53 protein-coding genes and 4 pseudogenes (1 of these 57 cut by a window edge) are annotated in these 57313 nt (G+C 62.2%); 34 read left to right on the plus strand and 23 right to left on the minus strand.

Annotated elements, in window-relative coordinates; all coding sequences use genetic code 11:
- A pseudogene (locus R6U53_RS05075) lies at positions 1-234 on the minus strand (Clp protease N-terminal domain-containing protein); the annotation flags it as partial.
- A 758-nt stretch (positions 235-992) separates the two neighbouring features.
- On the opposite strand from R6U53_RS05075, the gene R6U53_RS05080 reads away from it, so the two are divergent.
- On the plus strand, positions 993-1277 hold the full coding sequence (locus R6U53_RS05080; RefSeq protein ID WP_410321280.1) for a hypothetical protein: 285 nt from the start codon (positions 993-995) through the stop codon (positions 1275-1277).
- 110 nt (positions 1278-1387) lie between these two features.
- Here R6U53_RS05080 and R6U53_RS05085 read toward each other — a convergent pair whose 3' ends face one another.
- The 4 genes from R6U53_RS05085 to R6U53_RS05100 all read right to left on the minus strand — a co-directional run bounded on the left by R6U53_RS05085 (position 1388) and on the right by R6U53_RS05100 (position 3549).
- Positions 1388-2347 (minus strand): phosphotransferase family protein, encoded by a 960-nt coding sequence (locus R6U53_RS05085; RefSeq protein WP_410321281.1) that lies wholly within the window; start codon positions 2345-2347, stop codon positions 1388-1390.
- On the minus strand, positions 2344-3018 hold the full coding sequence (locus R6U53_RS05090) for an HAD family hydrolase (protein WP_410321282.1): 675 nt from the start codon (positions 3016-3018) through the stop codon (positions 2344-2346). The genes R6U53_RS05085 and R6U53_RS05090 overlap by 4 nt, the downstream gene beginning before the upstream one ends.
- A gap of 88 nt (positions 3019-3106) precedes the next feature.
- Positions 3107-3355, minus strand: coding sequence for a hypothetical protein (locus R6U53_RS05095; protein ID WP_410321283.1), 249 nt, complete (start codon positions 3353-3355; stop codon positions 3107-3109).
- A gap of 5 nt (positions 3356-3360) precedes the next feature.
- On the minus strand, positions 3361-3549 hold the full coding sequence (locus R6U53_RS05100; RefSeq protein ID WP_410321284.1) for a hypothetical protein: 189 nt from the start codon (positions 3547-3549) through the stop codon (positions 3361-3363).
- A 182-nt stretch (positions 3550-3731) separates the two neighbouring features.
- Between R6U53_RS05100 and R6U53_RS05105 the strand changes: the two genes are divergently transcribed.
- Both R6U53_RS05105 and R6U53_RS05110 read left to right on the plus strand, forming a co-directional pair.
- Positions 3732-5159: a carotenoid oxygenase family protein gene (locus tag R6U53_RS05105; RefSeq protein WP_410321285.1), complete on the plus strand. Its 1428-nt coding sequence runs from the start codon at positions 3732-3734 to the stop codon at positions 5157-5159.
- 149 nt (positions 5160-5308) lie between these two features.
- Entirely contained in the window at positions 5309-5635 is a 327-nt protein-coding gene (locus tag R6U53_RS05110) for a hypothetical protein (RefSeq protein ID WP_410321286.1), read from the plus strand.
- Positions 5636-5943: 308 nt separating this feature from the next.
- Here R6U53_RS05110 and R6U53_RS05115 read toward each other — a convergent pair.
- A pseudogene (locus R6U53_RS05115) lies at positions 5944-6576 on the minus strand (oxidoreductase); the annotation flags it as partial.
- Between the two features lie 250 nt (positions 6577-6826).
- On the opposite strand from R6U53_RS05115, the gene R6U53_RS05120 reads away from it, so the two are divergent.
- From R6U53_RS05120 to R6U53_RS05185, 14 genes and pseudogenes are all read left to right on the plus strand, one after another.
- Positions 6827-8356: a ribonuclease H-like domain-containing protein gene (locus R6U53_RS05120; RefSeq protein WP_410321287.1), complete on the plus strand. Its 1530-nt coding sequence runs from the start codon at positions 6827-6829 to the stop codon at positions 8354-8356.
- A gap of 21 nt (positions 8357-8377) precedes the next feature.
- Positions 8378-11122: a DEAD/DEAH box helicase gene (locus R6U53_RS05125; RefSeq protein ID WP_410321288.1), complete on the plus strand. Its 2745-nt coding sequence runs from the start codon at positions 8378-8380 to the stop codon at positions 11120-11122.
- Positions 11123-11313: 191 nt separating this feature from the next.
- Positions 11314-11718, plus strand: a complete 405-nt coding sequence (locus R6U53_RS05130; protein ID WP_410321289.1) for a phosphate-starvation-inducible PsiE family protein — start codon at positions 11314-11316, stop codon at positions 11716-11718.
- Positions 11719-11795: 77 nt separating this feature from the next.
- Positions 11796-12033: pseudogene (locus R6U53_RS05135) on the plus strand (IS6 family transposase); the annotation flags it as partial.
- Positions 12034-13403: 1370 nt separating this feature from the next.
- Positions 13404-14492, plus strand: a complete 1089-nt coding sequence (locus R6U53_RS05140) for a polymer-forming cytoskeletal protein (protein ID WP_410321290.1) — start codon at positions 13404-13406, stop codon at positions 14490-14492.
- 74 nt (positions 14493-14566) lie between these two features.
- Positions 14567-14845 (plus strand): NADH-quinone oxidoreductase subunit J, encoded by a 279-nt coding sequence (locus R6U53_RS05145; protein ID WP_410321291.1) that lies wholly within the window; start codon positions 14567-14569, stop codon positions 14843-14845.
- A complete protein-coding gene (locus R6U53_RS05150; RefSeq protein ID WP_410321292.1) occupies positions 14842-15126 on the plus strand; it encodes a hypothetical protein in 285 nt (94 codons plus the stop codon). The genes R6U53_RS05145 and R6U53_RS05150 overlap by 4 nt, the downstream gene beginning before the upstream one ends.
- Positions 15126-15440: an NADH-quinone oxidoreductase subunit NuoK gene (gene nuoK / locus R6U53_RS05155; protein ID WP_410321293.1), complete on the plus strand. Its 315-nt coding sequence runs from the start codon at positions 15126-15128 to the stop codon at positions 15438-15440. The genes R6U53_RS05150 and nuoK overlap by 1 nt, the downstream gene beginning before the upstream one ends.
- Before the next feature lies 1 nt (position 15441).
- Positions 15442-17472, plus strand: a complete 2031-nt coding sequence (gene nuoL, locus R6U53_RS05160; RefSeq protein ID WP_410321294.1) for an NADH-quinone oxidoreductase subunit L — start codon at positions 15442-15444, stop codon at positions 17470-17472.
- Positions 17473-19020: a NuoM family protein gene (locus tag R6U53_RS05165; protein ID WP_410321295.1), complete on the plus strand. Its 1548-nt coding sequence runs from the start codon at positions 17473-17475 to the stop codon at positions 19018-19020.
- Complete coding sequence (locus tag R6U53_RS05170) at positions 19020-20504, plus strand: NADH-quinone oxidoreductase subunit N (RefSeq protein ID WP_410321296.1); 1485 nt, start codon at positions 19020-19022, stop codon at positions 20502-20504. Before R6U53_RS05165 ends, R6U53_RS05170 begins: the two co-directional genes overlap by 1 nt.
- 95 nt (positions 20505-20599) lie before the next feature.
- Positions 20600-22060, plus strand: a complete 1461-nt coding sequence (locus R6U53_RS05175; RefSeq protein ID WP_410321297.1) for a DHH family phosphoesterase — start codon at positions 20600-20602, stop codon at positions 22058-22060.
- A gap of 52 nt (positions 22061-22112) precedes the next feature.
- On the plus strand, positions 22113-22919 hold the full coding sequence (locus R6U53_RS05180) for a CBS pair associated ParBc domain-containing protein (protein ID WP_410321298.1): 807 nt from the start codon (positions 22113-22115) through the stop codon (positions 22917-22919).
- Positions 22920-23073: 154 nt separating this feature from the next.
- Positions 23074-24441 (plus strand): heme o synthase, encoded by a 1368-nt coding sequence (locus R6U53_RS05185; RefSeq protein WP_410321299.1) that lies wholly within the window; start codon positions 23074-23076, stop codon positions 24439-24441.
- 223 nt (positions 24442-24664) lie between these two features.
- Here R6U53_RS05185 and R6U53_RS05190 read toward each other — a convergent pair whose 3' ends face one another.
- Entirely contained in the window at positions 24665-24895 is a 231-nt protein-coding gene (locus R6U53_RS05190) for a hypothetical protein (protein ID WP_410321300.1), read from the minus strand.
- 144 nt (positions 24896-25039) lie between these two features.
- Between R6U53_RS05190 and coxB the strand changes: the two genes are divergently transcribed.
- The 3 genes from coxB to R6U53_RS05205 all read left to right on the plus strand — a co-directional run bounded on the left by coxB (position 25040) and on the right by R6U53_RS05205 (position 28871).
- A complete protein-coding gene (gene coxB, locus R6U53_RS05195) occupies positions 25040-25768 on the plus strand; it encodes a cytochrome c oxidase subunit II (protein WP_410321301.1) in 729 nt (242 codons plus the stop codon).
- Positions 25768-28242: a cbb3-type cytochrome c oxidase subunit I gene (locus R6U53_RS05200; protein ID WP_410321302.1), complete on the plus strand. Its 2475-nt coding sequence runs from the start codon at positions 25768-25770 to the stop codon at positions 28240-28242. The genes coxB and R6U53_RS05200 overlap by 1 nt, the downstream gene beginning before the upstream one ends.
- Positions 28243-28601: 359 nt before the next feature.
- Positions 28602-28871: a cytochrome C oxidase subunit IV family protein gene (locus tag R6U53_RS05205; protein WP_410321303.1), complete on the plus strand. Its 270-nt coding sequence runs from the start codon at positions 28602-28604 to the stop codon at positions 28869-28871.
- A gap of 171 nt (positions 28872-29042) precedes the next feature.
- On the opposite strand, the gene R6U53_RS05210 is transcribed toward R6U53_RS05205, so the two are convergent.
- A complete protein-coding gene (locus R6U53_RS05210; RefSeq protein WP_410321304.1) occupies positions 29043-29228 on the minus strand; it encodes a hypothetical protein in 186 nt (61 codons plus the stop codon).
- A gap of 111 nt (positions 29229-29339) precedes the next feature.
- On the opposite strand from R6U53_RS05210, the gene R6U53_RS05215 reads away from it, so the two are divergent.
- Positions 29340-30404 carry a pyridoxal phosphate-dependent aminotransferase gene (locus R6U53_RS05215; protein ID WP_410321305.1) on the plus strand — a complete coding sequence of 355 codons (1065 nt, stop codon included), beginning with the start codon at positions 29340-29342 and terminating at the stop codon, positions 30402-30404.
- A gap of 273 nt (positions 30405-30677) precedes the next feature.
- The gene (locus R6U53_RS05220) at positions 30678-30860 is read left to right on the plus strand and encodes a hypothetical protein (protein WP_410321306.1); all 183 of its coding nucleotides are present in this window, start codon (positions 30678-30680) and stop codon (positions 30858-30860) included.
- Here R6U53_RS05220 and R6U53_RS05225 read toward each other — a convergent pair.
- The 3 genes from R6U53_RS05225 to R6U53_RS05235 form a co-directional block, all read right to left on the minus strand.
- The gene (locus R6U53_RS05225) at positions 30854-31828 is read right to left on the minus strand and encodes a M48 family metallopeptidase (RefSeq protein WP_410321307.1); all 975 of its coding nucleotides are present in this window, start codon (positions 31826-31828) and stop codon (positions 30854-30856) included. The two genes, R6U53_RS05220 and R6U53_RS05225, sit on opposite strands and share 7 nt — an antisense overlap.
- 66 nt (positions 31829-31894) lie before the next feature.
- Entirely contained in the window at positions 31895-33511 is a 1617-nt protein-coding gene (locus tag R6U53_RS05230) for a GTPBP1 family GTP-binding protein (protein ID WP_410321308.1), read from the minus strand.
- A 120-nt stretch (positions 33512-33631) separates the two neighbouring features.
- Positions 33632-34315 (minus strand): phosphoglycolate phosphatase, encoded by a 684-nt coding sequence (locus R6U53_RS05235; protein WP_410321342.1) that lies wholly within the window; start codon positions 34313-34315, stop codon positions 33632-33634.
- A 55-nt stretch (positions 34316-34370) separates the two neighbouring features.
- On the opposite strand from R6U53_RS05235, the gene R6U53_RS05240 reads away from it, so the two are divergent.
- Positions 34371-35234 (plus strand): MBL fold metallo-hydrolase, encoded by an 864-nt coding sequence (locus tag R6U53_RS05240; protein WP_410321309.1) that lies wholly within the window; start codon positions 34371-34373, stop codon positions 35232-35234.
- A 30-nt stretch (positions 35235-35264) separates the two neighbouring features.
- On the plus strand, positions 35265-35459 hold the full coding sequence (locus R6U53_RS05245; protein WP_410321310.1) for a hypothetical protein: 195 nt from the start codon (positions 35265-35267) through the stop codon (positions 35457-35459).
- A gap of 112 nt (positions 35460-35571) precedes the next feature.
- Here the strand turns inward: R6U53_RS05245 and R6U53_RS05250 are convergent, their stop codons facing one another.
- Both R6U53_RS05250 and eif1A read right to left on the minus strand, forming a co-directional pair.
- Positions 35572-36759 (minus strand): MFS transporter, encoded by a 1188-nt coding sequence (locus R6U53_RS05250; RefSeq protein ID WP_410321311.1) that lies wholly within the window; start codon positions 36757-36759, stop codon positions 35572-35574.
- Positions 36760-36881: 122 nt separating this feature from the next.
- Positions 36882-37166: a translation initiation factor eIF-1A gene (gene eif1A / locus R6U53_RS05255; RefSeq protein ID WP_410321312.1), complete on the minus strand. Its 285-nt coding sequence runs from the start codon at positions 37164-37166 to the stop codon at positions 36882-36884.
- Positions 37167-37320: 154 nt separating this feature from the next.
- On the opposite strand from eif1A, the gene R6U53_RS05260 reads away from it, so the two are divergent.
- Positions 37321-38508: a redox-regulated ATPase YchF gene (locus tag R6U53_RS05260; protein WP_410321313.1), complete on the plus strand. Its 1188-nt coding sequence runs from the start codon at positions 37321-37323 to the stop codon at positions 38506-38508.
- 70 nt (positions 38509-38578) lie between these two features.
- The gene (locus tag R6U53_RS05265; protein ID WP_410321314.1) at positions 38579-39919 is read left to right on the plus strand and encodes a cytochrome P450; all 1341 of its coding nucleotides are present in this window, start codon (positions 38579-38581) and stop codon (positions 39917-39919) included.
- 9 nt (positions 39920-39928) lie between these two features.
- Here R6U53_RS05265 and R6U53_RS05270 read toward each other — a convergent pair whose 3' ends face one another.
- Positions 39929-41050 (minus strand): thiamine pyrophosphate-dependent dehydrogenase E1 component subunit alpha, encoded by a 1122-nt coding sequence (locus R6U53_RS05270; RefSeq protein ID WP_410321315.1) that lies wholly within the window; start codon positions 41048-41050, stop codon positions 39929-39931.
- Positions 41051-41160: 110 nt separating this feature from the next.
- Between R6U53_RS05270 and R6U53_RS05275 the strand changes: the two genes are divergently transcribed.
- A complete protein-coding gene (locus R6U53_RS05275; RefSeq protein ID WP_410321316.1) occupies positions 41161-41283 on the plus strand; it encodes a hypothetical protein in 123 nt (40 codons plus the stop codon).
- Positions 41284-41334: 51 nt separating this feature from the next.
- Complete coding sequence (locus R6U53_RS05280; RefSeq protein WP_410321317.1) at positions 41335-41760, plus strand: hypothetical protein; 426 nt, start codon at positions 41335-41337, stop codon at positions 41758-41760.
- On the opposite strand, the gene R6U53_RS05285 is transcribed toward R6U53_RS05280, so the two are convergent.
- Together R6U53_RS05285 and R6U53_RS05290 are read right to left on the minus strand one after the other, a co-directional pair.
- Positions 41757-42188, minus strand: a complete 432-nt coding sequence (locus R6U53_RS05285) for a universal stress protein (RefSeq protein WP_410321318.1) — start codon at positions 42186-42188, stop codon at positions 41757-41759. The genes R6U53_RS05280 and R6U53_RS05285 overlap by 4 nt on opposite strands.
- A 28-nt stretch (positions 42189-42216) precedes the next feature.
- The gene (locus tag R6U53_RS05290) at positions 42217-42549 is read right to left on the minus strand and encodes a DUF5658 family protein (RefSeq protein WP_410321319.1); all 333 of its coding nucleotides are present in this window, start codon (positions 42547-42549) and stop codon (positions 42217-42219) included.
- Between the two features lie 277 nt (positions 42550-42826).
- Between R6U53_RS05290 and R6U53_RS05295 the strand changes: the two genes are divergently transcribed.
- The gene (locus tag R6U53_RS05295) at positions 42827-43258 is read left to right on the plus strand and encodes a universal stress protein (protein ID WP_410321320.1); all 432 of its coding nucleotides are present in this window, start codon (positions 42827-42829) and stop codon (positions 43256-43258) included.
- 16 nt (positions 43259-43274) lie between these two features.
- Here the strand turns inward: R6U53_RS05295 and R6U53_RS05300 are convergent, their stop codons facing one another.
- The 3 genes from R6U53_RS05300 to R6U53_RS05310 form a co-directional block, all read right to left on the minus strand.
- Complete coding sequence (locus R6U53_RS05300) at positions 43275-43979, minus strand: fumarylacetoacetate hydrolase family protein (RefSeq protein ID WP_410321321.1); 705 nt, start codon at positions 43977-43979, stop codon at positions 43275-43277.
- A gap of 63 nt (positions 43980-44042) precedes the next feature.
- Positions 44043-45623, minus strand: coding sequence for an MmgE/PrpD family protein (locus tag R6U53_RS05305; protein WP_410321322.1), 1581 nt, complete (start codon positions 45621-45623; stop codon positions 44043-44045).
- Positions 45624-45671: 48 nt separating this feature from the next.
- The gene (locus R6U53_RS05310) at positions 45672-46361 is read right to left on the minus strand and encodes an SOS response-associated peptidase (RefSeq protein WP_410321323.1); all 690 of its coding nucleotides are present in this window, start codon (positions 46359-46361) and stop codon (positions 45672-45674) included.
- A 245-nt stretch (positions 46362-46606) separates the two neighbouring features.
- Here R6U53_RS05310 and R6U53_RS05315 point away from each other — a divergent pair, with 245 nt between their 5' ends.
- From R6U53_RS05315 to R6U53_RS05335, 5 genes and pseudogenes are all read left to right on the plus strand, one after another.
- Positions 46607-46987 carry a hypothetical protein gene (locus R6U53_RS05315; protein ID WP_410321324.1) on the plus strand — a complete coding sequence of 127 codons (381 nt, stop codon included), beginning with the start codon at positions 46607-46609 and terminating at the stop codon, positions 46985-46987.
- A gap of 16 nt (positions 46988-47003) precedes the next feature.
- A pseudogene (locus R6U53_RS05320) lies at positions 47004-47689 on the plus strand (TIGR00300 family protein); the annotation flags it as partial.
- 56 nt (positions 47690-47745) lie between these two features.
- Positions 47746-49074: an aminomethyl-transferring glycine dehydrogenase subunit GcvPA gene (gcvPA, locus tag R6U53_RS05325; RefSeq protein WP_410321325.1), complete on the plus strand. Its 1329-nt coding sequence runs from the start codon at positions 47746-47748 to the stop codon at positions 49072-49074.
- The gene (gene gcvPB, locus R6U53_RS05330; RefSeq protein WP_410321326.1) at positions 49071-50510 is read left to right on the plus strand and encodes an aminomethyl-transferring glycine dehydrogenase subunit GcvPB; all 1440 of its coding nucleotides are present in this window, start codon (positions 49071-49073) and stop codon (positions 50508-50510) included. Before gcvPA ends, gcvPB begins: the two co-directional genes overlap by 4 nt.
- 521 nt (positions 50511-51031) lie before the next feature.
- The gene (locus tag R6U53_RS05335) at positions 51032-51610 is read left to right on the plus strand and encodes an HdeD family acid-resistance protein (protein ID WP_410321327.1); all 579 of its coding nucleotides are present in this window, start codon (positions 51032-51034) and stop codon (positions 51608-51610) included.
- Between the two features lie 473 nt (positions 51611-52083).
- Here R6U53_RS05335 and R6U53_RS05340 read toward each other — a convergent pair whose 3' ends face one another.
- The 4 genes from R6U53_RS05340 to R6U53_RS05355 form a co-directional block, all read right to left on the minus strand.
- Complete coding sequence (locus R6U53_RS05340) at positions 52084-52242, minus strand: hypothetical protein (RefSeq protein WP_410321328.1); 159 nt, start codon at positions 52240-52242, stop codon at positions 52084-52086.
- 777 nt (positions 52243-53019) lie between these two features.
- On the minus strand, positions 53020-53943 hold the full coding sequence (locus R6U53_RS05345) for a hypothetical protein (protein ID WP_410321329.1): 924 nt from the start codon (positions 53941-53943) through the stop codon (positions 53020-53022).
- Between the two features lie 69 nt (positions 53944-54012).
- Positions 54013-55980 (minus strand): PKD domain-containing protein, encoded by a 1968-nt coding sequence (locus tag R6U53_RS05350; RefSeq protein WP_410321330.1) that lies wholly within the window; start codon positions 55978-55980, stop codon positions 54013-54015.
- Between the two features lie 302 nt (positions 55981-56282).
- A protein-coding gene (locus R6U53_RS05355) for a malectin domain-containing carbohydrate-binding protein (RefSeq protein ID WP_410321331.1) crosses the window boundary here: on the minus strand, positions 56283-57313 show its end. The gene runs 5893 nt beyond the window's last position; the window shows 1031 of its 6924 coding nt (coding positions 5894-6924); its start codon lies off the right edge, out of view — the gene reads right to left on this strand; it ends in the stop codon at positions 56283-56285.

Here is a 57313-nt window from a genome sequence, read left to right on the forward strand (position 1 = left end):
CTTCATGTTGGAGGCGATTGTAAAGGCAGATTCCAGGACCTTTTTGCACAGAGATGAAATATAGGTCTCCGCCGAGCCCTGGACCTTGGGCAGTCTTTCTATCGCCTCTTTGGTATCCTTTATTATTTCCGAAGGATCTGCCCCTATTTTCCGGACAATCGCAACAGTCACCCCCTGCGGGTCATCGAGCATTTCAGCCAGCAGGTGCACGGGCTCGATTTGCTGGTTGCCATGCTGCGACGCCCGGGACTACTCCCCGCGCTGAAGCGCGAGGCTTTCTCCTCGATTCTCCGTAAGTGTTTCAACAGTGAGTAGTTCCCACCGTTCCTGACTGCTGACTCGACTTTTGATCTGGAGCGAAATGAACGAGAGCAGAGCGATCGGTTCGATGAGTCGAACAAAGACGGCGGTCTCACCCAGTGAGAGCGTCGTCAGTCCGGATACGAGCTAACGCCGCGGGTTGAGGGGAGGGTCGCAGGTTCGTCGTTACGTGGGACGATGACCTGCGTTTCGGGCCGTGCCGGTACGGTCCCTCCTCGGACAGCGGTTTCGAGAACTTACCCAGGACTCGTTTGTCGATATTCAGCGCACCGTTCTTGCCGGCGCTATCGCCCAGCCCACACCAGGGGCATTCGAATCGCCCTTGCGTCTCTTAGACCCCGCGGAAGCACACCGGTTCCACGTCTTCACCGTGTCGTACTCGTCGACCAACTGTACGTCGATACCTGGGTCGTGAGCCTTCTGCTCGTCGAGAAGCGGTGAAGACAGTAGAAGAGTAGCTTACGACCTGTCGGACACGTCGAAAAAATAGAGCCTTCGAGTCGGTCGATTTTACGCCATCCTGTATGACCGTTGTCTCACAAGAAATTATATTATTACCGTGAGTGTACTGGTGTATGTCATACGAGAATCGGCGGGGTGCGTCGGATAATTCACCTGAATCGCTGAGTAACGGCTCGAAGCGTATTTTGCGGTGTCCGGAAGTGGACCGGATGCTCGACATTCTGCGTAAACGGCACCGTCGGTTGATCCTCTTGTTAGTGAAAGATACGGTTGTCGAGACGGAGGTTGACGTGATGGTTCGGGACAGAGACGGTGCAGAGCCCACCGAGATGGAACTGTTCCACAATCATTTGCCGAAATTAGCGGACGCGAAATATATCGAGTGGGACAGAGAGGCCGGGACGATTTCGGAGGGACCGCGCTTCGATGAGATCAAGCCGCTTCTTGAACTGCTCGAACCCCACGTCGATGAACCTCCTGCGGACTGGTCCTGACGTGAACTGCCCCCGCCAGCGTGACCCCAAATAGCATGCAAAATGGATGCTCATTCACCAGGAATTGCGAGAAACCACGGGCTATGACTTCGGCGGCGATCCGCTTTCGCTCATTCTAGTACGCTGACCAACGCGTCTCGGTGGAACGCCACTGACTCGTCTCTCCCGACGGGCGGATGCCGGAGGTTCGTCACGGTGCCCGAGGAATCGATCGCACTCTCGGCGATGGCAGCGACTCGATACGCCGGGGCGATCGAGGGGTACGCTCTGACGGTAGCGTAGCCGTCTCGAAACGCCCGACGAAGCAGTGCGGGATCGTCAACGTACCAATCGGCGACGAGATACTCGGACTTCGCCACCGACAGCGCGGGTGCCCCCGCAAGCGGTGCCTCCCAGTCAAGCACCGCGGTGACGGACCCATCGGCCACCAGCGCGTTACCAGGCCGGAAGTCCCACGGGAAGAGCCGTGCCTCGGGGGCAGTGTTCGGAGCGCTTGCGATCGACGCGGTGAGTTCGTCCCGAATGGAATCGAACGCGCTCGGGAGTCGATCGATGGCCTGCTGAGCGTACTCCCGAAACCACACCCCCCAGTCCGCGTGTGCCGCGGTGAATCGCCCCTCCGAGAGCATCAGCGGCCCGTACCCATCGAATCCGAAGGTGTCGTGGAGGCGCGCGAGGGCCCTCCCGAACCAGCGGACGAGGTCGCGCTGGGTGTCCGTTTCAAGCGTCACGAACCGCTCGTGCAGGTCGTCCCCGGGAACGTATGCGGTGAGGGTGTACGCGACGCCCTCGTGCGTCCCGGCAGCCAGCACCGGCGGTACCGGCACGAACGTCCGCCGGCGGAGTTCCCCCAACAGTGCAGCTTCCGTACGGAGCCACGTCCGTTCGGGACAGACCTGAACGACGACCGGGCCGCGCTCTTCGAACCTCGCGATCGCTGTCTGTTTGCGGTTCCCGCGTCTGAGTGGCTCGATCTCCATAGGAGGGGCATCGATCGCGGCGAGCGCGGCATCGGCTGCCGCACGCAACGGCCCAGCGTCGGCCGGCGTCGCTGGCCACGGGTCCGTCATCGATCCCCTTCCAGAATCGCCGGGAGTTCGGCGAGCGAGTCGATCACGTAGTCCGGCTCGTACGCCCCCGCGTCCGCGCCGTCGTGCAGCCACGCCACCGACAGCCCGGCGTTCTGTGCGCCTGCAACGTCGTACGCGAGCGAGTTGCCGATGTACAGCGTCTCCCCGGGAGCGACGCCGAGCGCATCGAGGGCGCGGTCGAACGGCATGGCGTGTGGTTTCGAGAACGGGAGCTCGGCGGCGTAAACGAGCACGTCGAACCGCTCGGTGATTTCCAGTGCGTCGAGTTTCGTCCGCTGACGGTCTTCGGGACCGTTCGTGACGACTCCGATCGAGCCGGTCGCCGCCGCGTGCGCTACTGCCTCCTCGGCACCCGGCAGGAACGCAACCGCGCCATCGTCGATACTCGAAAGAAGCGCACGCCCTAACGCAAGCGGGTCGACGTCGGATCGGCCGTGTTGGGCAGCAACTCGTGTGAACCCCGCGGCGAAGTACCCGACCGTATCGTCGTGGTCCGGTGGCCCCTCGAGCGCCGCCCACAGGGCCTCGGGATCGCCGAACCGGAGTTCGCCGACACGCTCGAACACCCGATCGTACATCGCCTGTGTGTCCTGTGTGCGGCGACAAAGCGTGCCGTCGAGGTCGAAGAGTACGGCGTTGAACACTGCCACGCCTAGTATACGGTGTTGCGGAATAAAAACTTCGTGCCGAGGACGCGGATTCAGCCGGTGTCTATCGGTTCTCTCGCCCGCAGCCTCTCTACGACCCCTCGCCACGTTTCCGATACCAGACCCGCTCGCCGACCGGCGATCCGCCGTTCGTCTCCAGCCGCCTGAGAAACAGGTCCCGGACGGCGAACGTGACGACGAGTTCGACCGGCTCGCCGTCAGGTGATCGGACCGTAACGACGCAGTGACCGTCCCGCTGGTCGATCGATTCGATCCGGCCGACCGACCATCGATCGACGTGATGGCTCGGTCGCCGTGCGTGGATGCGATCGTGATGCATGGGCGTCAGTCGTTGACCGCGCGTTTGGCGGACTCGGCGAGCGGATCGTCGATACCGTCCACGTCGGCCCCGAGCAGACCAAGCGCGAGCGCGGCCGCTCCGCCGATCTCGCTGGTCGATTCTATCACGAGCGGTTGCTTCCCGGCGTGGTCAACGTCCGCGACGCCGTCGAGCATTTCCTGCGGCTCATCCATAATCGACGGTAGGTGCCGGACAATTAAAACAGTCCGCACGTCGGCTGCCGACCGTGTTGACGTGTCGTCGATGAATGAGGCGGTGAAGGGGAAGCAGAGCGAGTACTGCACCGGTCTGGATACGTGAGTGTCCCTCTACGACGTGCCAACAGTCATTGTTCTATAACATCAAACACTCTACGATGAGGAACACGTGGCAGCAGGGACTCGAAAGCCAGCGCGAGGAGGTGTCCGACGAGCGTCTCCGGGTGGAGGGGTCGTTTCCGCCGTGGCTCCACGGAACGTTGATCGTGAACGGCCCCGGCGTGTTCGAGGTCGGTAACCGGCCGTTGAACCACTGGTTCGATGCGCTAGCGATGCTCAGGGGCTTCCGGATCCACGGAGACACGATCCGATACACCAACCGGCTCGTTCGGAGCGAGGATTTCCGCGTCGCGAGCCAGGAGGGTCGCGTTCGCCGGCCGCTGCCGGGAACGCCCGCCAGCGGATCGGCCCTTCGACGGCTCTACCTGAGCCTCGCGGGCGGATTTCAGGATAATCCCTCGATCGGCGTCGTCCGGCTCGACGACTCGGTGTACGCGGTGACGGAGAGTCCGATCGGGATCGAGATCGACCCACACACGCTTCGGACGGTCGACCGACGCGATCTGACGGACGGGCTCGACGCTGACGCCACGCTCGGGCATACGCATGTCGAGGACGATGTCCAGTGGGGACTGGCGCCATCTTTCGGCCGAACGTCTGCGTACACGCTGTTTCGGCGCGAACCGAACGAGCCGCCGGAAGCGCTAACCCGGTTGTGGTTCGGCTCGCACCCGCCGTACATCCACGCGTTCGCGCTGACCGAGCGGTACGCGGTCGTCCCCGAGGGGTCCTTCGGCGTCGACTTCCGGGACCTCCTGCGCGGCGTTCTGTGGGGTCGAACGTTTCTCGACGCGTTTGAGCGACGCGAGGCGACGCCTCGATTCCACGTGATCGACCGGGAGACGGGCGTTCGGAAAGCCGCCGTCCCCGCGGAGCCGTTCTTCGTGTACCACTTCGCCAACGCCTTCGAGATCGGCGAGACGATCGCCGTCGACTGCGTCGTGTACGATGATCTCCGCGCCATTACGGGGTTGACGGTCGACAACCTTCGCAGCGACGACCCGACCGTTCCCCGAGGCGACTTCGTCCGATATCGGCTACCGCTGACCGGGGGACGTGCCGAACGTGAGACCCTCTACACCGGGCCTGCGGAGTTCCCGACGATCAACTACGCCGCGGTCAACGGCCGGAAATACGAGTACGCGTATCTCGCGTCCATCGACAGGGGGAGCCTCCCGACGGCGATCGCGAAGGTGTGTCCCGAGACGACGGAGACGCGCAGATGGTCACGGCCCGGCGTCCATCCCGGCGAACCGCTGTTCGCTCCCGATCCGGATGGTGATGCCGAGGACGACGGCGTCCTGCTGTCACTGGCGCTCGACTCACGTGCCGATCGCTCGGTGTTGCTCTGTCTGGATGCCAGGACGCTTACTGAGCGGGCGCGGGCGATCCTCCCCCACCGCCTTCCGGCCGGGTTCCACGGACAGTTCTACGACGCGGCCGACCCACAGCGCCTGGTGCAGTGACGTCCTCGTCCGTCCCCATACCGCCGCCGACGGGACGGCGACGCCGGTGACCGCTCCGGCGGCGGGCTCCTCGGGAGATCACGGCGTCCGGAAACGAGATGAGCGACCGTAGGTCCCGTGACTATATGCGTCGAACCCGTAGTAACAGTATGAAGACGACGATAGTCGAACATGACGATCGGATGCTCGCCCGCCTCGAGGGTGACGACCGGGTGTTCGAAGTGAGCTTTGACACGATCGAACCGACGGACGTCACCCTCCGGTTCGTTCGGGACGGCACCCGCGTCGGGAGCATCTACAACGACGACGGTACTGCTCGGACGATGGCGCGGGTGACCACGGGGCGGGAAGGAACCGATTTCATCGGCGTCGAGGTTCCGAAGGATTTCGTCGCCGAACTGCTCGATGTCGCATCCGAGGCGGGACGGATCACCGACGAGACCGCTCTCGAAGGCTACCGGCTACGGGTGCTCTAAGTTTCGACCTCTCGATCCCTCGTACCTCCGCTTCGAGAGGTCGGTTGCGGGCCGGACACCGGTCGTGGGCCGGTCTCAGCGGCATGAACTGCGAAGCGTATACGAGCGTTCCGATCCGGACAGCGGACGAGAGTCCTCCCGCGGCATGGTATCACTGCGCGTGTGTGCCTGCGGACAAGGCTTCCTCTCGACGTGGGGAGAGCGCGGTGGGACTCGCTCTCGAAGCACACCGGTACACACCGTGGATCGAGACGTGCCCGGCGACGAGTCCCGGGACGTCGCCGGATCAGTGAACGAGTTCGTTGGCCTCAGGCGGACTGTCGATCCCACTCCGCAACGTCGATCCTCAGGCCGACCTCTCGAAGCCGGTCGGCGAGCGGGGCACCGATTCCCGATGCCGGTGTGAGTACCCCACCCGCAAGCGGCGAGTCAACCTGTCCGCCAACCAGGCACATGGCTGCCTCGCCAACCATCCGTGCGGTCACACCGTAGCCCGGATCGAGGTCTGCACCGATCCGGCTTTCCACCACGAACGGACCCTCTGTGGCCGTCCCACGCCCGAGGACTCGGATAGTGAAGTATCCGTTTTCGATCCGGTCTCTCGTCGGCCCTTTCCCGGGATCCGGAAACACGAATCGAGACAGGCCTTCCCGTGTCGGTCCGAATTTCATTGCGGCCGTGGCGGCCCCGCTACCGGCAGCAATAGCACCAGCACGCACAACTCCGCCGATCCCGCTACCCGTCGGCACGACTTCGGTACACTCGAATTCTCGGCCCCACGGATACCCTCATACCGCGTTGCTACGGCGGATCACCCGTTCGTCTACTTGGGCCATCGGCGACGGAGCCGTCCATGTCGACCGGAGTGGATCCTTTTTTACAGTGGTCTGTGCGCCCGGATCAACTCCATGGCGCTCACCTTTCGGTGCGAGCGTGGGCGGTGCCGGTACGGCTCCCGACCGAGCGAGCGAGGTGAGATGACCCGAACACGTGGAGAACTCCTCGACAGAATCTTGCGGTCGCACAGGCGGCGATTCCATATGACGAAGCCAGCCCCCACCTCACTGCATGAGGAGTGATGAGTCGATAGAGGGGGGTGGCCCGATCGACCCAACCCTGTGTTATGTTCCTGTGATGATCCCCAAGCGCAGGGCATCCTTATTACCGTGCCAGCCAAAAGGATGTAAGCACATGAGGGATGGGCCCGGAATCGACGTGCTCGCCATGCCGGCGGCGACGCTTGATCGGCTCTCGCAACCGGCGATCCGAGACGCAGTGGCGTACTTCGAGCCGGACGGTATCATCGTCCCGGGGGCGCGTGATGCGAGGGCCGATGCGGCAGCACGGGATGCAGCACGGGACATTCCGGTTATCTACCCGCAACTGGGACGCAACACGGAGGGGATCCTCCATTATCGATACGTCGAAGGAGGCGACGCGGGATTGCACGAGGCGACGAAAGCGACACCACCACGGAACACGATAGACGTGCTCGCGCTGCAGACTGCGGACCTGTTACCCCGCTTGCAGTCACAGCTCGAAACGGGTGCCCGCGAGACGGGCGGTGAGGCTGCGACGTTCGTGATGGTACCGGGATTGTCGGTCGAGGTCGATACGACGGCGCTTTCGACGACCCTGCCTCACAGCGACGAACTGGCCGAACTCCGTACAAAGCGAAAAGAACCGGTGACGGTGCTGGCGGGTGGGCAACCAGCGGAGTATCATCACGTGTGGTCGCTGCCGTTCGAGCATGCCTCGGTGAACGTTCCAATTGCGGGTCTGGGTGCGAGCGGTCACCAGACGTCGAAACTCGCCCAGTACACGTGTACAGCGTCCGGGACGATTGCGGCGGAGGCGGTAGACGATGCCGCGTTCGGGTTACGCGCCCTACACGGCGTCGGTCTCAAGACGGAACAGCGGTTGCTCGAACAGGGATGTCACTCTCCGGCGGACGTCCGCAATCTCGCAGTCGAAGATCTCTCGTCGCTCCCCGGTATCGGACGGACGACGGCGGACAAACTCCATATGCATGCGGAGGTGATCGCGTCGGGAGAGCCGCTGTTGTTGTCCAACAAGACGCCGGTGAAGACGCGAGAGAACAGGCCACCGCTGTGTTTGGACACCGAGACCGACGGGTTATCGCCGACGATCATCTGGCAAATCGGTGTATACGACCCGATGACGGATCGGTATCAGTCGTTTGTCGAGCGCGAGGACCCCTCTGACCCAGGGACGGTTCTGGGCGCGTTCATGACGTGGTTTCTCGCTACCCACGCCGATCGGACGGTCCTGACCTGGAACGGCTACCGGTTCGATTACCCGTTGATCGAGCAGTTCCTCCGTCAACATCACCCGAAGTACGTGGAGGCGTGGGACCAGGTGTGGACGTACGACCTGTACAAGTGGGCGGTGCGGGACGGGAACGCTTTGCTCCCGGGGCGAACGAACCAGTTGGATCACGTCGCTCGTGCGCTCGGGTACGAGGACGCCGGAACCGGGGTGACCGGAGCACAGACGGCGGCGGCATATCAGCGGTTTATGCGGAATCCGAAAGACCCGGCGGCAGCGCCCGATTGGGAGCGCCACGAGCGATACTGTGAGGACGACTGTCGCGCGCTGTGGCACGTCTACGAAGCGACCACCGAAGCGGAGCGTCGGGACGTGACTGACAGCGGTGCTGGTGGGGCGGCCGGCCAACAGTCCGGTCTGACGGATTTTTGAACCCGAACGTGATCGAAACTCATGAGTGAACACGACGGTACGACGGACACCGACACCGGCGTCGGGATTGATGGCGAACGGCTCGTGGAGTCGTTTCCGCGAGCGAGTCTGACGCCGGCCTCGGAGTACGTGTCCGTGATCGACTTACCAGCACGCCGAGCACAGACGACACCGACCGACGAAGTCCTTCGACCGACACTGGCGTCGCCGTATCCCTACGAGTTGTTCAGTCACCAGGCGGTGGCACTGACCCGCTTAGCAGGGGGCGAACACGTCGCGGTAACGACGTCGACGTCGAGTGGGAAGACGCACGTTTACGGGTTGCAGATCGCGCGGAATCTCCTCGATGCCGGCGTCATCGCCGAGGATGGGAGTCGCACAGCGGATGCGAACGAGGCTTCGACGGCGCTGTGTGTGTACCCGATGAAAGCGTTAACCAAGGATCAACACGCGTCGCTCGACGAGTTGTACGACGATCTCGGGTTGGACATCCGGGTACGGACGTACGACGGCGACACGCCGAAATCGGAGCGACGGGCGATCCGCGAGGAAGCGGACGTTATTTTGACGAATTTCGCCGCCTTGAACGTCTACCTCGAACATCACGACCAGTGGAGTCGATTCTACGGCGCGTTGGAGCTCGTAGCGATCGACGAGTCGCACACGTATACGGGGATTCAGGGGATGCACGTGGCGTGGATTCTGCGACGCATGCAGCGCGTCACCGAGTACTGGGGTGGGGATCCACAGTACGTCCTAACCTCGGCGACGATCGGGAACCCGGGCGAACACTCTCAGACGCTGATCAACGCGCCGGTGACGGTCATCGATAACGATGGCTCGCCGCGCGGGGCACGTGATCTCGTGCTGTGGAACCCTCCAGCGAAGAAGCAATCGAAGGATACGAGTCCGGACGAGCAGCCGTTCGCCGAGCCCAGCGAACATCACGGCGAAAACACCGAAGGTATCGATGAGGAGGAGACACCCATCGCAGAGCGGGTCCCGGCGAGTGTCGAGGCCCCGAAAGTGTTCAGCCATCTCACGGCGCAGGAGATTCAGACGTTGCTGTTCTGCCCGAGTCGAAAGCTCACAGAACTCAGCGTGCAGCGTGCGAAAGATCACCGGCGGAACAATCGACGGTACGGTCCGAAGGGAACGGCGGTGAGTATCGAACCGTACAACGCAGGGTTCGGACGGCGGACGCGCCACTCGCGTGAACATCAGTTCAAGACCGGTGTGATCAACGGATTGGCGACGACGTCGGCGTTGGAACTCGGGATCGATATCGGTAGGTTGGATGCGACGGTGCTCATGGGGTATCCGGGTCAGCGACAGTCGTTCTGGCAGCGGATCGGTCGCGCCGGTCGAAAAGGACGTCGCAGCCTCGCAGTGATGATTGCGGATCACCGGACACTCGACCAGTACGTGGTCAATCACCCCGAGTACCTACTCGAAAACGACGTCGAAGACGCGGTCGTCGATACGTCGAATAACGCGGTGTTCGCAACGCACGTCCTGTGCGCCGCCGCCGAGATCGCGCTCGATGAATCAGACGTAGACGAATTCGCGGATGAAGACCGGGTGCGGGCGGCGGTACGGATGTGGCGGGAAGCTGGGTACATCGACGGGTACCTAGACGCGGCCGCCCACTACGCCGGACCGGGACGACCACAGACCAGAGTCAACCTCTACGGGACTGACCAAACGGACTTCCAGTTGCAACTCGCAGACACCGTAGACCCATCCGACCACCGAATCCCCGATGGTTTGGACCTGGAGCCGGTCGCGCGGAACCGTGCGTATCGCGATTATCACGAGGGCGCGGTACGGTTACTCGGAGGCCGGCAGTTCGAGGTCGTCGACGTCGATGAGGACCGACCTCAACCCGTGATCAAGCTAGAACCGGTAGATCGTGAGTATTACACCCAGACGCGATACGACGTAAACGTGCTGGATGCGGACTCGGAGAGGAGCCGTGAGCAAAACGGATTCGCGCTGCACTTCGGTCGGGGAACTGTCCTGGTCCATCACCACTCCTACGATCAAAAGTACATCCGGAACGGCGACGCGAAGGAACTCATGATCCCGACGGGGAACCCGCCAATCCTGATGGAGACGCAACTCTGCTGGATCGAAGTCCCCGAAGCTGTCGAAACCGCATTGGTTCGAAAGTACCGGGACTACGGCGTCGAGACGGGCGTTGATCCGGATGATTCGAACCCACCGCACCTCGGGTACGTCGCGGGGCTGCACGCCGCCGAGCATGCGACGATTCAGACCGCACCGCTGGAGCTTCGCGTTGACAAACAGGACATCGGTGGACTTGCCACACTCGTGCTTGATACGCACTTCGCGCAGCCTCACCAGGAGGACATGCCGGGCGCGACTGGCACGTCGCTCGAAGCGGCCAAACGTACCCTCGAACAGCGAAGCCGCGAGCTCGGCGAGCGCTCTTCGTCTGGGTGGTTCATCTACGACGGGGTCGAGGGTGGCCTTGGATTCGCACGAGCGGTGTACGAGAACTTCGAAGCGCTCGCCGAACGCGCTCGCGATCAGCTCCGGGACTGCCGGTGTGGACGACCGAACGGCTGTCCAGCATGCACGTTCGACGAAAACTGCGGAAACGACAACACGCCGCTGCTTCGAGAATCGGCCGTGGATGTCCTCGAACAGTTCCTCGGGAATGCCGACCGTGAGGACATCGCCGAGTATCTGCCCGAGGACGAGTACGGTGGGGAGCGCCGACCAGTCCTCTTTTATTCGTGAACTGGCCTCGCCGCTTCGACCTCGATGAATACTGCTCAGAACTTATGCGATCAAAACCGACCGGCCCCATACCGGTATCGAGCGCTCCCAACACGGGGGGTGCTGCTACACTTTATTATGCTAGCGCACAACATGAATATCTGGTGGCAGACCCAGACTTAACCCGGGTAATAAACCCCTCGATTTCCGCAATGCGCTGGCTCGTGCTCGCCGTCGCTTATTTCACTCTTTTGTTATTTCTCATCGGCGTGTTTGATCTGCTGCTCGGCCTATGGGGCCTCATATCAAGTGGGGGGTTCACGGACCCAGTTGCCGTCGTCGAACTCCTGGATACCGTGCTCCTGTTGTTAATCATCGTCGAGGTCCACCGCACGCTGATCGCGTACGCCGGTGACGAGCCAGTCGTGCGGATCGTAATCGGTGCTGCGATCATCGCAATTGCCCGTGAAATAATCAGCTTCCGGATCGACGAGTTCGAAACGATTAACGATGCGTTGACCGGTGCTGGCGCGTTCGGCATTCTTCTCACCGGACTCGTCATCGCGTACCTCGTGGTCCGGTACACCGAAACTCAGGACTCGGCCTACGAGCAATGATGCTCGAAGCCACTACCGTCCGTCTGCTCCCCCGTTACCGGCGCGGAACACGGACGAATAGTTGCTGGATACACGTTCTGTATCGAGCCAACTTATCACTTTCAAATACAATCTATACTTTTGAAATATTTTCAAATATTTCAAAGTCATCGACCGGGCACGCTCGACCGTTCACAACCGGGTTCACCAAGCCGACTCACACCGGATCGCGTTCAGAACCCGGATCTCCTCGCGGTTGACGGGACTGTGATCCAACTCGATGATGAACAGTATCGGCTGTATACTGTTGTCGATCCAGGCACGAACGGATTAGTTATGTTTCTCTGATTCTTGAATTATTATCATTTATTACACGCGCATGAAGTCATCACTACAGAATCGGTCATTTCTGACTCGCTGCGCCCTTTTGATGTGCTTCGAATACTTTCGCCACTGATCTGGTCCGGTTTTTTGCTTGTTGCTGTCAAGGCCAGTCACGTTCTCTCCCATGGCACACAAAACGTGACATATTTCGATATTAAAGGCTGGGAACGAGAAGTTTTCCGGAGTGAAACGCTTCTTTCCGGAGCAGTTGATGATCATTCAGAGCTGATTGCTGACCTCGAACTCGAAGCGACATCTACCGAAGTCGATTTCGGGGACTTGTCGAATTGGCGATTGAGGACTAGATTATGTATAAAATTTTGGACTACTGTCGGCTCACGTTAAGATGCTGACTACACAGGTAGAACTTGATTCCCCTTAGTGATGACCCCACGGCCTGTATGTTGTCGTCTATTTATAATATAGTATATATTCTGGTCTGCATGCGCATGATATGACGCGGCCTTGCACATGGCGGTGGCCGGATCGAAGCCACCGCGACGATCAGTACAGGGAAATCCCTCATCGGCGCGAGTAGCTTCGATCGTGCGTGGGTGTGTGCCAGCCACGTCGATAGGTTCTCGCGTTTCGGTCCACGTCAGGTCGGCCGGATAGTCTTCAGTTCGCCGGTCATGACGTACCCTCCTTCGACCGCGAAACGATCACTGTCGGTACCACGAGCATCACGAACGCGGTTAGTAGGAAATCCAGCCAGTTCGACAGCACCGACAACAGCGCTGGCAGGAACTCCGAGCCGAAACCCCACTACGGTCCACCCACGAGGAGAGCGATCGCGCCAAGTCCGACACGCAATCTTCGGTCGCGCCGGGAGAGGGGCTGAAATTCTCGATTCCCGGTACACAGTCCCCGTCCGAGTCGCCGACTCAGCCCCGCGGTGGCGGGACCGGTGACGTTCGAGGCTGCGCCCTCGATAGTGGTGGATTCCCCCGGACGGAGGCACTCGCCGACGGGAACGTCTTTCACTCACCAACCGTCTTCCACCCGGAGATCGTACCGTATCACGCCGGTAATACTCGAAACGCGCGGGATTGAACCCCACCGCCTCGATCCCGAAACCGTTCGTGGCGACTCCGAGACCCCCTCGATCCGGTTCGTTGATCTCGACATCTCATCGCCCGCCGTTCTCCCCTGCTGAGAACTGGGTATCGGTTATACTTCCGTCGCGTGGCCAGTAAATATATGTCCTCCACATCGCGACCAGTCGTTGTCTGCCAGAGGCTGATAGTGTTCGTCCTCCCGTTCGTTACCCTGCAGTGGGCCCTCTCTCGAAATCGATCCCGGTCGAAGGGAGGGACGGAATAATGTCCTCGGCGTTCCGGCGGGGCAGCATATCCCTCGTCACCGTCCTCGCCACGGTCCTCGTGGTCACGAGTTCGCTCTCGGGGGTCGCAGCCGCCCAAAGCGGTGCCGGCGGGGCCATCGTCGTCGAAGAAGGCGAAACCGTCTCCAGCGTCGAGGGCATCGGCGGGGCCATCGTCATCCATGGGACCGTTACCGGGGACGTGAGCGGTGCGGCGGGCAACGTCCTGATCACCGGCACCGTCGACGGTGACGTCAGCGTCGCTGCGGGAAACCTCCGGATATCGGGCGAGGTTGGCGGTGACGTCTCGGCTGGCGCCGGAAGCGTTCATCTCGAAGAGGGTTCGGTCGTCGGCGGTTCCTTCGATGCCGGCGCCGGCGATGTTCGGATCGATGGTTCGATCGGCGGGGATGCGAGGATCGGGGCCGAGACGATCCAAATCGGCGAGAACGCGTCCATCGCCGGATCGCTCACCTACGATGGGCGACTCGAGGGCAACCGCGGGGCCGTCGCTGGCGACATCACTCGCGATCGGACGCTCGGGCCGACGGCCCTCGACGACCTGCAGCCGCTGGCGTCGTGGCTCGCGTCGATATACGCGTTCGCTGCCAACTTGCTCCTCGGTATCGTCCTGCTCGCACTCTTCCCACGGTTTTCGGACGCCGTCGCGGATCGCGTCCGGACCGATTCGGTCCGGACCGGGCTTGTCGGTCTCGGGTTGCTTCTCGCTATCCCTCTCCTGTTGGTAGCCCTTCTCATCACGATTATCGGGATTCCGATCGCGCTCGCCGGGCTGTTCGCGTTCGGCTTCCTCGCGTGGGTGAGCGTCGTATACGGCCGATTTGCGCTCGGGGTGTGGCTTCTCTCCGCGGCTGGATACGGCCAAATCGACCGCGCCAACGGCAGGTGGATCGGGTTAGTGCTCGGCCTCCTTCTCGGCGCGCTGTTTTCCGCTATCCCTATCCTCGGTGGGATGCTCAACTTCGTGCTCTTCGCGCTCGGATTGGGCGCGCTGGCGATCGGTTTGTATACGCGACGCGGTCGTCGCCGTGGCCCTGAATCGCCCTTGGTTCCCTCCAACGGCGGCTGATCCCCCCCGTTTTCGCTCGAAACGCGACATCAGAACGGAAATCTTCAAAAGGTGTCCGGATGGAGGCATACGTAATGGCTGTAGTACCGTTCGAGACGCTCGCGTTTCTTTTGTTCGCCCTTGTAACGGTCGGGGCGAGCGTTGGGGTCGTGCTGGTTCGTGACGTGTGGCACTCGGCGCTGCTTTTGGGCGTCGCCTTGCTCTCCGTCGCGGTCCACTACGTAATGCTTCGCGCCGAGTTCCTTGCGGTGATGCAGGTGCTCGTATACGTCGGCGGCGTGCTCATCCTGATCACGTTCGCTGTCATGCTCGTTCGTCGGGATCCGGACCCCGACGTGGAGGCCGCGCGATGACGACGCGACCGAGGTTGCACCGCGGCGAGAAGGTTATCGGCGTCCTCGCCGTGGCGCTCTTTGCGTTCCTTTCGGCGGTGTTTCTCACCGCCGGATTCGGCACCTCGGGTGCGTTTCCGGACGGGTCAGTCACCCGGTCGATCGGGTACGCGATGTTCGATCTCCCCGGTGCCGACATCGAGGGCGAAGGGTTCCTCGTCGCGTTCGTCACGATCGCGATCGTCCTCGATGCCGCCCTCGACGGGGCGGTCATGCTGGCGAGAAAGGAGGATGACTCCTGATGGCGCTGGAAACCGTTCCCGCCGAGTACTATCTGGTGCTGTCGGCGGCCGTCTTCTGTGCCGGCCTGTACGGTATTCTCACCCGGCGCAACGCGCTTATGTTCCTGATCTGCGTCGAGTTGCTGTTGAACGCCGCGAACATCAACCTCGTGGTCTTCGCGTTCTACTGGGGGAACGTCACCGGACAGGTGTTCGTCCTGTTCACGATGGCGATCGCCGCCGCGGAGGTCGCCATCGGGATCGGCATCATCCTCGTACTGCATCGCAACTTCGACGACGTCGACGTGACCGACGCGGCAACCCTAAAGTGGTAACATGTCGCTGATATACGAACTCACCCCGGCGATCGTCTTGCTCCCCTTCGTATCGTTCCTGCTCACGCTGTTTTTCGGCCAGTGGCTACCGAAAAAAGGGGCCGTCCCCGGTATCTTCGCGACCGTCGCCGCGCTCGGATTGTCCCTCGTGACCCTCGGATGGCTGCTCTTGACCGGCGAGCCGCACAACCAGACGTGGTACACGCTCGTCGACGCCGACGCGACCTTCGATCTCACGTTCGGCATCCTGATCGATCAGCTCTCGGCGGCGATGCTCGTGATAGTCTCGCTCATCGCGTTTCTCGTCCACGTCTTCTCGCTCGGCTACATGAACGACGAGGGCGAGCCGGGACTTCCGCGCTACTACGCCGGATTGGGGCTGTTCACGGCGAGCATGCTCGCGTTCGTGATCGCCGACAACCTCCTCATGGCGTTCATTTTCTTCGAGTTGGTCGGGCTCTGCTCGTACCTTCTCATCGGCCACTGGTTCACCGAGGACGCCCCGCCGTCTGCGGCGAAAAAGGCGTTCCTCGTCACTCGGTTCGGCGATTACTTCTTCCTCATCGGCGTCGTCGGCGTCCTCGTCACGTTCGGCACCGCGAACTTCGCCGGCAGCGAGGGGTTCCCGGCGCTCGCCGAGAGCGCCATCGAGGCCGGCGAGACGTTCTACGGATTCGGTGCCGAGACGTGGCTCTCGATCCTCGGCTTGCTCGTGTTGGGTGGCGCATTCGGCAAATCCGCACAGTTCCCGTTCCACACCTGGCTTCCCGACGCGATGGAGGGTCCGACGCCCGTCTCCGCGTTGATCCACGCCGCGACGATGGTCGCCGCCGGCGTGTATCTCGTCGCCCGGATGTACGGCTTCTACGCGCTGTTGCCGACTGTGCTCGCGATCATCGCCTTCGTCGGCGGCTTCACCGCGCTCTTCGCCGCGACTATGGCCGTCGTGAAAAACGAAATCAAACAGGTGCTGGCGTACTCGACGATCAGCCAGTACGGCTACATGATGCTCGCGCTGGGGTCGGGGAGTTACGTCGCCGCGTTCTTTCACCTGACCACGCACGCGGTGTTCAAGGCCTTGCTGTTCCTCGGGGCCGGCTCGGTCATCATCGCCATGCACCACAACGAGGACATGTGGGATATGGGCGGCCTCAGAGACGAGATGCGGACCACCTATCTCACCTTCCTCGCCGGTTCGCTCGCCCTCGCGGGGATCTTCCCCTTTTCGGGTTTTTGGTCGAAAGACGAGGTGCTCTTTGAGACGCTCGTTCACGCCTTGGGCGGTAGCCCGCTTCTGTTCGGGGCGTACGCGATGGCGCTCGCCGCGGTGTTTCTCACCGGCTTTTACACGATCCGGATGGTGCTTCTCACCTTCCACGGCGAGCCCAGAAGCGATACGGCCGAGGACCCCCACACCGTCCGCTGGAACGTCAAATTCCCGCTCGCGGCGCTCGGCGTGCTCGCGGTCACTGCGGGTGCGTTGAACCTCGTCCCGGTCGAGAAGCTCTCGGGCGGCGCGCTCCACGTGGCGTTCCTCGAAGAGTATCTCTACCGGGACGTCGGCCTGCTCACCCACGGGGAGCACTACGGCAAACTGTTGGAGACGTACGCCGGCTATCAGTCGACGTACATCGGGAGCGAGGTCACGACCGTACTGCTCGGTGCGGGACTCGGTCTCGGACTGGCCCTTCTCGGTGCCGGCTCGGCGTACGGGTTGTATCGCGGTTCGGAACCGGTCAGACACACGGCGAAACTCGGCGGTCTCAGAACGCTTCTCATGCACAACTACTATCAAGACGAGTACCAGGTGTGGCTCGCCCGCGGATTCACGGTTCGACTCGCCGCCGCCGCCAACACGTTCGATCAGGGCGTCATCGACGGCGCGGTGAACGCGGTGTCGAGTGTGAGCCTCTTTGCGGGCGATCGCCTGCGTCGGATCCAGACGGGTCTCGTGACGAACTACGCGGCGCTCGTCGTGTTGAGTCTGCTCGCATTGCTCGCGATCTTCGCGATCCTCGGGGGATGGTTCTGAATGCTGATCGAGGCGCTCATCCTGCTGTGTCTCCTCGGCGCGGCGATCGTGTTCGTCGCTCCGGATCGCCACTCGCACAAACTCGCATTCGGGCTCTCCGTTCCGCCACTTGTCGTCTCGTTGTACATGTATCTCGGCTTCGACGGGAGCGGGAACGCTCTCCTCGGCGGTGATATCGCCTACGAGACCTTTGCGGCGTGGCTGCAGTTCGGCCCCTACGCGGTCAACTACCACGTCGGTCTCGATGGGATCTCGCTCCCGCTTGTCATCCTCTCGACGGTGCTGACGACGCTCGCCATTTTGAGCGCGTGGACGCCGATCGAAAGCCGTCAGAGCCAGTTTTACGGGCTCATCCTGTTCCTCGAGGGCAGTCTCATCGGCGTCTTCGCCGCGCTCGATTTCATCCTCTGGTTCGTCTTCTGGGAGGCCGTGTTGATCCCGATGTATTTGCTCATCGGCGTCTGGGGCGGCCCGCGCCGGAAGTACGCCGCGATCAAGTTCTTCGTCTACACGAACATCGCCTCGCTCGTGATGTTCATCGGTTACTTCGGGCTCGTCTTCGGGCTTGGGGACGCGATCTCCTCGACCTCGATGCCCGCGGTCGCCGAGGCGCTCCGGGCCGGCCAGTTGGGTTATCTCGGAACCTCGACGATCGGTATCGGCCCCGAGACGCTCGCGATGGTCGCGTTCGTCGCCATGTTCGTCGGCTTCGCGGTGAAAGTGCCGATCGTCCCGTTCCACACGTGGCTGCCGGACGCCCACGTCGAGGCCCCGACGCCCGTCTCGGTGCTTTTGGCCGGCGTCCTCCTGAAGATGGGAACGTACGCGCTGCTCCGATTCAACTTCACGATGTTGCCCGAACAGGCGGCGACACTCGCGGCCCCGATCGCCGCTATCGCCGTGCTCTCGATCATCTACGGCGCGTTACTCGCGCTCGCCCAACAGGATCTCAAACGGGTCGTCGCCTACTCGTCGGTCTCCTCGATGGGGTACGTCATCCTCGGTCTCGTCGCCTACACCGTCTACGGCGTCGGCGGTGCGACGTTCCAGATGATCGCTCACGGGCTCATCTCCGGACTACTCTTCATGACCGTCGGCGTCTTTTACAACGCGACGCACACCCGGATGATCGGCGACATGTCCGGATTGGCCGGGAAGATGCCGGTGACTGCGGCGGTGTTCGTCACGGGCGCGTTCGCGTACATGGGGCTGCCGCTCATGGCGGGCTTCATGGGCGAACTGTTCGTCTTCATCGGCGCGTTCGGATCGACGGTGTTGCCCGCCGCGCCGCTTTTCACCGCGGCAGCGATGTTCGGTATCGTGATCGTCGCCGGCTACCTGCTGTGGGCGATGCAGCGCTCGCTGTTCGGCCCCTTCCGGCTGGAAACCGACTACGATCTCGGCCGCGCGCCGGTTCACGACATCGCCCCGCTGCTCACGTTGGTCGTGCTCATCATCGCGCTGGGAGTCGCTCCGGACATCTTCTTCGAGATGATCCGGGACGCGACGCTCGAGGTCATCGCGTTCGACTTCGGAGGTGACCTCTGATGAACGAGTGGCTCCTGCTCGCGCCAGTCGGCGCGTTCGTCCTCGCGGCGCTGGCGCTGTTCGTGATCGACACGATCTCTCCCGAAAAAACCGACGGCGGACTCCTCGCGGGGGTCGCGACCATCGGCGCACTCGCCGCGCTCGCGTCTTCGGGCGTGCTCCTCCTGTCGGATGTCGCTACCGGCGGCGTCGAACTGTTCGGCGGGCAGCTCGTCGTCGACGGGATGAGCCTCCTCTTCACGTTCATCTTCGGCAGCGTGACAGCGCTCGTAACCCTCGCGTCGATCGATTACATCCGCGGGATGGCACACCAAGCGGAGTACTACCTGCTCGTCCTGTTGGCGGCGACGGGGATGTCGCTCATGGCCTCGGCGAACAGTCTCGCTCTCGTCTTCATTTCGCTCGAACTGGCAAGCCTTCCCTCGTACGCCCTCGTGGCGTATCTGAAGGGTAATCGCGGCTCGGTCGAGGGTGCGCTCAAGTACTTTTTGATCGGGGCGCTCTCATCCAGCATCCTCGTTTACGGCATCTCGCTCGTCTACGCATCGACCGGGAGCCTGTTGCTCGTCGACGTCGCCGGATCGATCGGCGGCGCGGCGGACAGCTACCCCGGCGTTCTCGGTGTCGGAGTACTCATGATCATCGCCGGGTTCGCGTTCAAGACGGCGGCGGTCCCGTTCCACTTTTGGGCACCCGACGCCTACGAGGGCGCGCCAGCGCCGGTCGCGGCGTTCCTCTCGTCGGCGTCGAAGGCCGCCGGGTTCGTCGTGGCCTTCCGTGTGCTCCTCGTCGCGTTCCCGATCCAAGACGTCGCGAGCGCGGTCGATTGGGTGTTGGCCTTCCAGATCCTCGCGGTGCTCACGATGACCGTCGGGAACTTCGCCGCGGCGACCCAGGAGAACGTCAAACGGATGCTCGCGTACTCGTCGATCGGCCACGCGGGCTACGTGCTGATCGGGCTGGCCGCACTGACGAACGTCGGTGGGATGAGCGCGGAGGCGACCGTCCTCGGCGCGAGCATGCTGCACCTGCTCGTCTACGGCTTCATGAACACCGGCGCGTTCCTGTTCGTCGCATTGGTCGAACACTGGGAGGTCGGCCGAACCTTCGAGGACTATAACGGACTCGCTCGCGAGGCTCCGCTGGCCTGCGTCGCGATGACCGTCTTCATGTTCTCGCTGGCCGGCCTGCCTGTCGGTGGCGGCTTCGTCTCGAAGTACTACCTCTTCGCGGGCGCCGTCGGCGCGGGTGTCTGGTGGCTCGCGCTGGTCGGTGCGATAAACAGCGCGCTGAGCCTCTACTACTACAGCCGAGTCGTCAAAGCGGTGTGGATCGAGGAACCGGCCGAACCGCGGATCATCGAGCGGTATCCGACCGCATTGTACGTCGCGCTCCTCTCAGCCGCCGTCGTGACCGTCCTCCTGTTGCCGGGACTTCTCGTCTTCGACGGCGCGGCCTTCGATGCGGCCGCGGCGCTTCTCTGAGCGGGTTCGCGTTTCACTGCTCGACGGCGTATTGATCCGATGCGATGCGTCGGTCGTCCAGCATGCTTTAGACGGTCGGGACCGCATCGGTACCCATGGATCGGCTGGTGTTGGGTTGTGACGCGCTCGGAACGTCGTTCGTCCGACGGCTCGCCGACCAGCCGGGCGAACTCGTCGTTCTCGTCCCCGATGCCGAACGCGCAGAATCGCTTCGAGAGAGCGGTATCGAGGCTCGCAACGCCGACATCGGAAACATCGACGACGTTCGAACCGTCACCGGCAATGTCGATTCTATCGTCGTCGCCTTCGCCGATTCGGCTGCGGTCCAAACGGCCGTCTCGACCGCCAGATCGGCCTATCCGGATGCGTTTCTCATGGCCTGTCTCGACGGAGAATCGACCGATGAGGACCGATACTCCGTCGAATCGGTCGCCGATCGGGTCGTCGACCTGCCGGCGGAGGCCGGGAGGGGATTTCTCGAGCGTGCCGGCGATGCGGGGCTTCGGCTCCGAAAGCTCCGGCAGGTATTCGACGACATTGACGGGCGACTCGCCGTCGTCGCCCACGACAATCCCGACCCGGACGCGATCGCCTCGGCAGTGGGACTCCGACGGCTCGCGGCGGAGTTCGGGATCGACGCCGAGGCGTGCTACTACGGCGAGATAAGCCACCAGGAAAACCGCGCGCTGGTCAATCTCTTCGAATTCGATCTCACGAATCTGGCGCCCGATGCAGACCTCTCGGCGTTCGACGCCTTCGCGCTCGTCGACCACTCCAGACCGGGCGTCAACGATGGCCTTCCGGAGGAGACGCCGATCGACATCGTCATCGATCACCACCCGCCGAGAGAACTCGTCCCGGCGAAGTTCGTCGATCTCCGAAGCGACGTCGGCGCGACGTGTACGCTCATCGACGACTACCTCGACCAGTTCGGCATCGATCCGTCCGAAGAGCTGGCAAGCGGTCTCCTGTACGGCATTCGGACCGACACAATGGAGTTCAGTCGTGGGGTCTCGATCGCCGATCTCGAGGCGGCGGCGAAACTCGTCGAGCTCGCGGACAACGATCGCCTCCGGCAGGTCGAGTCGCCGAGCGTGTCGACAGAGACGCTAGATACCCTCGGTAACGCCATCTCGAATCGAACCGTACAGGGCGACGTCTTGACGACCTGCGTCGGTTTCATCTCCGACCGCGACACCCTCGCGCAGGCCGCGGATCGACTGCTCGACATGGACTCGATAACGACGACTCTCGTCTTCGGCTACACCGAAGACACGGTGTTCGCCTCGGCGCGCGCCCGCGGAGCGGAACGCGACCTCGGTGAAATCCTTCGCGACGCATTCGGGCAGATCGGGAGCGCCGGCGGCCACGCAGACATGGCGGGCGCACAGGTTCCGGTCGGCATCCTCACTGACGAGACGGAGGCCGACGAACGCGGCGACGTGATAGCGGACGTGATCACGGATCGGTTCTTCGAGGCGCTCGGTATCGTGCCGGACTACGGGGCCACGTTCGTCTACGCTGATCCCAGCGACGTCGATGGGCGCTTCGGCTGATGGGTCGCTCGATGAAGTGACCTTTTTGTCGCTCGATACCGTTCCCCCGACAATGGACAACGCCCCCTACGACGGTAAGCCGAGGGTGAAAGACTACATGACCCGCGACGTTGCGACAGTCTCGCCGGACGAAACCGTCGGCGAGGTCGCGGAGCGAATCGCCGGAAGCGACGATCACAGCGGCTTCCCGGTCTGTGATGGCCGTCGCGTACAGGGATTCATCAGCGCTCGAGATCTCCTTCTCGCGGACGATCGGGATCCTATCTTCAAGGTGATGACCGAGGATATCATCGTCGCCCACCCCGATATGCGGATCACGGATGCGGCTCGCGTCATCCTCCGATCGGGCATTCAACGGCTTCCGGTGGTCGACGACGCGGGGAACCTCGTTGGGATCATCTCCAACGCCGACGTCATTCGATCGCAGATCGAACGGGCGACGCCGGAGAAGGTCGGAAAGCTCCTGCGAACCCTCGAGAATATTCACGGCGTCGAGGCGGTCGAAGAGCGACGGATGGTCGAACTCTCGGCGCTCGTGCCTACCCAGACGAAAGTGTACACCGACGAACTGGAGGGTCGAAGCTACGAGCTACAGAACGGGCTGGCAGAACCGCTCGTCGTCATCGACAATGCTGGTGAACTCCTCTTGGCCGATGGCCACCACCGGGTCAAGGCGGCGGCCCGACTCGGGATCGATGAGATGGACGCCTACGTCATCCATCTCAACCAGCGAGTCGATCTGGGGATGGCAGAAACCGCACGAAAGAGCAATCTCGAATCGATCGACGATATCGAAGAAGTCGACTACGGCCACCACCCGCTCGTCGAGACGACAAAGCGATTGCAGGATTCCGAGTGACTCGATCGGGCTGGGGCGCTGAGTGAACGGCGTCCGCTCCGTGTCGGCGATCGGCCCGTAATCGATCGGATTTGTGTTTGCTTGTCTCCGTCGACGTTCGCTGAACCCCTTTGAAGCGGGAGGTCTAAGTGTACGCACACGAAGATCCTTCGTAATGCGATCGAACCGATTCGTACCGTTGCTCGCGGCGGCCGTCGTCGGTGTGTACGTCCTCGTGGTCGCCGGTGCGACCGCTGCCCTCGCTGAGGCCGCGACGGCGTGCGGGGATTGGCCGCTCTGTCACGGTTCCTACGCCGATCCCGCAGTGTTGGTTGCCATCTTTCACCGCGTCGTGGCGGCCATCGTCGGCCTGCTCGTCTTGGTGACCGTCGCCGTCGGCTGGCGTCGGGCGACCCGACGCGTCCGGTTTGCCCTCGCGATGGCGCTGGTGTTGTATCCGATTCAGGCCGCCGTCGGTGCCGTCGTCGCGACCGGCGTGGCGGTCGAACGATTCCACCTGTTTCTCGGGATGGTTATTTTCGGCGCACTGGTGCTTGCCCTCGCGTGGCATCTCGAAGCCGAAACCGGTGCGGACGACGCTCCCGAGACGCCCCCCGAGCTCTCTCCCCCGGCCGATGAGCCGGTTGAATCTCCCGCATCCGCCCGGCCCCTCTCCGGGCTTCCACGACTCAAAGCCACTGTCGGGGCGTACTTCCAGTTGATGAAGCCCCGACTCATGTGGCTGCTCTGTCTCGTTGCGGGCGCGGGAATGGTGTTGGCTGGCACGCCGACGGTCCGAACCGTCGTCGCCACGCTCGGCGGTGGCGTCTTGGCGATCGGCGCGTCTGGGACGTTCAACCACGTTCTCGAACGTGATATCGACAAGCGAATGGAGCGGACCTCCGATCGACCGCTCGCGACCCACGAGGTGCCGGTTCGAAACGCGTTGGCCTTCGGCGGACTGTTGACGGTCGCCTCGCTGTGGGCGTTCCTCTCGGTGAACCTCCTCACCGCGGCGCTCGGGTTGGCTGCAATCGTCTTCTACAGTATCGTCTACACACTCATCTTGAAGCCGAACACCGTCCAAAACACCGTGATCGGCGGTGCTGCGGGCGCATTACCGGCGCTCATCGGCTACGCAGCGGTGACCGGAACCGTCGGTGTCGGCGGGCTCGTCCTCGCCACGGTCATCTTCCTGTGGACGCCGGCGCATTTTTACAATCTCGCGTTGGCTTACCGGGACGACTACGAACGCGGTGGGTTCCCGATGATGCCCGTCGTCCGCGGCGAGACGGAGACGCGAAAGCACATCCTGTTCTATCTCGCCGCGACGCTTCTCGGTGCGGGCGTCCTCGCTGCGGTCTCGAACCTCGGGTGGCTCTACGGGGCCACGACGGTCGCGCTCGGTGCCGTCTTCCTGTGGATGGTCATTCGGCTTCACTACGAACAGTCGGAGCCGGCGGCCTTCCGGGCGTTCCACGCGTCGAACGCCTATCTCGGGTTGGTCCTCGTCGCGATCGTCGTCGACGCGCTCGCGGTCTGAAACGGACCGGTGGTCGCCTCGATCTGTGATCGATCCCCCACGCGGTAATCGCAGACGGCGTGATACAACGGCGCTTCGGATCCCTCGAAAAGTCCGGATGACGCGGGACGAGGTCGGCTTCTCGGCTTTACCGCTGATCGAGAAGAGTGATCGGGTTTTCGCGCCAGGGTTTCATAGAAACGCTACTTGCAGTCACGGCGCGCTTATGCAGCGAGTCGAGTCGCTACAGAGGGCTGTGGAGCAACTGGAGTGCGACAAGAAACAGGAATACGAACCCGAGGCCACCGATTCCGGCGCCGACCGCGTGAGCTGTGCCGAGCCCTTGCCGGCGAGCGAACTGGTACGGTCCACCGAACAGGAGGACTGAGAGGACAAGCAGGACGACGGCGAGCGTGACCCCGGAGAGCGCTTCCAATGCTCCGATGATTCCGAATGCCAAAAACTGTGTCATCATTGTAGTTGAAACCCGTTATTGTAGCTCGATATTCGCCAGCGAATAAATAACCTTTGTTGTCCGTTCGCCACGCGTGCGAACGAAAACCGTACAACAAAAGCTAAGTGGAACTGACCCTGAGGCTGAATTAAGCCAAGACATACTATGATACATATCCCCGTATTGTTACAGCAGGCACCGGAAGGCTTGCGAACACAGGCCGACGCTTTCTCAGATATCTTCCTCGTGTTCCTCGCCGTCGGGACCACCGTCGGGACCGTCGTGGTACTATACACCCTCTATCACGCATACAAATACCGAGACAAGGGTGACGACGACAGCGGGTTCGAAGCGCCACAGCTCGGCGAACTTCCCAGCGGACAGGGAGGAGGAAAGAGCAGGAAACTGTTTATGTCGTTCGGGCTCAGCGCGATCATCGTCATCAGCGTCGTCGTGTATTCGTACACGCTTTTGCTGTACGTCGAGGCCGGACCGACATCCGAAATCGAGACCGAAGGTGACGAGGTCCTGGACATCCAAGTGTCGGGCTTCCAGTTCGGCTGGGAGTACGAATATCCCAACGGAGCGACCGCGTTCGACACGATGCGCGTTCCGGCCGGGGAGGACCAGGTGATACGGTTACAAGTCACGTCCGATGACGTCTGGCATAACTTCGGCTCGACGGATCTGCGGATCAAAACGGACGCGATCCCCGGAGAGACGTCTACAGTATGGTTTACGGCTGGAGAGGCAGGGAATACGTACAACGTCGAGTGTTTCGAACTGTGCGGTGTCGGACACTCACAAATGGACGGAGAGATCACCGTGATGGAACCCGATGAATTCAACGAATGGTACGAAAGCGAAGGAGAATCGAACGGAGGGGATAGCTAATGTCCGAACTTCCGCCTACTAGCTCGCTCAAGCGTTGGCTGGTGACTACAAACCACAAGGACGTCGGGATTCTCTACCTGCTCACGTCGACGTTCTTCTTGCTCTTCGGTGGCGTGTTGGCGCTGCTTATCCGCGTGGAACTGTGGGACCCGATGACGACCGTCCTCGCCGGATCGGGAATGGGCTACAATGAGGCCGTCACGGCGCACGGTCTCATCATGATCTTTTGGTTCCTCTCCCCGTTCGCGTTCGGGTTCGCGAACTATCTCGTGCCGCTGCAGATCGGTGCCGATGATCTTGCATTCCCCCGATTGAACGCCCTCTCGTACTGGATGTACGCGTTCTCGGGTGTGCTGTTCGGCATCTCGTTCTTCCAAGGTGGAACGATGACCGGTGGCTGGACGCTCTATACACCGCTCAGCTTACCGGCGTACACACCGACGATCGGTTCGACCGGAGCAGTTCTGGCGATCGCGATGTTCGTGGCCGCCGTGACCGCGTCGACGGTGAACTTCTTGGTAACGATCCACCACTCCCGCGCCGAGGGAATGGGCCTGATGGATATGCCCATGTTCAGTTGGTCCATCCTCGCGACCGTCTGGATGATGCTATTCGCGTTCGCTGCGTACCTCGCAGCGCTTTTGATCCTCTCGGCCGACCGAATCATCGGGAGCGTCTACTTCTCGGCGACTGAGGGCGGCTCGATACTCTGGGGTCACCTCTTTTGGTTCTTCGGTCATCCCGAGGTGTACATCGTCTTCTTCCCTGCACTCGGGGTGATGCTCGAGGTCTTCCAGACGTTCTCCGGGAACCGACTCGTCGGCCGAAAGTGGGTCATCATTGCGTTGGTCTTGGTCGCGATCCAGTCGTTCCTCGTGTGGATGCACCACATGTTCCTCACGACGATCAATCTCGAGATCAAGACGCTGGTGATGGCGAGTACGATCGGCATCTCGCTCCCGTTCGACCTGCTCGTGTTCGCGCTTATATACACGCTCGCGAAGGGCAGGATCAGCTTCAAAACGCCATTCCTGTTCTCCTTCGGCGCGTTGTTGTTGTTCATCCTCGGGGGCATTACAGGCGTCTTCCTGGGCGCGATCGTTCTCGACTACGAGTTCCGTGGCACCTACTGGGTCGTCGCACACTTCCACTACGTGATGTTCGGCGGTGCGACGGCACTCGTGGGCGCGATTTACTACTGGTTCCCAAAGATGACTGGGAAGATGTACAACGAGTTACTCGGTAAGATCCACTTCGTGGTCTTCTTCATCGGGTTCAACGTCGTCTACTTCTCGATGTTCACCGCTTGGGAGACGCCTCGCCGCGTCTTCGAGTACCAGCAGTCATTGGTCACGGCTCACCAGATCGGGACGGTCGGGGCGTTCGTGCTCGGGTTCTCCTTTTTCATCATGTTCTATAACCTCGGGAAGAGCTACCTCTCCGGTCCCGAGGCACCTGATAGCCCCTGGGAGTACGCCCGTACGGCCGAATGGACGGTTTCCTCGCCGCCGCCGCTCGAGAACTGGGCGGGCCGCCCCTCGTATTCGAGCGGCCACCTCGAGTTCGTTGAAGAGTCCCACGAGGGCACCGCCGCGACTGATGGCGGCCACGTGAGCGGAAACGAGGCAAGAGACTACGTGCTGGGTGACAAACACCCCTCGCACGCGAGCATCTGGCCACTCGCTGTGAGTGGGTCGGTGTTCCTGTTACTACTCGGCCTTTCGGGCATCGCCCAGTCGCTCGCGATCGATGCCGGCTCGTCGCTCGGCGGTATCTCCGTCGCGCTTGAGGGAACCGTTCTGTATCCCGTCTTCTTCGTTGTCGGCATGATCGCACTGCTGTATTCCAGTGTCAAGTGGGGGTTGGAGGACTTCTACGCGCCACCCGCCGAGATCGCAAATCGATGGCCGTTCGACAACATCGAAAAGAACAAGCTCGGAATGTGGTTCTTCCTCGCCTCGGACGTGCTCGTCTTCGGCGCGTTCATCTCGGCGGCGATATTCATCCGTGTGAACGCCGGTTGGCGGACCTGGGAGCCGCTCACCGAGTCGCTTCCGGGGCTCATCAACACGTTCGTGCTGTTGACTTCGTCGTTCACCGTCATCCTCGCGCTAGTCGCCTCCCGGCGCAGGAACCGGAAGGGACTCATCGCCAGCCTCGGTGCGACGATGCTACTCGGCTTTACGTTCCTCGGAATCAAAGCCTGGGAGTGGCACCACGAAATATATGACGTCGGCGTTACGCTGACTCAGAATCCCTACGGACCGCCCGTCCAATCGACGCTGTACTTCGTCACGACTGGCCTGCACGGAATCCACGTCATCATCGGACTCGTCGTGGCGGCGTTCCTCATCGTGCGTGCGTATCAGGGCTACTACCTCGATGACCACCGGCCGGTGGAGTACTTCGGCCTCTATTGGCACTTCGTCGACATCGTCTGGGTCTTCCTGTTCCCGCTTTTCTACCTCTTCTAATCGCGGCCCGACCGTTTCTTCAACGCGTTGCGTCCGCCGGGGATGGTGCGCTCGTGGTTATGACGCGATGGTTGTCCTGGACCACTCCACGTGAGCTATTCCGCGAGTAGTCGTTCGAGCGTACGAGGAGATCGGTCGGACGATGCCGTCCGAGTGACTTTTACTCGCTCCAACGAAACGAACAGATATGCTCGGCTTGCTTTCGGATATACCGATCTGGCGCGGGATCGTTGGGGCCCTACTCGGCGTTGGCTTTTGGATCGCTGGCCCCGTGATCGCCTACTTGGTTTGGGAGCGATATCGCGGTAACGGACAGGAATAATTATATGGTCGCGTGCCATTCTACACCGTAGACAAGGATGGCTTCCGACTCCCTCAAACTGTATACCGCGATTTATATCGCGTTGCTCGCGCTCGCGGCGTCGAAGTACGTCTTCTTCAACATCCCCTTCTTTGGGTATTGGGAGGCATTCGCCGCGACGATGATCGCCGCGTCGCTGAAAACCGGGCTAATCATCGGCTACTTCCAGCACCTCCGCTCGGAGAACCGGTCGTTGACGTGGCTGATGGCTTTGAGCCTCGGGCTCGTCCTGTTGCTCATGGCCGCAGCGAGCTACTCGATAACCTGATCGGAAGCGACTGCCGGATAGAGCCGATTTTTGTACCTCAGTTCTGCTCTCGGGGCTCGCTTGCCGCCTCACGTCCGCCTTGCTCGTTACTAATGCACCCTGTGTATACGATCAACTGTCGTACGCGGGGAACGAGACGCGAGGGGAGAGATACGGTGCTGCCCTATCGGCTCACACGTCGTCAGATGTCTGGTCACTACTGAAATCGCTCCAAATAACGAGGACGATCACGCCAACGAAGAGTCCGCCGACGAGCGCGGGACCGATCGGTCCACCGCCTTCGAGCAGTGCGATAGTAACGTACGGAAGCCCGATCGCGACGCTGAACGCGATGACGAGCGCCGTCTTCATTTCCATACGTAGATCTGTCTCCGCGCGGCTATACATCTTTCCCGAGAGAGCTTTCGGTAGTACCCTTGCGATCGACACCGACGACATCCCTTTTGTGCGTCCACTCGATCGATGCGTATGCGGATCGCACCTTTCCAACTCGAACGCTGGTTCGCGGAGGTCGAAGCCGATGCGGACGTGATGCTCGCCGAGAGCGGTGTCCGACCGCTCTCGGCCGACCGATTCGATACCGACCCCGGTGAACTCGGCTACGTGATTCCGACGGCTGGTAGGCCGGCATTTCGAGCCAAGGTCGGAGAGCTCCACGGCCGAGATGCGGCGGAGACGCTCTTCACCTGTGGAACGCAGGAGGCGAACCTCCTCGCGTTGCTCTCGCTCGCCGACTCACACGTCGTCGTCGTCACGCCGACCTACGGTTCGTTCACGGGACTCGCGAACTCCCTCTGCGATGTCACGCGAGTTCCGCTCGTCGAGCCCGGGTGGGAACTCGATCCGGACGCGGTCGAGTCGGCACTGCGACCCGACACCGATCTCGCCGTAGTGGTCAATCCCAACAACCCCACGGGCCGACACCACGACGAGGAGACGATGCGTTCGGTGTACGAACGCTGTGCCGACAACGGAACGTATCTACTCTGTGATGAGGTGTATCGGCTGCTCTCTGCCGACCCGATCGCACCGGTCTCGAGCTTCGGCAGGCATGGGATCTCTACGGGCGGCGTTTCGAAGTCGTTTGGACTCGCGGGGCTGCGGTTCGGCTGGCTCTGTGGGCCGAGCGCGGTCGTCGCGACCGCCGAAAACTGGAAGGACTACACGACGATCTCGCCGCCGACCTTCGGTCATCACGTCGCCGAGCAGGCGTTCGATCGACACGAGGAACTCCTCGCCGAGAACCGCGAACACGTCGCGGAAAATCGCGCGGTCGTCGAAGCGTTCCTAGATACACACGACCTCGCGTGGTCGAACCCCGACTGCGGTGTCAACGCTTTCGTCGAGGTACCAGCTGGTTTTGCCAGCGGAGAGTCCTTCTCGCGGAGTCTGGTGACGGAGGAATCGGTCGTTGTCGCACCCGGTGAGGCGTTCGGCCGTCCCGAGTGGTTTCGGATCGGATTCGGACTCCCCCGAGAGAAACTCGACGAAGGGTTGTCGCGGACCGGGGCGTTTCTCGCTCGACACCGATGAGCGTGTACTGGTGCCCCTCGTCGCTATCCGCCAGGTGAACTGGGCGAGACTATAGTATACAATTGTATGAATATCTGGTGATTCAAAATTCAATCGTGTTGTATACCGCCCGCTAACACGCTAATACAAAAGTTTTAATTGGGATTAGCGTTACAAACAAACTGTAATGGTCGATCGCCCACTCGAAAACGAGAATTACCCGACTCGTCAAGTCCCTTCAACAACCGGTGAGCCGTGCCTGCCTACGTCTGTATGTCTCCCCTCGGAGGCCGCATGACGCACACCAGCCTGATGACGGCACTGACGCTGTATCGCAGCGAAACCGTCACGCTCGAGCAGGCGGCGAGGTACAGCGGCGTCCCGGCGACGAACGTTGCGGTTGCACTTCGAGCCCGGGGAATACCGGTCCGAGAGGAAACCGACGCGTCCGCCTCGACGAAATCCATCGCTCAATAAGGAGCGGTCGTTTCGTTCCCTCGAGACCGTCGACTCGCGCCTTCGGGTGGTTCGTTCGCGCGACGCACCAATCGCTCGATCCGCTCGTCCATCGGCGGATGTGTCGCGAGCAGTCTGCTCAAGATACCCTCCTCGTCGCCGTGGACGTACAGCGGCGAGAGCAGCCCCCACCTCGGCGTGGCGGCCCGTTTAATCTTCACGAGCGCACGCGCCAGCGCGATCGGATCGCCGGTGGCTTCGACGGCTCGATCGTCGGCGGCGTATTCGCGCCGCCGTGAGTGCGCTCTGAGCGCCAGTGTCAACGCGAACAGTAGGACGACGACGGCCTGTGCGACCCGCCACTGAATCGTCGCGAAGTGAGCCGCAAGCGGCCGTGGGTACTCGCCTCGAAGCCACGCTGACGCGCGGACGATTCCGCCAACGAGAAGTCCGATCGGAAGGAGGACCAGATAGAACATCCCGCCGATCGTTCGAACCATGGTGTAGCCGAGCGTCTGTATCAAGCCGTCGCGGTTCTCCAGATGTGCGAGTTCGTGAGCGATGATTGCCTCCAGTTCCGCGGTCGAGAGCAGTCTCAAGAGACCGACGTCGATGACGACCGCGCCACCGCGAGCGGCACCGACCGCGAGCGCGTTCGGCTCGCCCATTCGGGCGGCGTACAGCGTCACGCCATCGACGTCGAACGACGAACTGATCCGATCGAGTCGGGCGTACAACCCGGCTGCGTCGAACCGCTCGATCGCAACCACGTCGAGATCACGGAGCACCCCGGCGGTTCCGAGCCGGTAACTGAGATAGCCGACGACGGTGGTCACGACGACGAAGTACACCGCGATCCGAACCGGATTCAGAGGGATTTCCACCAGTGATCCGAGGACGCTGTACCCGACGACGGCTACGAGCGCATACATCAAAACCAACCCGAGTCCGGCGAGCCCCATCAGGATGCGCAACGGAAGCCTTCGCATGGGTCTTCCTTCGTCCGAGGTCCTCACGTCTCTTTCGTCCGATAGGCGATTCGATCTCGAAAGCGCCTACTCGACGCCGGTTATCCCGGTGACCGTCCCGACGCCCTTCGATCGACCCTCCCGAAAGACGAACCGTTGGCCCTCCTCGATCGAGTAGGCACGGAACTTGAACCGGACTCGCGCTACGCCGGTATCGCCCGGAAGAAGCTGCCCCCCTTCCGGGTGGATGGACGCGGTTTCGCTCACCGTTTCGAGGTGGACGACCGGTTCGTAGCCGTCGTCGATCCGTGTCGGGTGATTCAACACCATCACCTCGGCTTCGAACTCCCGGACTGCGGCCGGGTCGGACTCGCGCGGTAGGAGCACCATCCCGCGTTCGAGATCGCTTTCTCGGATCCCCTTCAGGGCGATCCCGACGATCCGTCCCGCCGCGGCTTCGTCGACACGGTGATAGTGCATCTCGATTGACCGGACTTCGACCGGACGGAACGTCCCGTCGGCGAGCGGTCCGACCACGAGTTCGTCGCCGGCTTCGACGCCCCCGGAGCGGATCGTCCCCGATGCGACCGCGCCGACGCCGGTCACGTTGTAGGTCCGGTCGACGTACATCGAGAACGCACCCTCCTCGGCGCCGGTCTTCGGGAGCTGTTCGAACAGTTCGTCGAGGGTGTCGAGGCCGACCTTCGTCACCGCGCTCGTGGCCACGATCGGGACGACCTGCTCGCTGATCTCGTCGATCGCGGCCGCGACCCCGTGACGTCCAACCGACAGCGGCGTCCGATCGGCGTTTCTGAGCACCCGTTCGACCTCCCGTTCGACCTCGTCGACGCGCTCGCCCGACACCATGTCCGTCTTCGTGATGGCGACGATCGTCGGCAGTTCCGTCGCCAGCAAGATTCCGAGGTGCTCGCGCGTCGTCCGCGTCGGGCCGTCGTCCGCGGCGACGACGAGGAGACCGTAATCGAGCTTCTGCCCGACGAGCCCCCGAATCGTCGTCCGCAGCCACGGCTCGTGGCCGACCGTATCGACGAAAGAGACGAGCCGGTTCGCGCTCTTGACGATCTCCGCTCGATCGGATTTCCGGTGTGGATTGTCCATCCGGACCGGGCCGTCCTCGTCGAACCCGTAGACGCCGTAGGAGAGGTCCGCCGACAGCCCCCGTTCCATTTCGTGTGGGCGCACGTCGAGGAAGCTTCGGGTGCCGCCCTGACCGTCGTCCGCGGAGCCGGTCACGAGCGAGCCGACGAGCGTCGATTTGCCGTGATCGACGTGGCCCGCCGTTCCGACGACGATGTGATCGTCGTCGGCTTCGAGGACCGACCCCTCGCGGAGGGTGGCGACCCCGACGAGGCCATCCGCGTCCGCACCGTCGCCGACGCCCCACGTCTCGACATCGTCGATGTGTGCTCCCGCCTCGTCGGCTAAAAGCGAGAGAACGTCCATCGACTCAGAAAAGGCGGCCGGCGAAATGCCGGCGATACCGCCGTTATCCGTGACGCCGACGACGTACGTCGCCTCGCCGTCGCCCGAGAGGATTCGGTGGCGAAGCTGTGCAACGAGCGATTCCAAGCGGCCGTCGGCGAGGTGAGTCGTTCGAGTGAGCCGTTCTTTGAATTCGACGCTGCCGCCCTCTCGCTCGCCCCGGTCGAGGGCCCGTTGGAGTGCGGCCCGGTCGGCGCTCATACGCGAGAGGGTAACAACCACACCGCTAAAAGCCTTCCCCGGAATACCGGCGAAAAACGCCGTCTGTTGGCTCCTGTGTCCGTATTTCCCCTACAGTCGGATACGGTCTGGTACGTACGGTTATCCGGCCGATCCACGAACTAGATCGAGCGCTTCCAAGAATCCGTCGGCGAAGGTAGCTTCGGTGATGACGTCCGCCGTCCGCTTCGCCGTCTCGTCGGCGTTTTCGACGGCGAAGGACGTTCCCACGAGATCGAACAGCTCGGCGTCGTTTTCGGAGTCACCAATCGCGACGAACGCCTCCGCATCGTAGCCCAGCGCCGCGGCCGCGGTTTCGAGTCCGCTTCCCTTGTCGACGTCCGGTGCTTTGACGTGATATGCGTAGCCCGTATCGACGACGACCATCGCGTGTTCGTCGGCGATCTCGACGAGTGGATCCAGTGGTTGATCCCGGGCGACTGCGAGTTCGGTCTCGCGCCACCGGTTGACCGGATCGACGTCCCCCCAGCCGAGTTCGTAGCCGGCGTCGAGATACGCGCGTTCGACCGCCCGTGCGCCCTTCGGATCGCCGTTGTAGATCACCTCGTCGGTCGATTCGACGTAGACCGCACCGCCGTTCTCCGCGATGACGTTGATCGGGACGCCGAAGAACTCACACAGTCCCACGGGATACGGGAAGGACTTCCCGGTCGCGATGACGACCGGGGCTCCCCACTCGCGTATCGGGTCGAACACGCGGGGGTCGATCGACTTGTCGGGGCGCGTCAGCGTGCCGTCGATATCGGCGGCGAACGGCGGGACCATTGGCGACGTTTCGATCGCCGGAGACATGAAGTCCTCGTCCGCCCTACGGTGATTCATGCCAGTCGCTCACGCACTCGATGACGTCCATACTGTCGATCCGCTCCTCGACGGAACGGCCGGCAGGCTCTCGGTGTACCTGGTCGACGCTCCCGAACCGACGCTGATCGACACGGGGACGGCGGACTCCGTCGAGGCGATCTGTGACGCGCTCGACACCGTCGGAATCGATCGGGACGACGTCGGACACGTCCTCGTCTCCCACATCCATCTGGATCACGCCGGCGGTGCCGGACATCTCGCCGACGAATTTCCCAACGCCACCTTCTATATCCACGAGGACGGATTCGATTTCCTCACCGAGGCCGACGACTTCGAGAGACTCAACTCGAGCGTGGATCGGGTGATGGGCGAAAACAACGCCTACGGCGAACCCAAACTCCTCGACCCAGCGCGGTGTTGTGCCGTCTCCGGCGGTGACACCGTCGATATCGGTGACAGGGAACTGGAACTGATCTACGCGCCCGGCCACGCGTCGACCCATTACGCCGTCTTCGATCCGAGGACCGAGGGCCTCTTCACTATCGATTCGGCGGGGATGTACTTCGAGGGCGCGCTCCGCCCGACGACGCCCCCGCCGGAGTTCGACCTCGAAACGACGCTCGACACCGTCGACAGACTTCGGGCGTACGATCCCGATCGGCTCTTCTACGGGCATTTCGGTCCCGGGAGCCGCGACGCAGTCCGTGAACTCGATCGGTACGAACGGCTGCTTCCCGAGTGGGTCGACACCGTCCGCGAACTACGTGCCGATCACGGTGACGACGTGGCTTCGATCGTCGATGCACTCGGCCCCGAGTGGAGGAGCTTTTCGCTCGAACTCGACGTCGCCGGCGTGCTCCACTCCCTCGACCAGGAGTAGTTTTAGGCGGTTGGGGACCGAAACTCCGGTATGAGCGTCGCCAGCCTCTGTGAAATATGCGGCTCTGCGTCCGTCGAGGACGCCTGTGACCGGTGCGGGCGGCTCGTCTGTCTCGACCACTTCGACCCGTCGACGGGTCTCTGTGGCAAGTGTCTCGCGGAGTTCGGCAAGTCGAAAGAGGAGGATCAAGAGCGTCCCGACGGGATCGACGAGTACCAGTTTTGAACCGTTCGGTCACCGCACTCCTCGGGGGGCGACGATTCAGGGCGATTCGACGTGGAGGCTCCGGCCTCACGGACCAAGGCGCGTATGCGCCGAAGGAGGAGGGTGGGGGAGTTCACTTCCCCCGCGTCCCGCCTGCGGTCGTCCACAGTCCGGTCACGATCAAGACGAGCGTCAGCACGATCGAAAGGGTAAATCCGTCGGTGTACGCGACGCTCACCGTCCCGAGTGGCGGCATCATCAGGGCCGCGATCCCACCCGCGACGTTGAATACGCCAACGACCGCGGTGTCCATTTCGGTCGGGTATTGCCCCATGATCAGCGGGATATACAGCGTCGCAGTTCCGCCGAGTCCGAGCCCGATCAACATCACGGCACCGAACAGTGTCGTTGACGCCGGTACGAACAGCAGGGCGACGCCGACGGCCGTACAGCCCAACGAAGCGAGGTAGGCCCGCCGTGACCCCATCCAGTCGCCCAGGTAACCGCCGCCGATCCGCGAGACGATGCTGACGCCCCCGATCAGACCGAACGCCGTCGACGCACCCGCCGCCGACAGCCCACGGGCGACGAACAGATCGACGGCGTAGGCGGCCACGAGCTGATACCACGCGAACGAGAGTGCGATTCCGACGAACAGGAGCTGAAACGAACGCGTCCTGCCCAACCGAGTGAGCCACGTCAGCAGTTCGTCGGTGGTCGCCGTTGCGTGCTCGGCCCACCGCGGGCGGTGACAGATCACCGCGGCGAGAAGGAACGCGCCCGCGGTAACCGACATGACGGCGAAAAAACCCCGTCGGACGCCCCACTCCGAGAGGGCGAACTGCCAGATCGGCGGGAGCACGAACAGTCCGAGCCCGTTACCGGTGAAAATGAGTCCCGTCGCCGCCCCGCGTCTATTTTCGAACCACCGCGGAACAACGGACGCGACGAGGACGAAAACCGTCCCGAGTGCGAGTCCGAGAACGGCGAACACGAGCCCAAGCCCCACCAGCGAGTCGACGAGATACAGCGCCGGCGCGATCGCACCCGTCGCGATCGCACAGACCACGAGCACGCCGCGCGCTGGAAACCGGACTCCGAAGATACCGACGAGCCCCGAACCGATGTACAACGTGCTGAGCATGATCGCAAAGACGGCCGACAGCGCGAGCGGCGAGATGCCGAATGCCTCGCCGAACGGGCCGCGAAAGATACCGTACGAAAGCGGCGTCCCGAAGGTAAAAACCATCGCCACGGCCCCCGTTGCGGCCACGAGCCACGCGTGGGGACCGTCGGGCTGGTTGGAGGATTCAGCGTTCACACCTCTTCTCGGGCGTACCCGATAGAAAGAATTTTGATCTGGCTGCCGTCGGTGGTAGACGAGTTCGATACCGGCGCACCCACGGCTCATCGTCGGGTTTCGAACACGGCCGGAGAACGACGTCAGTCGATGTGGCCTTCGCGTCGCAGCTGTTCTGCGTCCTGGCTGTCGTAGCGCCACTCGATGTTGGCCTTCTCGTCTTGCCAGTCCCAGGGTTCGACGAGGACGGTGTCGCCCTCCTCGATCCAGACGCGGTATTTCATGCGGCCGGGGATCCGGCCCATGCGGTTTTTGCCGTCCTCACACTGGACGCGAACGTGGTTCCCACCGTCGTGTTGGGTCACCACGGCGAACAGTTCGTTGTCGTTGGGCATCCGTAGGTTTCGACGCCCGCTTTCTTCACTCACAGTTTAAATACAATCCCGTCACGGAAAAACCATCCGGGATCCGTGTCACCGAATCTCGTGCCACGCGCGACGCCCCTCGGCGCGTGTGAGACACTTACAGCCGCGCTCGGTCGGTTTGACAACCCTTTAGCGGCGCGTTCGCCTTTTTGAGACAATGAGTTACACGATCGGACTCGTCGGCAAACCCTCCGTCGGCAAGTCCACGTTCTTCAATGCCGCGACGATGAACGACGTGCCCGAGGGAGCGTACCCGTTCACGACGATCGACCCCTCGATCGGCGAGGCGTACGTCCGCGTCGAGTGTGCGGCCCCGGAGTTCGAGCACACCTGCACGCCGAATCACGGCTACTGTGCCGAGGGCGTCCGGTTCGTTCCCACGAAACTCGTCGACGTCGCTGGACTCGTCCCCGGCGCACACGAGGGGAAAGGCCTCGGAAACCAGTTTCTGACGGATCTCAACGAGGCAGACGTGTTGATCCACGTCGTCGATTTTACCGGCCGGACCGATCTCGAAGGCGAGCCGACGGAGGGCCACGACCCCCGCGACGATATCGACTTTCTGGAGGCCGAACTCGACATGTGGTATCTCGACATTCTGAAGAAGGGAATCGAGCGCTACCGGTCGGGCTACGCGGGCGAGGAAAAGCAGATCGAGGTGGCTCTCGCGGAGCAGATGTCGGCGTTCGGTATCTCCGAGGACGAACTCAAACAGGTGATCCTCGCGCTCGATCTCGAACTCGACCCCGAGACGTGGGACGACGACGATCGGGCGGCGCTGGCCCGCGAGATACGGATTCGAACCAAGCCGATGGTGATCGCCGCCAACAAGGCCGACGCCGAAATCGCTCGGGAGAACTACGCCGAGATCACCGAGGATCCCGACTACGGACACCTGACGTTCGTGCCCGTCTCCGCGCACGCCGAGAAGGCGCTGAAAAAAGGTGACGAGGCCGGCGTTCTCGACTACCGACCCGGCGACGCCGAGTTCGAGCCCCTCGAGGAGCTTCCGGAGGAGAAACGGGCCGGGCTCGATCGGATTCGTACGTTCCTCGGCGAGTTCGGCGAAACGGGCGTCCAGCGCGCGATCGAGACGGCGTTGTTCGAGGAGTTAGGCGCGATCGCGGTCTTCCCCGGCGCGCGGAAGCCACAGGACGATGGCACCTTCCTGCAGGACTGTTTCGTCTTTCCCGGCGGCTCGACCGCCGAGGAGTTCGCGTACTACCTTCACACGGACATCGGCGAGGGGTTCTTGCACGCTCACGACGTTCGCTCGGGCCGGCAGATCGGTGCCGACACCGAGTTGTCTCACCGCGACGTGATCGAGATCACGACGACGAACTGACCCCCCGATCGGTTCCGGACGACGCTGCCGGGCGCGAAAGCCCCAATACCGTTAGGACCTACTAGCGGCTATGGCACGGTCATTGCCCGCGCCGCCTAAGGCGGGACTTCTCAACGGTCTTCGGTTCGGAAACGACACCACTAGATTCCTCGAGGGAATACAAGCCCGGTTCGATGAGGGGACGTCGATCTCGATTCCTGGCCGACCACCGCTCGTCATCCTGACCGACCCCGACCTCGTTGCCGAGGCGCTCGAACGTCCCGACGATTTTACCAGAATCCCCGCACGCGGCGCGGTCGCGATGATCGCAGAGAACGGGCTCGTCCAAAGCGAGGGGAAACTGTGGTCCCAACAGCGCTCGATCGTCGCGCCGTCGTTCGGCGGTCGACAGGTGACAGCCTACGCGAACACGACCGGTGATCGGATCGAATCACGGGCCACACGCTGGGCGGAACTCGGCCGTAGAACGACCGACATCCACCGCGAAATGACTTCGCTCACCGTCCGCGTCGCCTCGGAGATACTCCTCGGTGAGGACATCGGGAAAGCCCGTGCGGATCAGTTTCACGAATGGATGCGTATCGCGGGCGAGGAGTTCGAGTTCGGCCTCGACACCGTCCTTCCGGAGTGGGTGCCGACGCCGACGTCCCCCGCGTTTCGCGAGGCCGCGACGGGCATTCGTGAACTGAGTGAGGACCTTATCGAGAGACGGCGAACGAGTCTTGCGGCCGGCGAGCGGACCGACGCCTCCGATATGCTCACCATGCTCCTCCGCGCCGAAGATGATCCCGATATCGACTTCCAGACGAACCAGATCCGAGACGAGGTCGCGACCTTCCTCATCGCGGGGCACGAGACGACGGCGCTCAGTCTCAGCTACACGCTGTGTTTGCTCTCGTGGAACCCCGAGACCCGTCGTCGGGTTCGTGAGGAGGCGGTAGCCGCCCTCGGTGACGGGCCGCCGACTCGGGACGACCTCTCACATCTCGAATACACGAAACGAGTGTATCAAGAGGCGCTCAGGCTCTATCCACCGGCCTGGGCCATCTTTCGGCGGACGAACGGCCCCGTCGATTTGGGCGGCTACACCATCGAAGACGGCTCGGCGATCATCCTTCCGCTGTGGTCGATCCATCGAGACGCCCGGTATTTCGACGATCCGGAGGCGTTCGACCCGGAGCGATGGCTGCGGCGCGATCCGAACGCCGTCGCCGCGTATCGACCGTTCTCGAGCGGTCCACACGCCTGTATCGGCCGGGGATTCGCGCTAAGCGGTGCGACGCTCGTGCTCGCCCGCCTCGTCCGCGATTTCGACATCGACGTACCGGATGACGCGCTCGACGATCTTCGGTTGACGCCGACGCTCCGGCCGGCGGCTGGAATCTCGGCCACCATCGACCCGATCGACTAGACGGTTCGATCAGTGTTCTTCGACGAGGGCCTCGTCGCCGTACTCCTCGCGGAGTCGACGCAGGTACTCGCGTTGCTCGACTACACGGTCGGGGAGTTCCGCGTAGGCGTCCTCGAACAGATCGTCCGGCTCGGGTTCGACGTCGGTCCCCCGTTCGATCGCGTCGGCGACGACCGACTCCACGTCGGCTTCGACCGCCGAAATCGCTTCGCCGTCGAGGGTCCCCCGCTCTCTCAGGAACGTTTCGAGCCGCGGAATCGGATCCCATCGTTTCCAGCGCTCGACCTCGTCGTCGTCCCGATAAACCGTCGGATCGTCAGCGGTGGTGTGTGCGCCGAATCGGTACTGGATGGCTTCGATGAGCGTCGGCCGGGTCGCACCGCCGATCGCCCCCTCCGACGGTTCCGCGTTCGGATCGCGTGCTCGCTCGACGGCGTCGCTCACGACCTCGAACGTCGCGAGTGGATCCATTCCGTCGACCCTCTCACTCGGGATGCCGTAGGCTTGTGCCTTGTCGGCGAACGTTCTGCTCGCGGTCTGCTTGCCGGCGGGAACCGAGATCGCCCACTGATTGTTGTTACACATGAACACCGCGGGCACGTCGAAGACGCCCGCGAAGTTCGCTCCCTCGTGGAAGTCGCCCTCGCTCGTCGACCCTTCCCCGAAATGGCAGACGACGACGGTGTCGTCACCGCGGAGCTTCGAGGCCCACGCCATTCCCGTCGCGTGCGGGATGTGTGCGGCGATGCCGATGTTCAACGGCGCGATGTGGTGGTCCACGAGCGTCGCGTTGCCCGCCTCGTAGCCCATCCAGTAGCGGACGTACTCCGCCAGCCCGCCGCGGTCGATGACCGAGCCGTGCTCGCGGTACTGGTAGAACACCCAGTCGTCGTCCTCGATGGCGTACATCGAGCCGAACTGCGAGCCCTCCTGACCGGCCGAGGAGGCGTATGTTCCCAGCCGACCCTGCCGCTGAAGGCTTATCATCCGCGTATCGAAGTGCCGTGACAGTTTCATGTCGCGGTACAGCTCCCGGAGTCGTTCGTCTGACAACGGCGGCTCGTAGCCGGGATCTAAGGGGTGTCCGTCGGCGTCGAGCCGTCGGTGGACGTCCGCGTCCTCGAAATCCATACTCGACCCACCGAGCGAGGGAATATAGTTTTGGGGTCGTCGATGCCTCGAACCGTCCCCCTCGCAAATGAAACGTTATATATAAATCGATCTACCGCCCCACCACAAGTATGAAAGATTACATCGTCGATGAGGAACAACAGCTCTCCCCGATCGTCGTCGGGACGACGACCGTCCTCATCGCCGCGTTCGTCTTAGGGGTGCTCTATCAGATCGTCGGACTGATCGGTTAATATCGCGGGATTCCCCGTGGTTATTTTTACAGTACGTGCCGTGAACCGGGTATGGCATCCCGTCCGGATCACACGCGCTTGCTGGTCGGCGTGGCTCTCGCCGCCCTCGCCGTCACGGTACTCGTACACGTCGTCTACCTTCCTCGATACTTCCCCGGGGAATTCACGCAAGGGCTTCCGCATCTCACTATCGGTTGGGTGAGTTACGGGCTTTTCTTCTACGGGCTCGGTCGGCTGAAACCAACGCTCGGTGCCGCGGAGATGCCGAACATGCGCGCGGCGGACATCGGTGTCGGTATCTTTCTGTTTTCGATAGTCATGAGCGGGTTGTTGGATACGGCCGGACTCACACTTACCACCGCCGCCGTCTTTCACATCCCCTCCGCAGTCGGCGTGTACGTTGGGCTCGCGCTCGCGGGATGGGGTTTCGGGATCCGAACGCGAACGGTTAACGAGATCGCATCCGGTCGTCGTTAATCGCCGCCACCGTGGACGAGTACGTCGATATCGCTCACCCGAACCACGTGCTCCGTGACGCTTCCGAGCATCAGGCGTTCGACACCGCCCCGTCCGCGGCTTCCCATCACGATGAGGTCGGCGTCGATCGAATCGGCGTACTCGACGATCGCCGTCTTCGCCGATCCCGTCGGCGTCGCGGTCGTCACCTCGATTCCGTCGGGAGCCTGTGCCACGACATCGCGGATAACCGCTTCGGCGCGTCCGGTTATCGCCTCGGCTGCCGATTCGTGTTCGCCCGGGAGCTGATAGTCCGCCAGCGGCCCCGTATCCGCCACACAGATCACGTGGACGTGCGACCCGTGTTCGCCCGCGATGTCGAATCCGCGACGTGCCGCTCGTTCGGCGTATTCGCTTCCGTCGACCGGGATGAGAATCTTCTCGAACATGTCCCAGGATTCCCTACGGCCCGTGTGTTCATAACGCTCCGGTGATCACGAGCAGGTTCCACACCGTCACCACGCCGCCGACGAGCGCCAACGCGAACGGAACCGCGATACGTCCGGGCGTCCGGAGGTACCGCCACACTAGATAAAACAGCGGGAAGACCGCGACCTTGATGACTAACAACATATATCGACCGTACGTCTCGATGAGCGGTTTCGCGATCGGACCGGCCTCCGCGACGCCCCCGGTTGACAGTCCCCAAAGCGTCGTGAGCGTGTCACCGATTCCGTACAAAAGAACGGCCGCGATCCACACCTGTCGGTCTCGCCCACCGATCCACGGGACTGCCGAGGTCTGGCTCACGTGTCAACGTCGTCTTAGGGAAATATAACAGCAATGCCGACGAGTGCGAGTGCGGACATGCCGGCCAGTACGATCACGAAATCGATCGTGGGGGAAATGTATGCGCCGTCCGCCGTCGCAGACGCGTTCGGCTCGATCGCGGACGCACTGTCTGTGGCCATGGGTGGCCTACCCCGTCCCCCGTATTTAACGTCCGATCCGTTTCGACTCTCGATTTCGATCGGATATTGTGCCTCCAAGGGACTGTTTCAAGTGGGTGGCACGTGGAGTCGGTCGTATGTATGATTCGATCCTTCTTCCGACCGATGGGAGCGAACGCGCAGCGTCGGCACTCGATCACGCACTCGGTGCGGTGGAAGCCTACGATGCGAGTTTGGACGTCATTTCGGTCGTCGACCGGAGGGTCGTTCTCGCGGCCGATGTCGATGACAAAGCGTCCGTCAGGGACGATTTGGCCGAGGAAGCCGACGCCGCGGTGACGGAACTGGCGAGCAGAGCCGAAGACGCCGGCGTCTCCGTCACCACCGCGACGCCCGAAGGCGTTCCCTACCGGCAGATCCTCTCGTACGCGACGGAGGCGGATATCGATCTGCTCGTACTCGGCACTCACGGTCGGTCAGGGCGGGAAAAACGGCTCAACCTCGGGAGCACGACCGAGCGGGTCGTCAAAACTGCCGATCGACCGGTACTCGTCGTCGACATCGGCTAACGTTTCGCGTCCAATACTACTCGACGGTGTTGCGCAGCGTTCCGATCTTCTCGTAGTAGATCTCGATCTCGTCGCCTCGCTCGAGCAGTCCTGGATTCGCCGGGCTGCCGAAACTGATCACGTCTCCGGGTTTGAACGTAAATCGCTCCGAAAGGAACGAGATCGTCTCGCGCGGTTTGATGAACATGTTCTCCGTGTTGTCCTCCTGGCGAAGTTCCCCGTTTATGTGCGTCGTCATCTCCAGTCCCACCGGGTCGATGTCGGCAACGACCGGACCGAGAGGGCCCGATGAGTCGAACGCCTTTCTGGCGGTTCGACGCTCTTGATCCAGACAGTCCAGATCGTTGAGGATCGTGTATCCGCGAACCACGTCATCGACTTCCTCTTCCGCGACGTGCTTGCACTCGATGTCGATGACGGCGGCCAACTCGCCGGCGTAGGTCAACTCCGAGGAGAACTCCGGGTACGGGATCGGCGTCTCGGGATCGTGTAACGACACTGGCGGTTTGATGAAGAAGTCGGGTTCGTCGGGGACCTCGTAGTCCATCTGCTCGACTTTCTCGCCGAAGTTTCGGCCGACACAGTAGAACACGGACGGCTCGCAGGGCGCGAGCAACTCGTAGTCGTCCCGTTCGTACGTCCCCTCCTCCGTGTGGACGGTTCCATCGTCGTACTCGCCTTCGAGAACGCCCGCCGACGTTTCGATACGTGCGAACTTCATACGCGGTCGGGCGGCCGCCTGTTGCTTACGTGTTCTCATCGCCGACGACTGCCCGCTCGTGGATCACCCGGTGTCGAGGGCGCCGAGAAGACGATCGATCCGGATCTCGTCTCTCTCGTCGATGGCTAACAACCGATCCGTTCGGTCCCGGGCGGCGGGTTCCGAGCATCCGAGCGCTTCGAACGCGTTTCGACACTTCGAACGGGCGACGGCGCGAATCTCAGCCAGTGGCGCGCCGGCCGTTCCGGACGGGCGATCCACGGTCGCCTCGACGGTGCGTCCATCCGCCGTCCGAACGACGACCCGAGCGCCGATCCGACGCTCGAAGTCGTCGACGGTCGGCGGTTCGGCCAGCCGACTTCCCATGCGGATCACCGTCGGGGCGTGTCGAACGGCGGCCGCGGGACCGAGTGCCTTCCCAACATGAACCGCGACCGATCCCGTCGCCGTCTCGAAATCGACGCCTTCCGGGACCGTCGATCGAAGCGCTGCGAACGTCAGTTCCGGATCGTGGTGAACCCCTATCCGCTCTTCGACGCGCTCGATGGCCGCTCGTTCCGCTCGCTCGGCGAGCCGTCGCGGGGGTGACTCGCCAGTCACGAGCCCCGTTGCAACCGCGTCGGTTACCGACCGGGATCGCGCGGCGATCGAATCGCGCTCCTCGTCGAGATAAGACTTCGCCTCATCGTCCACCGACACCATCGCGCGGGGGCCGTACACATCGACCCGATCTATGATCGTCCTCCCCCGATCGAACTGGCTACGGGCTTCGAGGCCGGCCTCCGCAGCCGCTGCAACGTAGACGTTCCCGGGGACGGCTGACACGCTCACCGCCGCGGTGTGCCAGCGCGAACCGAGGGCTGAGAGATACGCCTTCGCAGGATGCGGAGAAACGCTCGCCAACAACCCGTCCTCGGCCTCGATCATATCGCGGCTACCGGCCATTCCCGCCCGGGCGCCGTCGAGCGCGGAGATTCCGGTTTGGATCGCATCGCTGGCCATCCACACACCTGCATCGGAACCCAGCGTGGATCGTTTGATCGGCCGAGACGGGGCCGTCAATGCGATTGCGAGCGCATCGGCGAGCGTTTCTCGGTCGTCGCCTTCGAGTATCGCCCGCCCGACCGCCGCGCCAGCAGCGTGACTCCACGCGGCGTTGGGTCCGGCGAACGATCCGACGGCCGTCGCGGCCCCGAGACGTGCGGTGATCTCGTTCGCGGCGACCTGGGCGACGAGGAGGTCCCTCCCGCTTGCGTTCGTCGCTTCGGCGTACGCCAGCGGAACGAACACGCAACTCGGACTGGTCGCACCGCCGAGGAGGCGTCCGTCGAATTCAAGCGCTCCCGAAAGCGCCGCGTTGCCACGGACAGCTCCGGAGGGTGTCAGCCGTTCCCCGCCGAAAAACGTCGAATTCCCCCGCCGTTTCTCCGCTCCGATCGCTCGTTCGATCCGCTCGCCGAGCGGGTGCATCCGCGTCCAGAGTGCCGCCCCGATCGCACTCGTCAGCTGCATCTTCGCCGTGCGTCTGACCGGTTTCGGTATCTCGCGATAGGATACGCCGACTGCCCACCGAGCGGCGCGCTCGAGAAACGGCTCGTCGGGATCCTCTGTCTCGCCGACGAACGGAAGCCACGCAGCGTTCATCGTCCGTCACGACGAGTGCCGGCCGTTTAGCTGTTCGGACGGGACGTTCTATCCCTCGATGGGCCGGACGATCTCTGGGCGATCGTTCGCGGGATCGTTAACGGACGTCGAGACTGGATACGCACGAAATCCGTCGCTCGGTGCCGGATCGAACGGTACGTCGTCACCGGCGAGCCACGCCGATTCGCCCTCACGATCGAGGATGACCGCCATACGGTGGTGGAGCGGTTCGACAACGTCGTTGGGCTTCGTCGTCAGGACGGTGAACGTCTCCAGCGGCTCCACATCGGCCGAGCCGTCGGTCCCGTTGGTGAAGTCGCTGAGCCCCGTCTGTTTGGTCGTCGGCGTCCAGCGTTCGTACAGTCCCGCCATCGCGAACGGTCGATCGTCCTCGAACGCGACGCGATAGGGCTGCTTTCCGTCCTCCGCTTCGGTCCATTCGTAGAAGCCGTCGGCGGGGACGAGACACCGTCGTTGGTCGTAGGCTTCAGCGAACGCGGGTTTCCGATCGACGGTCTCGGATCGGGCGTTGATGTAGCTCTCGGTCTTGTCGTCAGCCCATCTGGGAACGAGTCCCCACTTCAGTCGATGAATACGATTCGGTTTCGTATCCATAATAACGGGGAGCGCCTGCCCCGGTGCGGCGTTGTATCGCGGCTCGAAGTTGAAGTCGAACGTCGCGTCGAACCGCGATTCGAGGTCGTTCTCGGTGGCAAAGAGGCTGTAGCGACCACACATATCCCGACGATACGTGGTCGTACTGAATATACGTGGCGAACAGGTGGAACTCGATCGGTCGTTCGCCTGCGTTGGTGTTCCACGCTCCCGCTCACTCCTGTCGCCGGTTCGTGCCTACGTCACGGGGAATCTGACCGCGCTTCGATATATAAACTCTCCGGACATCCCAAATCGATCTCGGCACGCGCTTTCCCCCTATCGTGATCCCCCCGTCGATTTAAACGATATCACGGCATATATCGGGTGTGACCGACGACGAGCCGGCCTTCCGAATCCCGAAGCGCCCGATTCGAAGGTATCACCGGCACAGCGGCATCGAATACGAGGGGGAGACAGTGTTCACGATCCGTCCCGATGACAGCATCGACGACGGTGCTTTGGTCGAACTCGTCGAATCGATACTCGATCGATCGCCGTACCGATACGGGGATTGGTTCGATCTCCCGATGCCGCTGTACCTCGTACACGACGATCGGACCGGCGACACGTTTCGCGTGGCGATTCGCGATGGCACCGTCGAACTGCACGTCTTGCCCGAGACCCAACCCGGTGGATTACGCGCCTTTTACGATCGGTTAACGGCATCATCCGAGCGCAGCTGGTCGGTAACGTGTCGAAGTGGCTGACCCCAACGAACTTACGCAGGGCGGTATCTCCTCCGAACGGCCCTCCGAATCGACGATCGAACGGATCCCGGGTGCGATACGGGAGACGAGGTACTTATCATCGCCGGTCCCACCCTCATCCACTCCGGCGCGCGCGAGGACCTCGCGCGCCTCGTCGAGCGTGGCTTCGTCGATTATCTCTCCATCGGCAACGGGTTCGCGGTCCACGACATCGAACGCGATCTCTACGGGACTTCGCTGGGGGTGAATACGGAGACGCTCGATCACGTCCGCCACGGCCACAAACACCATATCTACGCGATTAGCGAGATGATCAGGGCGGGCGGCATCGAGGCGGCTGTCGACGACGGGCTACTCGAATCCGGCGTGATGTATCAGTGCGTCACGAACGACGTTCCCTACGTCAGCGCGGGGTCGATACGCGATGATGGTCCGCTTCCGGACACGATAACTGACGCCATCGAAACGCAAAATGCGATCAGAGAGCAGGCACACGAGGCGGATATGGTCCTGATGCTGTCGACGCTTTTACACCCGGTCGCGGTCGGAAACTGTCTGCCCTCGAAGACGCGCGTCATCTGGGTCGATATTAATCCGTCGACGGTGACACAACTGTTGGACCGCGGCTCCGCGCAGGCGGTCGGCATGGTCACCGACATCGGCACGTTCGTGCTTATATTGGTGGATAATCTGCTCGAGTAGGACACGCTCGACGACAATCACTATTATCGCCGAGCCGTAACGTGATCCAACGCTTCATGACACACAACGGCACCCCCTACGCGTCCCACACGGAAGCCGAAACGTCGGCGATGCTCTCGACGATCGGTGTGGAGCGCGAGGAGGAACTTTTCGATATCCCCGGCGACGTTCGCTTCGAGGGATCCTTTGGCATCCCGTCGCGAGACGAGCGGACGACTCGAGCGCTCGTCGATCGGACTCTCGGCGAAAACGATGACTTGGTCGAGTTTCTCGGCCGCGGCCACTACGACCACTACGTCCCCTCGATGATCGATCATCTCGCGGATCGGTCGGAGTTTCTAACGAGTTACACTCAGTATCAACCGGAGATTGCCCAGGGATTCCTGCAGGTGCTCTTCGAGTACCAGTCGATGATCGTCGAGATAACGGGTCTCGACGTTGCGAACTGCTCGATGTACGACGCGGCGACGGCGCTCGGTGAGGCCGCGACGCTCGCGATACGCGCCCGGGAGGCCGACGGCGATCACGTCCTCGTTCCCGAACGACTTCACGAGGGTCGGCGTCGAACGCTCGAGAATTATCTCATCGGGCACGAGGTGAGGATCGAGACGTATCCGATGGACGACGGTACCGCCGATCTCGCGGCACTCGAAGAGCGGGTTGGCGAGCAAACGCTTCTTGTGTACGCCGAATCGCCTACCGTTCGGGGGACCATAGAAGAGAATCTCGGATCGATCGGGAACATCTGCGACGAACACGACGGGCTTTTTATTGTCGGATCGGATCCGATCGCACTCGCGCTCTTGGAGTCTCCCGCGAGCGTTGGCGCGGATATCGTGATCGGTGACGCCGCCACACTCGGCCTTCCCGCAGCCTATGGGATGGGTACCGGACTCTTCGCCTGTCGCGAGGCGTTTCTCAGACAGGTTCCCGGTCGCCTCGTCGGCGCGAGCGAAGATTCGACCGGCAGGCGGACCTACACGCTGACGCTCCAGACGCGCGAACAGCACATCAGACGCGAACGGGCGACGTCGAACATCTGTACGAATCAGGCGTGGGTCGCCCTGCGAATCGCGATGCACATCGCCTGGCTCGGTCCGGAGGGACTGGTCGAACTCGCCGAGGGGTGTGTCACCCGCGCGCGAGACCTCGCGGAGCGGCTAGACGAAATAAAGGGAATCAAAGCCCCGGTTCACGACCGCCATCACTTCCGGGAGTTCGTCGCCCACACGGATCAGCCGGCGCCAGCGATAGCCGCGGATCTCGAGGCGGCCGGCTACGCCGTCCACGTCGTCGGTGATCACGAGATACAGCTCTGTGTCACCGAGGTGAACGCCGGTTCGATCGGTGGACTCGTCGACGCAGTCGAGGAGGCAGCGAGATGACCGACGGATTCGAGGGCGAACCCCTCACGTACGATCAGGCCAGATGGGCTGACGACGATGCGGTCTATGAACCGCTACTCGCCGAGAAACACACCGAGTTGGTCGATATCAACTCCTCTCTTCCCGACGAACTGACCCGCGATAGCCTCGAACTCCCCGACCTGTCCGAACCCGATCTCGCCCGACACTACACGCGGCTATCGGAGATGAATTACGGCGTCGAATCCGGGCCATTCCCGCTGGGATCCTGTACGATGAAGTACAACCCGAAATTCACCGAGGACGTCGCTGCGAATCCGAGCGCGTCGGTCCACCCCGACCGATCCGATCGATCCGTCCAAGGCGTCCTCGAGGTTCAGTACCGACTACAGGAGCAACTCGGTCGAATCGGTGGGATGGACGCGGTCACGCTCCAGCCGCCAGCGGGGGCTGCGGGGGAGTTCGCGGGTATCTTGATCGCCCGAGCCTACCACGAAGCCAACGGCGATTCCCGGACGGAGGTGGTCATTCCGGACTCCGCTCATGGAACTAATTTCGCCAGTGCGGCGATGGCGGGATACGACGTCGTCGCGTTGCCGAGCGCTGACGACGGGCGCGTCGATACGGACGCGCTTGCGGCGGCACTCACCGACGAAACGGCCGCGTTGATGTTGACGAACCCCAATACACTCGGCCTGTTCGAACGCAACATCGTCGAAATCGCCGAAATGGTCCACGACGTCGGTGGACTGCTCTACTACGACGGGGCGAACCTCAACGCCCTGCTGGGTCGCGCTCGTCCCGGCGACATGGGCTTCGACATCATGCACTACAACGTCCACAAGACGTTCGCGACGCCGCACGGTGGCGGTGGTCCCGGTGCCGGTCCAGTCGGCGTCTCAGACGAGCTCGCGTCGTTTCTCCCCGAGCCGCACGTTCGTCGATCGAACGGCGGATACGAACGATACGAACCCGAGAACTCGATCGGTAAGGTCCACGGGTACGGTGGCAACTGGCTTGTACTGTTGAAAACCTACGCGTATATCACCCGTCTCGGGGACGAGGGGCTCACCGACGCGAGCGCGAAAGCGGTGTTGAACGCCAATTACCTTGGCGAGCGGATCGACTACGAGATCCCCTTCGGCCCGTTCCATCACGAGTTCGTCGCCAGCGCGGGCGAACAGGATGCGGCTGACGTGGCGAAACGGATGCTCGATTACGGCGTCCATCCGCCGACGACGAAGTGGCCGGATATCGTCGAGGAGGCGTTGATGACCGAACCGACCGAGATCGAAGGCAAACGAACGCTCGACCAACTCGCTGCAGCGTTCAACGCCGTCTACAGCGAGGATGCGGAAACGATCGAAGGCGCCCCAGAGCGGACCGCTGCTCGCCGAATCGATCAGGTCTCGGCAGCGCGCACTCCGCGTCTCTCTTGGCAGACTCTCGACGACTAGCGGCCTCCCTTCCGTCGGATGTTTCGTTACGATGAGGCGCGACTTCGTGGTGGAGCGGCATTTTATATCCCATTATATGATTTATGTATCCCCTCTCGCGGTGTCTATCACAGAAACGCCAGGGGGAAAGTCCACGACTTTACTCGTAGATCACTCATAGGATTGATCCTCGTTGCATGACCTACCGGAAGCCGAGCGATCCGACATCAAGCTCGTTCGGCCCCGTCGAAATCCTCAATCAGTGATAGGTCTCAGGAACTGTACCACATACACAGCGCGCATATTGCGCACTACTCGGTTTCGTATGCGGAACTAAAAGCGCGACGTCGCCGCATCGAGACGTCTCAAAAGATCAACTCACACGGTACTTTCACACGCGTCGAACAGGCGAAACACTCTATTCTCCGAACCCGAACGAAAAGCACTCAAACACGCTGGCAGAGAAACGCTGTGAAATCAACAGTGTACTACACCAGAGCGTAACGGTTTTATTGTTTAATGACTTATAAAAGTGGATAGTAATGAATTCCACGACTAGAGAGATGACCAGCGAACCGATTGCGCCACGGCGCGCAGTCGTCGGTGGTATCGTGATTGCACTTCTCGGGGTGCTGGCGATCATGTTCCCGTTCGTTACCGGGTTGTCACTGTCGATCCTGCTCGGTGGCGTGCTGGTGATCGGCGCACTCGTCCATGCTGCCCACGCCTTCGGGCGCGAGCGGAGTCGGGGGTCGCGGCTCTTGCAAGCCGTCCTTGGCGTGCTGTACGGGGTCGCAGGCATTAGCCTGCTCGTCAACCCGGTGTTCGGGCTGGTCACGCTGACGCTCCTCGTTGTCGCCTTCCTCTTTCTCGATGGGATCGTCGAGATCGCGTGGGCGGTCCGAGTGCGCGGCCAGCAGCACTGGGTGTGGCTCCTCGTCAGCGGCGTCATCTCGCTGGTCGCCGCCGGCCTGCTCTGGATGGGCTTGCCGAGCACCGCCATCTGGGCGGTCGGATTCCTGTTCGGTGTGAATCTGCTCGCAACCGGGATCGCAATGGCGGTTTACGGGCGAGGCGCCATGGCCATCGGGGTCGAGGACGAGACGCCGATCAGTGGCTAGATCGCTACGGTAGGCGGCGGGTGAAGCCGCTCCAACGTACGACCGCCGTATTCAGCACGCAGGTTCTATCAGGCACTGAGGATTTCAACAGTTCCGCTCGTTCTGAAACGAAACCGATGGCCGATAACTGGTGCCCACTGCGGGGTCTCCACACACACAAACGTCGTGTCACTGGCTGGATCGACTAAAACGAGTCCTCGCTCTGTTCGGTGCGTTCCGACCGAATAGTGGTTCTCAACGTTTCGTACGGGGTTCGATGTTTTCAGAAGGGATCGTTGACACCTTCCTCTGATGAACGACACTCGGTGGATGGCCTTCGCCGAGTGACTGAACTGTCGATGAATCCCCCGTATCTGCCGCACACTACTACTCCGTGTGTTAGAGATGGGCTGAGTCCGTCTCCTTTCGGGCTACAGGAATCGGTTCCGATCGGCGCGCGCCGAGTCTGCCGACCGATCCGCTAGACGGTCAGATCACGCCGAGGTGTCGATGCCGTTGATAGTGATGAATCCGTACTCACAGTTGGTACAGTGCCACTTCTTTTTGATACCGAGGTGGATCCGCATGCTCGCCGACTTGTAGAACTCCGTCGAATCACAATCGGGACAGTCGGTCTCCAGTGAGAGGCTCATACTGCTCGTTACCTCGGGTCCGCATTGTATTTTTCTGGTTCGTCCGGATGCCACGTCCTGGCAGGCGTCGGTCACCGTCTCTCGGTGGTATCGGCGCTCGAGTCGATGAACAGGTCTGCCGCTCTCGACATCCTTCCTGTTGGTTCGATGATCTCGATAAACTGTATGCGGAGATACAAAACGGTCTGTCTGGGAGATAGACCGGTCGTCTCAATGCATACGGTTCTCGAACTCTTCGCGATGGACACTGATTCCACCCGAGCGTCGAGGACGAGCAGTGGCTGACGAAGAGACAGCGATCTTCGAGCGTGGAGACGTCGTCTATGGGATGACCCGTTCAAACGTGGGGAGGACGTTCGGCCCTCGCTCATTCTCTCGGATCACGAAGGCCGCCCGTTCCATGGCGACCAGTATATCGCTCTCACGTTGACCTCAAAATCCTGAATGAACGGCCTGATTACAGCGGACAACACGCCGACGTTGCTGAAAAAGGAGACAGGAATCGGGTAGTGAGGTGCTCTGTTCGGGTTAACGTGCCGTCTGAGTGGATACACTACTGGAAGTCTCGAACCCCCGCCCATGTGATCGGCAGCGCAACAAGAATGGCCGTTTGGAGAACGATCTGAGGCAGTTTCTGCTGACCGAATCAGTCAGATTCACGCATTACAGCTCCGCTAAACCCGCTGTAGTCTCAACTTCACGTCTGTCGATCCGTGCCCTATGAGCCGCTTTCTATCGAACGATCAGACGCCGTAAAAACCTCGAGCAGCTGCTACATCATCGGCTTCTTCGATTCGCCAGCCGCATTGCGACAAGTATCGCGATGATTGCCGGTACGACGCCAAAGCCCACCTGATCGACCGCTTCAGCGTCGTCAAGTGCTGTCTCATCGCCTGCTCCATTGTCGTCCGTTCGAGTCGTTGTCGGGTCGGATTCCTCACCACTCCCCTCGGTATCGCTGTCGTCCTCGTCACTGGTGTTATCGGTAGTCCCCACGTTGCTTCCATCGTCGCCACTGTCACTCGTTTTGTCGCTCTCGCTTCCGTTGGCGTCTCCTGTCGTCTCTCCGCCACTGTCATCCGTGGGGCTCCCGTTCGAACTGGAACCGGACGAACCCGCACCGATATGGGGGGTACCGGAACCGGATCCCGAATCGGTGTCAGGCTCGCGGTCGTCGGGCGATTCGACGACGATTTCGACGGGGCTCGCGTCGACGGTTCCGTAACGCTCGCCGGTCTCGTCGAACAACCGGACCCCCTCGTTTCGTTCGACGCTCCCGGCGGACACCTCGATCGTGCCGTTCGACGTACCCAGTACCGTCACCTCTGCGATAGTCACGGTGCCAGTTTCGTTCGTATCGGCCATGACGTACAGCATCTCGACCGTCGAGTTGTCCGCGTTGGCGCTCACGTCGGACATCCCCGGGGCCCCTCGAAGCTCAACGTCGGTGATCGTCGCCACGCTCGCATCGCTGACGTGGGCCGCGATCTCACCGGCACCGACGCCGCCGTCGACACCGGTGGCCACGATATCGAAGGTCCTCTGCTCCCCTTCTTCGACGGTGGCCGTCGAGGGATCGATCCCGATTTCGATCGACGTGGCAGCCGTCGCTGCGACGAGTGACGTACCGCTACCGGCTAAGATCACCAGCAGTGCCGCAGTAAGCGCTACCGTTCTCGTTCTTCTGTCGTTTCGTGTCATTGTTCTTTGTGTTTGTATCGTGTCGATCTCCGTGAAAATATTCGAAAAGGCGATGCTATCGACGCTACTTCAGGTGAGCTGATCGAAAAGCGCCTGCACGTCGCCCACGTCGACGCTTCCGTCACCGTTGAAGTCGAACGCGCCCACGTTGTCCTGGACTGCGTCGGTGTGTCGGTTGACGAAGAGCGCTTGGGCGTCTCCCATATCGAACACACCGTCCCCGTTGACGTCCTCGTAGAGTCCGTCACCGTCGAGGTCTTGCGGTGGGTCCTCGAAGTCTCCGAGCGCAGGCGGCGCAATCGTGATATCCGCGGTCGCCTTGTCGTCCTCGGTGACGATGCCGTGGGTGTACGTTCCGGCGGCGATCTCGCCGCTCGAAACGGTGAACGACACGTCGGTGCTCGATCCGGGGTCGAGCGAGACGTCCTCGGAGTCGACAGTCGCCCCGTCGAACTCGAAGGAGACCGTCTTGGTGCCGGTGAGTTCACCCGTGTTCGCCACGGTCGCGGTGACCGTGATGTCGTTACCCTGAGTGACCTCGTCGGGTGCGTCGAGAGCCGTGACCTCGAAGTACGGCTCTTGGAGCTCTTCGACGGTCATGCTCGCTCCTTCCGCCGATCCGATCTCGTATCCGCCGCCGGACTCGTCGTAGACGAGCGCTTCCTGGACGGATATCTCGACCTCGCCGGGGGATTCTCCGCTGACGCTAACGGTACCGACGACCGCGTCGGATCCGGTGACGCTTTGTCCGGCGACTTCGATGCGGATCGTATCGCCAGCTTCGGTAACGTCGGTCATGTCGGATCCATCGTCGTCGATCGGTTCACCGTCGACGTTGAAGCCGTCGAAGGCTGCGACGTCACCGTCGCTGAGCGCGAGCGTGATATCGTATGCGCCGACGCTACCTCCCTCGAGGTTGGACACGACGATGTCGAATTCGTCCGATTCACCTTCCGTGATCGTCGATTCGGACGGTTCGAGGCTCACCTCGACCTCATCCGTCGGTTCATCGACCGGAGCGTCGGTGACCGAGACGGTCTGTGTGGTGGTGTCGGTGTCGCCGTCGTCGTCGGTGACGGTGAGTTCGACGTCGTAGTCGCCTGCGGAATCGAAGCTCGTGGTCGCCGTCTCATCGGAGGCGAGCGCGTCGCCGTCGACTTCCCACTCGTAACTCGCGATCGATCCGTCCGGATCGTCGGACGCCGATGCATCCAGCGTGACCTCTTCGTCGATTTCGGGCGAGGCTGGATCGACGGTGAACGATGCGGTCGGCGGCTGGTTCTCCGCGGGTGTGTCGGTAACGGTGACGGTCTGTGTGGTGGTGTCGGTGTCGCCGTCGTCGTCGGTGACGGTGAGTTCGACGTCGTAGTCGCCGGGCGAATCGAACGTCTCGGTGACCTGCTCGCCGGTGGCGTCGGTGGTGCCGTCGCCGTCGAAGTCCCACTCGTAGCTCTCGATCGCGCCGTCGTCGCTGGAGTCCGAGGCGTCGAACGACACCGCTTCATCCGTCTCCGGTGCGGTCGGACTGGACGTGAACGACGCCGTCGGGGGTTCGTTCTGGCTTGGCTCCTCGACGGTAATCGTCGTTTGTGTCGAACTGGCCACTCGTGATTCGTCATCTGGGGTGAGACCCGACCCCTCGACGTCGACCGTATAGTCTCCGGAGGTGGCGTCACTCGGAACGTCGATCTCGTAAGTGACGTCGTAGCTCTGTGTTCCCTTGGTGAGCCAGACGACATCGAAGAGGTTCGCGCTCTCGGATTCCGGTTTGGAGGTGCCGCCATCGGCGTCGGTTACGATTCCCTGCCAATCCGCCGGGAGGGAGACCTGCAGGCCATGCGCGTTGAGATCATCGGTCGAGAGCGTCGTGGTCAACTCGACCGTCTCACCTGGTGTCGCCGTCACCGCGTTCGCTGATTGTTCGACCGATGCTTCCTGTGCTGCGACCGTCCCCACTCCGCCGAAGATCGAGATGGCGACCATCAGCGCTACGAGGACCGTTGCCGTCTGCGTAAATCGTGTGTTTCGTGTTGTCATTGTTTGTATTCGTTCGCGTCGCTCGGTTGGCTACACGGTGCCGCTGTTTTGACCGGACATCGCCGGACATCGCGCCGGCGCGTTCGAGGATACTCCTCGGGTCGTCGTCGAATCTCGATATCCGACGTGAGAGATCTGACTCTCACCAGAGGCGACGGGACCACTGTGCCGTCCGCTGTCGGAGATCCGTCGTGACCGTCATTGGGGACCCATTCGGTGACTCTGAGTGCGCCGCGACGGCCGTGTAACTCGAACGGCCGCGCGGATCTACCGTCGGTTCGATCGGCTCGTTTCATCGTCGATCAGTCCGATCCCCCAGCGTCGACGGCCACTATCTCGATGGCGTTGACCTGCGGATTCTCGGAATCGCCTTGCTCGAAGTCGATGTCGACGGTCCCGTCGCTCGTGACGTCGAACGACTTCATCGTCCCGGTCGCGTGGCCGACGTCGGCCACCGGATCGTACTGCGTGAGAACCTGCTCGTCCTCGATCGAGACATTGAACTGTCGTTGCTCGGGATCGCTGGCTCCCGGGAACTGATTGCTGAGGTAGAGGCGAACTTCGACCTCCGCGTCCGCGTCGGTCGAGAACTCCCACTGCATCTCCCCGTACCGTTCGGCGTCGTACACCGCATCCGGGGTGCCGTCGGAGACCGATCCATCCGGCGCGACGGCGTCGCCCCCGTCGTAGTTTCCAGCGTCCGTCTCGGGGACCGAAACGAGGTACGGCGACGAATCGTCCGCGACGCCGGTCCAGTCGGGTCCGTCGTCGATCGAGTTAATATCCGTGCCTTCGCCCGCGTTGATCCGGTAGAGGACCTGCGGTTCGGGATCTGCGGCTTCCTCGACCGTGAGTTGGAACGATTCGGTCGCGGTGTCGGTGCCGTCGTCTGCCGTGACGTCGACCGTGTAGGTGCCGGCGTCGCCGGTTTCGGGTTCGATGGTGACCGTTCCGGTGCCGTCGCCGGCATCGGAGAGGCCCACGAAGTCCGGTCCGTCCGTCGAGAGCGACAGCGCGTCCCCATCGCCGTCCGAGGCGCTGACCGAAACCGTCGCGGAGTCGCCCTCGGCGACGGTCTGATCGGCGATCGAATCGATCGTCGGCACTTGGTTACCGGCATCGCCGTCGTCTGCCGGTTCAACTTCGATCGCCGACAGCTTCGCGTTGTCCTCGACCGTCGAGAACTCGATATTCAGTTCGCCGTCGGTGACTTCGGCGGTCGTCGTCTCCTGTACCGCGGTGAGCGATCCGCCGGTTTCGGCGTAGATGTCGTAGCTCGACAGAACGGGGTCACCCTCGACCGTCACGTCGAAGAGCCGTTCGCCGGTCTGGT

This window comes from Natronomonas sp. (assembly GCF_046483325.1).
In the GTDB taxonomy this organism is placed as follows: Archaea; Halobacteriota; Halobacteria; order Halobacteriales; family Haloarculaceae; genus Natronomonas.

Bases quoted from the DNA above. Each gene is read 5' to 3' on its own strand.
- R6U53_RS05345 (WP_410321329.1), bottom strand. From the start codon at position 53,943: ATGACACGAAACGACAGAAGAACGAGAACGGTAGCGCTTACTGCGGCA.
- R6U53_RS05280 (WP_410321317.1), top strand. From the start codon at position 41,335: ATGGCATCCCGTCCGGATCACACGCGCTTGCTGGTCGGCGTGGCTCTC.
- R6U53_RS05125 (WP_410321288.1), top strand. From the start codon at position 8,378: ATGAGTGAACACGACGGTACGACGGACACCGACACCGGCGTCGGGATT.
- R6U53_RS05230 (WP_410321308.1), bottom strand. From the start codon at position 33,511: ATGAGCGCCGACCGGGCCGCACTCCAACGGGCCCTCGACCGGGGCGAG.
- R6U53_RS05175 (WP_410321297.1), top strand. From the start codon at position 20,600: ATGGATCGGCTGGTGTTGGGTTGTGACGCGCTCGGAACGTCGTTCGTC.
- R6U53_RS05210 (WP_410321304.1), bottom strand. From the start codon at position 29,228: ATGGAAATGAAGACGGCGCTCGTCATCGCGTTCAGCGTCGCGATCGGG.
- gcvPB (WP_410321326.1), top strand. From the start codon at position 49,071: ATGACCGACGGATTCGAGGGCGAACCCCTCACGTACGATCAGGCCAGA.
- R6U53_RS05295 (WP_410321320.1), top strand. From the start codon at position 42,827: ATGTATGATTCGATCCTTCTTCCGACCGATGGGAGCGAACGCGCAGCG.
- R6U53_RS05270 (WP_410321315.1), bottom strand. From the start codon at position 41,050: ATGGATTTCGAGGACGCGGACGTCCACCGACGGCTCGACGCCGACGGA.
- R6U53_RS05275 (WP_410321316.1), top strand. From the start codon at position 41,161: ATGAAAGATTACATCGTCGATGAGGAACAACAGCTCTCCCCGATCGTC.
- coxB (WP_410321301.1), top strand. From the start codon at position 25,040: ATGATACATATCCCCGTATTGTTACAGCAGGCACCGGAAGGCTTGCGA.
- R6U53_RS05105 (WP_410321285.1), top strand. From the start codon at position 3,732: ATGAGGAACACGTGGCAGCAGGGACTCGAAAGCCAGCGCGAGGAGGTG.
- R6U53_RS05225 (WP_410321307.1), bottom strand. From the start codon at position 31,828: ATGCGAAGGCTTCCGTTGCGCATCCTGATGGGGCTCGCCGGACTCGGG.
- R6U53_RS05145 (WP_410321291.1), top strand. From the start codon at position 14,567: ATGGCTGTAGTACCGTTCGAGACGCTCGCGTTTCTTTTGTTCGCCCTT.
- R6U53_RS05240 (WP_410321309.1), top strand. From the start codon at position 34,371: ATGCCAGTCGCTCACGCACTCGATGACGTCCATACTGTCGATCCGCTC.
- nuoK (WP_410321293.1), top strand. From the start codon at position 15,126: ATGGCGCTGGAAACCGTTCCCGCCGAGTACTATCTGGTGCTGTCGGCG.
- R6U53_RS05205 (WP_410321303.1), top strand. From the start codon at position 28,602: ATGGCTTCCGACTCCCTCAAACTGTATACCGCGATTTATATCGCGTTG.
- R6U53_RS05350 (WP_410321330.1), bottom strand. From the start codon at position 55,980: ATGACAACACGAAACACACGATTTACGCAGACGGCAACGGTCCTCGTA.
- R6U53_RS05165 (WP_410321295.1), top strand. From the start codon at position 17,473: ATGCTGATCGAGGCGCTCATCCTGCTGTGTCTCCTCGGCGCGGCGATC.
- R6U53_RS05335 (WP_410321327.1), top strand. From the start codon at position 51,032: ATGAATTCCACGACTAGAGAGATGACCAGCGAACCGATTGCGCCACGG.
- R6U53_RS05130 (WP_410321289.1), top strand. From the start codon at position 11,314: ATGCGCTGGCTCGTGCTCGCCGTCGCTTATTTCACTCTTTTGTTATTT.
- R6U53_RS05120 (WP_410321287.1), top strand. From the start codon at position 6,827: ATGAGGGATGGGCCCGGAATCGACGTGCTCGCCATGCCGGCGGCGACG.
- R6U53_RS05300 (WP_410321321.1), bottom strand. From the start codon at position 43,979: ATGAAGTTCGCACGTATCGAAACGTCGGCGGGCGTTCTCGAAGGCGAG.
- R6U53_RS05185 (WP_410321299.1), top strand. From the start codon at position 23,074: ATGCGATCGAACCGATTCGTACCGTTGCTCGCGGCGGCCGTCGTCGGT.
- R6U53_RS05235 (WP_410321342.1), bottom strand. From the start codon at position 34,315: ATGGTCCCGCCGTTCGCCGCCGATATCGACGGCACGCTGACGCGCCCC.
- R6U53_RS05110 (WP_410321286.1), top strand. From the start codon at position 5,309: ATGAAGACGACGATAGTCGAACATGACGATCGGATGCTCGCCCGCCTC.
- R6U53_RS05180 (WP_410321298.1), top strand. From the start codon at position 22,113: ATGGACAACGCCCCCTACGACGGTAAGCCGAGGGTGAAAGACTACATG.
- R6U53_RS05265 (WP_410321314.1), top strand. From the start codon at position 38,579: ATGGCACGGTCATTGCCCGCGCCGCCTAAGGCGGGACTTCTCAACGGT.
- nuoL (WP_410321294.1), top strand. From the start codon at position 15,442: ATGTCGCTGATATACGAACTCACCCCGGCGATCGTCTTGCTCCCCTTC.
- R6U53_RS05080 (WP_410321280.1), top strand. From the start codon at position 993: ATGCTCGACATTCTGCGTAAACGGCACCGTCGGTTGATCCTCTTGTTA.
- R6U53_RS05190 (WP_410321300.1), bottom strand. From the start codon at position 24,895: ATGATGACACAGTTTTTGGCATTCGGAATCATCGGAGCATTGGAAGCG.
- R6U53_RS05170 (WP_410321296.1), top strand. From the start codon at position 19,020: ATGAACGAGTGGCTCCTGCTCGCGCCAGTCGGCGCGTTCGTCCTCGCG.
- R6U53_RS05245 (WP_410321310.1), top strand. From the start codon at position 35,265: ATGAGCGTCGCCAGCCTCTGTGAAATATGCGGCTCTGCGTCCGTCGAG.
- R6U53_RS05215 (WP_410321305.1), top strand. From the start codon at position 29,340: ATGCGGATCGCACCTTTCCAACTCGAACGCTGGTTCGCGGAGGTCGAA.
- R6U53_RS05285 (WP_410321318.1), bottom strand. From the start codon at position 42,188: ATGTTCGAGAAGATTCTCATCCCGGTCGACGGAAGCGAATACGCCGAA.
- R6U53_RS05095 (WP_410321283.1), bottom strand. From the start codon at position 3,355: ATGCATCACGATCGCATCCACGCACGGCGACCGAGCCATCACGTCGAT.
- R6U53_RS05260 (WP_410321313.1), top strand. From the start codon at position 37,321: ATGAGTTACACGATCGGACTCGTCGGCAAACCCTCCGTCGGCAAGTCC.
- R6U53_RS05100 (WP_410321284.1), bottom strand. From the start codon at position 3,549: ATGGATGAGCCGCAGGAAATGCTCGACGGCGTCGCGGACGTTGACCAC.
- R6U53_RS05310 (WP_410321323.1), bottom strand. From the start codon at position 46,361: ATGTGTGGTCGCTACAGCCTCTTTGCCACCGAGAACGACCTCGAATCG.
- gcvPA (WP_410321325.1), top strand. From the start codon at position 47,746: ATGACACACAACGGCACCCCCTACGCGTCCCACACGGAAGCCGAAACG.
- R6U53_RS05220 (WP_410321306.1), top strand. From the start codon at position 30,678: ATGACGCACACCAGCCTGATGACGGCACTGACGCTGTATCGCAGCGAA.
- R6U53_RS05200 (WP_410321302.1), top strand. From the start codon at position 25,768: ATGTCCGAACTTCCGCCTACTAGCTCGCTCAAGCGTTGGCTGGTGACT.
- R6U53_RS05140 (WP_410321290.1), top strand. From the start codon at position 13,404: ATGTCCTCGGCGTTCCGGCGGGGCAGCATATCCCTCGTCACCGTCCTC.
- R6U53_RS05340 (WP_410321328.1), bottom strand. From the start codon at position 52,242: ATGAGCCTCTCACTGGAGACCGACTGTCCCGATTGTGATTCGACGGAG.
- R6U53_RS05085 (WP_410321281.1), bottom strand. From the start codon at position 2,347: ATGACGGACCCGTGGCCAGCGACGCCGGCCGACGCTGGGCCGTTGCGT.
- R6U53_RS05305 (WP_410321322.1), bottom strand. From the start codon at position 45,623: ATGAACGCTGCGTGGCTTCCGTTCGTCGGCGAGACAGAGGATCCCGAC.
- R6U53_RS05150 (WP_410321292.1), top strand. From the start codon at position 14,842: ATGACGACGCGACCGAGGTTGCACCGCGGCGAGAAGGTTATCGGCGTC.